This is a genomic window from Salmonella sp. NW38 (assembly GCF_051807745.1).
Classification (GTDB): Bacteria; Pseudomonadota; Gammaproteobacteria; order Enterobacterales; family Enterobacteriaceae; genus Salmonella; species Salmonella enterica.
The window spans coordinates 57,672-113,965 of record NZ_JAMMTO010000013.1 but is presented as its reverse complement, the minus strand read 5'-3'; the positions used below and the strand labels follow the sequence as shown (position 1 = coordinate 113,965).

Genomic DNA, 56,294 nt, shown 5'->3' with positions numbered 1-56,294 from the left:
TGGCGTTACTGGCGGCAGAAAGCGATGAGGCGCTAATGCAGCGTTTTACTCCGGAGCAGTGGCGTAATCTGGCGCCGCATGTGGCGCAGCAGCGCCAGCGGGGATACGTGCTGTGGCATCACGCTGATGGTGAAGTTTCTATGGCGCAACCGCTAGGCAAGCACGCCGCAGCGCTGGCCTTTGCGGGAATGTGGCGGATTGATGAGGCGGAGGCGGCTGCGCGTTTACAGGCGTTGAAGGCATTAAACCAGCGTATTGCCCAGCAAGCCTGGCAACCGTGACCGCGTTATCCGCCGGCTGACAAAAACGGCTTTAATACCCCTGTTCAAAATAGCTTTCGAGGATAATCACGGCGGAGGCCGAGTCCACTTTGCCTTTGTTCAGTGCGCGATACCCACCTCGTTCAAACAGACCGGAGCGTGCTTCAACGGTGCTGAGTCGTTCATCGTGCAGCGTGACAGTTACCCCGAAACGCCCATGAATACGGTTGGCGAATTTACGTGCGCGCGCCGTCAGCGGTTGTTCAGTGCCATCCATATTGAGCGGTAGCCCGACAATAATTTCGTCCGGCTGCCACTCTTTCAGCAAACGTTCAATGAGCGTCCAGTCGGGCGTGCCGTCCTGTGCTTTGATTGCCGGAAGCGGACGGGCGGTGCCGGTAATACGTTGTCCTATTGCAACGCCGATGCTTTTTGTGCCGAAGTCAAAGGCCAGTAAGGTGTCGCTCATCAGGCGTGCCCCGCAACGCCAGGCATGGTCAGAATATCAATGCCAATAAGTTTTGCCGCTTCGCGCCAGCGCTCGGCAATGGGCGTTTTGAACAAAATATTGAGATCGGCGGGCGCGGTAAGCCAGGCGTTATCAAGCAACTCTTGTTCAAGCTGGCCTTTATCCCAGGAGGCGTAGCCCAGCGCGACCAGCACATCGGAAGGCTGTTGTTGGGTACCTAACGTTTCCAGCACATCGCGGGAGGTGGTAATCACGGTATTGTCTGAGATACGAATGCTGGAGGCGAAACGTGACGGCGGAGTATGGAGAATAAATCCGCGATCTTCCGCCAGCGGGCCGCCGAGCATCACGGCTTTATCAAGACGAATTGCCGAATCGCGCGGTTCCGGCGTAATTTTTAGTTTTTCCAGAATCCCTTCAATTTGCAGATTTTCCAAAGGCTTATTAATAATAATCCCCATAGCGCCGTCCTGGTTGTGCTCGCAAATATACACCACGGAACGGCGGAAAATCGGGTCCTGGAGCGCAGGCATGGCAATAAGAAAGTGATGCTGTAAATTCATTGTCAGAGGTTCTGTTTCCTGGTTCAAAAAAACGACAGCGTTCAGTATGTGGGGAAAGCGGACGGTTGTCACTCATATAAGCCGTCTTTTGCCAAAGGACGGCTGCCTTATCGGGCAATTGATTGCCGGATGGCGATGCTGATGCGCCGCCTTATCCGACCGGGGCGGCGTGATTGCTCAGGCCCGGTAAGCGCACGCCACCGGGCAATAAACGTTTACTTCGCCAGACGCGCTTCGATGGCGTCCATCAACATCCCGGTGATAGAGATCGGATATTCCGCTTCAATTTCACGCACGCAGGTTGGGCTGGTCACGTTAATTTCCGTTAAGCGGTCGCCGATAATATCCAGACCGACGAAAATAAGCCCTTTGGCTTTAAGCGTCGGCCCAACGCGGCGGGCGATTTCCCAGTCGCTTTCGCTCAACGGACGGGGTTCGCCGCGACCACCAGCCGCCAGGTTGCCGCGGGTTTCGCCGCCCTGCGGAATACGCGCCAGGCAGTAAGGCACCGGCTCGCCGTCGACGACCAGGACGCGCTTATCGCCATCTTTGATAGCGGGCAAATAGTTCTGCGCCATGCAGTAGCGGTTGCCCAGCTCGGTCAGCGTTTCGGCAATAACGCCTATGTTAGGATCGCCTTCCTTAACGCGGAAAATGGACGCGCCGCCCATACCGTCCAGCGGTTTCATAATGATATCGCCATGCTTTTCCCAAAACGCTTTGAGCTGCGCTTTATTGCGCGTTACCAGCGTTTCCGGGGTCAGGTCGGCAAACCAGGCAGTATACAGTTTTTCATTACAGTCGCGCAGGCTTTGCGGTTTGTTGACGATAAGCGTCCCTTCCTCTTCAGCGCGTTCCAGAATATAGGTCGCATAAATAAACTCGGTATCAAACGGCGGATCTTTACGCATCAGGATAACGTCGAGGTCGGCAAGTTTAATCTCCTGCTCGCTGCCGAACTCGTACCATTTATCGTAATTTTGCTCCACGCTCAACGTTCGCGTGCGGGCGCGGGCTTCGCCGTTAATCAGATAAAGGTCGGCCATCTCCATATAATGAAGTTCATAACCACGACGTTGGGCTTCCAGCAGCATAGCGAAACTGGTGTCTTTCTTGATGTTGATGTGTGCGATGGGGTCCATCACGATGCCGAGCTTGATCATTATTTTCTCCGTTAACGCTTCATCCTAAGTCGCCAAAACGCACCTGTAGCGCGGTAATGGCGGTGAGCGCGGTTGTCTCAGTACGCAGAACGCGAGGTCCTAACAGAATATCAGTAAACTGATAGCGCGCGGTCATCGCGATTTCGTCCGCCGACAGCCCGCCTTCCGGGCCGATCAGCAGTCGGACGCGTTCAACCGGCAGCGGCAGAGTGTTGATGCTGGCATGGGCGCGCGGATGAAGATTGAGCTTCAGCCCGGAATCTTGCTCGGCGCACCAGGCCTCCAGCGCCATCGGCGGGCGAATTTCCGGCACCCGGTTACGCCCGCATTGTTCGCAGGCGGCGATGGCGATCTTTTGCCACTGCTGGCGCTTTTTGTTCAGACGTTCATTATCCAGTTTAACGCCACAGCGCTCAGAGAACAGTGGCGTAATGAGGTTTACACCCAGTTCGATCGATTTCTGGATAGTAAATTCCATTTTTTCACCGCGCGACATCACCTGGCCCAGATGGATATGCAGCGGCGATTCACGATCGTCGATTTCGCCTTTCATCACTTGCACTTCAACGCTTTTCTTACTGGCGCTAATGATTTCAGCATCGAATACCTGATTACTGCCGTCAAACAGCTGTAACGCTTGTCCCGGTCCCATGCGCAGTACACGACCAATATGGTTGGCCGCATCTTCGCATAACGAAATCTGCGTACCGGACGTCAACAATTCAGGGTGATAAATGCGGGGAATACGCATAATAAAAAAATCCGCGTCATGGCCCCGGCGTTTGGCTATCCAGGGCATGGGTTAACAAGAATCCCGCTAGTGTAGGTTAGCTCTTTCGCGCCTGGCAAGCGCGTTGCACATAGGGATTATGATTACCCTGGACCTTCGCGATACGCGCATCGCGCTCGCATTCCCAGGCGGTAACGGGGTACTGCTTATCCCAGACGTTAAAAAGCTGCGTTTGTTGGCGGGAAAGTTTCAGTTGGTATTGGTCGCGCATATAAAAATAAGTGCGGGCGATTGCGCCACGGGCGCGGGCGGGCGGCTCGGCGATTTTCGCTTTAAAATCCACTTTCATGGCGCATTGCCCGTACTGACCTTCGCCGCCGTTCCACTGGCTATACATAAAGTTGCCGCGATCGCCATTCACTTCGCCAATGGCGGGCTGCAGGTTATGCATATCGCTTTCCATTTTGCGGTAGACCGGATCTTTAGCGCAGTTTTTTCGCCCGCCGTCCTGCCAGCACTGACGCTGATGACCGAATTGCCAGGCGGGGACAACGTGCTCCCACTCAATGCGTCTGGCGCGATTCTCGTTTTTACGCACCTTATAGCCGCAGGACTCCAGGTCTACGACGCCTTTTTTACCCTGCCAGCGGATTTGGCACCCGCAGTAAAAGCTGCCGGGCGCGTCGGCATTGACTTTGACGCTCGCCGCTTTGGCCTGAGAAAAATTGTTAATGCCGTCGGCCAATGCCTGGCCTGAAAACGCTGCGGCCAGCAACGCAGCGGCAAAAGAAAAATTACGGTACATTGCACACTCCATAGCAAAACGAGCCCGCAACGTAACGAAAGTTGTGTCTGTATGCAATCAGTCCGCTCAGGAAAGTTCCCGGACGTTTCGGGAACTACCCGGCGACCAGTGGTTCGCCGCAGTGAACGCAACGATAAACCGCTTCGCCGCGTACTACCCGATTATGACGGCGGACGGTGAGTTGATGTTGCTGGCATTGGCAATGGTAGGGAAAGGTATTGCGCCGTACGGATTGCAGCGCAAATTGATGAGTACGTCTGGCCGGAACGCCCAGCACGCTTTCCATCATCCACTTCCATTCCTTGCCATGCGGAGCCTTGCGTCCGAAGTGCTTCCACACCAACAGATGCGCCAGTTCATGCGGCACGACCTCTGCAATAAAGGTGTCGATGTTTTCCAGCAGTAACACCGGGTTGAGGCGGATTTCGTAGCTCTCCAGCCAGGCGGTGCCCGCCGAGGTGCCGCGTTGCGTATACACCAGTTTCGGCTCCGGATAATGTCTATCGAGCTTGAGGTTCGCCTGGGCGAGATTTTCCCGCAGACGACGCATCACGGCCTGCTGGATAGCGATAGGGAGACGAGGGGTTTTCATAGCGGCAGAGAATAGTGCGACGGAAGAGGGACTGCAAGAAAAACGCTTCCCCCTGTGGCAGGAGGAAGCGTGGAGGGATTAGTCGTGGGCGCCGATTTCGCGCAGTTTACGACCTTTCATCAGGTTACGTTCAATGTGTTCCAGCGAAACGTGTTTGGTTTCCGGCACCAGCCACAGGGTCAGCAGGATAAACAGCACGTTCAGGCCAGCGTAGACCCAGAAGGTGTTGGCGTTACCCAGATTGTTCAGCATGGTCAGGAACGTTGCGCCGACGATCATATTGGCGATCCAGTTGGTCGCGGTGGAGCAGGTGATGCCGAAATCGCGGCCTTTCAGCGGTTGGATTTCGGAGCACAGTACCCAAATCAGCGGACCAGCGCTCATCGCAAATCCAATGATGAACATCAGCAGCATAGCGATAGCGAAGTATTGCGCAGACGGCGAATGGATGCCGATGTGCATCATCGTACCCAGAATCCCCATACCAATCGCCATGACCAGGAAGCCCAGCGTCAGGGTCGGCTTGCGGCCCCAGCGGTCAACCAGGCCGATAGCGATGAAGGTTGCCAGCACGTTAGTCAGACCAACAATAACGGTGCCCCACATCTGCTCCGTGGTATTCGTGTACCCCGCCAGTTCGAAGATTTTCGGCGCGTAATACATGATGACGTTCATCCCGGTAAATTGCTGCATGACCTGCAACAAAATGCCAAGAAACACGGCGCGGCGGAAGTTGCTGTTCTCTTTGAACAGCGCCCAACCGCTCTGTTTAACCTGCAAACTTTCGCGAATTTCATCGAGCTCACGTTTTGCTTCCGCACTGGTGTCACGCAGGCGCAACAGGACGCGTTCAGCATCATGGAAGCGGCGTTTTGCCGCAAACCAGCGCGGGCTGTCCGGCAGGAAGAAGACGCCGATCAGCAGCAGAATGGCCGGGATGATGATCACGCCGAGCATCCAGCGCCATGCGCCGCTGTAGCTGAACGCGGTATCGGACAGATAAGCGCCCAGAATCCCGATGGTGATCATGAGTTGGTACATTGAGATCATACTGCCGCGAATTTTTTCCGGCGCGATCTCGGACAGGTACAACGGTGCAGTGTAGGAAGCGACGCCGACGGCCAGACCCAGCAGCACGCGAGAAATAATCAGGACTTCAACGTTAGGCGCCGCAGCGGAGAACAGCGAACCGGCGACGAAAAGGATAGCGCCGATCATCAGGCTTTTTTTACGACCCAGCTTAAAGGAGAGCCAGCCGCTGCCGACAGCGCCGACGGCCGCGCCAAACATCATGGAGCTGACCACCCATTCCTGAGTGTGTGCGGTAATCTGAAACTCGTCGGTAATGAAGGGTAAAGCACCGGCGATAACGCCGATATCCAGGCCAAAAAGTAATCCTGCCAGGGCTGCAAGAAAGCAGACAAAAAATGTCATGGCCTTGTTGGAACGCCCTTGTTTTTTATTGTCAGGCATTATGCCCTCCGGTTGGGTTAGCAATTTTATCGATGTTAAGAGTAGGTGAGTACGCCGTAAAAAGATGTGAGGCTAATCACAATGGTGTAATCGTTTACACTACTATTTATCTCGGTGATTATTTAATTATCTGAAAAATAATAGTTTTAATAATCTTATAACCATATCAATCGCCTGGTATTCAGACAAAGTTGAAAAATTATGTAATATTTTCATCGCAGAATTAGCATACCGATAGTGATGCGGTCAGTTCTTAATGAAAATGAATGTAACCGCTTTCATGATGACTGAAACTGAATGATAAAAAGTGTAGTCGAAGAAACGAAAGGGGAGAGTGGATTGTGCTGCGCATCACAAAAAGGTCAGTATAAATACACGCTGGAACATCTGATAACGTTGTGTGTATCAGCAATGATAAAGGCCAGCAGGGCGCTGGCCTTGATAAGTACGGTATGGTTTACCTGACTGAAAAACAGCGTCAGGCGCGGGCGATTATTTCAGACCGGCAGCATCGCGCAGCAGTTGCGCTTTGTCGGTTTTTTCCCATGGGAAGTTTTCGCGACCGAAGTGGCCGTAAGCCGCAGTTTCTTTGTAGATCGGGTGCAGCAGATCCAGCATCTGAATCAAGCCGTACGGGCGCAGGTCGAAGAATTCGCGCACCAGCAGAATCAACTGTTCAGCAGGCACTTTTTCAGTACCGAACGTTTCCACCATGATGGACGTCGGCTCCGCTACGCCGATAGCGTAGGAGACCTGGATTTCACAGCGATCCGCCAGACCTGCCGCCACGATGTTTTTCGCGACATAACGCGCAGCGTAAGCTGCAGAACGGTCAACTTTAGACGGATCTTTACCGGAGAAGGCGCCGCCGCCGTGACGCGCCATACCGCCGTAGGTATCAACGATGATCTTACGACCGGTCAGACCACAATCGCCCATCGGGCCGCCGATAACAAAACGCCCGGTTGGGTTGATAAAAAACTTAGTGGACGTATTTAACCATTCAGACGGCAGAATGGGTTTGATGATCTCTTCCATCACCGCTTCTTGCAGCGATTTTTGGTCGATATCTTCTGCGTGCTGCGTAGAGAGAACCACGGCGTCGATACCGACGATTTTGCCGTCGTCATACTGGAAAGTGACCTGGCTTTTTGCATCCGGACGCAACCATGGCAGGGTGCCATTTTTACGCACTTCAGCCTGACGCTGTACCAGACGGTGCGCGTAGGTGATTGGCGCAGGCATCAGTACGTCGGTCTCATTTGTCGCGTAGCCAAACATCAGGCCCTGGTCGCCCGCGCCTTGTTCCAGCGGGTCTGCGCGGTCAACGCCCTGGTTGATATCCGGAGACTGTTTGCCAATTGCGCTCAGTACTGCGCAAGAGTTGGCGTCAAAGCCCATGTCGGAATGCACATAGCCAATTTCGCGCACCGTATTACGGGTAATCTCTTCGATATCGACCCAGGCGCTGGTGGTGATCTCACCGCCAACTAAAACCATGCCGGTTTTAACGTAGGTTTCACAGGCGACGCGTGCTTTCGGATCCTGTTGCAGGATAGCATCCAACACGGCATCAGAGATTTGGTCTGCGATTTTGTCAGGATGCCCTTCTGATACGGACTCAGACGTAAAAAGGTGTTTTGCCATATTTAATTTCACCTAAGGAGAATTTAGTTAGCTCAAACTGTTGTGCGGAATAGTCATGACAGAAGATTCTACCATGAGTCTGAAGGTTACTGACACTGGCAGTCTGAGTGTTAATCAGTATGGATGGATTAACATCTGGACGGCTATTTTAGGTCACTTCTTCGCCCAATTTCCAGCTTTTTTTGAAGGCCGTCGCAATGTCGGTCAAAATCAGGCGGTAAACGTTTCTGATAATGCTGACATTATGCGCATTTATGCTTTGCTTTTTTTCTGCGTTCTGGGTATAAAACGCGACGCGCGGCTCATACAAAAGCACACGACGTTTTCTTCGTGTCGCCACTTCCAGCCGGGTTAAAACGTTGCTTTGGCTTGTGGGTTCGTCTTACGAGGCGGCCGTGGAGGTGATACGAGATAATGAACCGTTGTATTCTGCTGAATCTGTCGCATCGTTCTGGTGCGCGCATGTCCCCCGCAATCTGCATCTCTGCTTTGCATACCTGCCGATGTTATACCCATCTCGGCGCTTCTCAGGATTCCAGAGCCGGCAATGGTGCTGAAGACTGAACAAGGGCGCTCTTGTTAACGCAAGAGTTTTCTCGTGGTTTCGCCGAACCGTTATCTGTGAGTTCGGTTACGTGTTTACAATGATATGAAAAAGAAACCGGTCGCGCAGGCGGAGCATCAGCGCTATCTGCTGGAAAATCCGCTTGTCTATGGGTTGTTATCGCGTCTTCGGATTGCGATAGTAGTCAACTGTTTTACACTTGCTAATAAAAATTGAGGTTCGCTATGTCTGACGACATGTCTATGGGTTCGCCTTCGTCAGCAGGCGAACAGGGTGTACTACGCTCCATGCAGGAGGTTGCAATGAGCTCCCAGGAAGCCAGCAAGATGCTGCGCACTTACAATATTGCCTGGTGGGGCAATAACTACTACGACGTCAACGAGCTGGGCCATATTAGCGTATGCCCCGATCCCGACGTACCGGAAGCGCGTGTCGATCTTGCCAAACTGGTGAAAGCGCGCGAAGCGCAAGGTCAGCGTCTGCCGGCGCTGTTTTGCTTCCCGCAGATCCTGCAACACCGTTTGCGTTCAATTAACGCGGCGTTTAAGCGTGCGCGTGAATCTTACGGTTATAACGGCGACTACTTCCTCGTTTACCCGATTAAGGTCAATCAGCATCGCCGCGTGATCGAGTCCCTTATCCATTCCGGTGAACCGTTGGGGCTGGAAGCGGGGTCGAAAGCGGAATTGATGGCGGTGCTGGCACATGCCGGCATGACCCGTAGCGTGATCGTCTGTAATGGTTATAAAGACCGTGAATACATTCGGCTGGCGCTGATTGGCGAGAAGATGGGCCATAAGGTTTATCTGGTCATCGAAAAGATGTCTGAAATCGCGATTGTGCTGGAAGAAGCCGAGCGCCTGAACGTGGTTCCTCGCCTGGGCGTGCGTGCGCGTCTGGCCTCTCAGGGATCCGGTAAGTGGCAATCCTCCGGCGGCGAAAAATCAAAATTCGGCCTGGCGGCGACGCAGGTGCTGCAACTGGTGGAGACCCTGCGTGACGCCGGGCGCCTGGACAGTTTGCAACTGTTGCACTTCCACCTGGGATCGCAGATGGCGAACATTCGCGATATCGCGACCGGCGTGCGCGAGTCCGCGCGTTTCTATGTTGAGCTGCATAAGCTGGGCGTGAATATCCAGTGCTTCGACGTGGGCGGCGGTCTGGGCGTGGATTATGAAGGTACCCGCTCGCAGTCCGACTGTTCGGTGAACTATGGCCTGAACGAATATGCCAATAACATCATCTGGGCGATTGGCGATGCCTGCGAAGAGCATGGTTTACCGCATCCGACGGTGATTACCGAGTCTGGCCGCGCCGTCACTGCGCACCATACGGTACTGGTCTCTAACATTATCGGCGTGGAGCGTAACGAATACACGGATCCGACTGCCCCTGCTGAAGATGCGCCGCGCGCGCTGCAAAATCTGTGGGAAACCTGGCAGGAGATGCATAAACCTGGCACCCGCCGCTCGCTGCGTGAGTGGCTGCATGATAGCCAAATGGATCTGCACGATATTCATATCGGCTACTCTTCCGGCGCGTTTAGTTTGCAGGAGCGCGCCTGGGCGGAACAACTTTATCTCAGCATGTGCCATGAAGTGCAGAAGCAACTGGACCCGCAAAACCGTGCGCATCGTCCGATTATCGACGAACTGCAAGAGCGAATGGCGGACAAAATGTACGTCAACTTCTCGCTGTTCCAGTCAATGCCGGACGCGTGGGGAATCGATCAGCTCTTCCCGGTGCTGCCGCTGGAAGGGTTAGATCAGGTACCGGAACGTCGTGCCGTGCTGCTGGATATTACCTGTGATTCCGATGGCGCTATCGACCACTATATCGATGGCGACGGTATCGCCACGACGATGCCGATGCCGGAATACGATCCAGAGAATCCGCCGATGCTCGGCTTCTTTATGGTCGGCGCCTATCAGGAGATCCTCGGTAACATGCACAACCTGTTTGGCGATACTGAAGCGGTTGACGTGTTTGTCTTCCCGGATGGTAGCGTCGAGGTTGAGCTGTCGGACGAAGGCGATACCGTTGCGGATATGCTGCAATATGTGCAACTGGATCCGAAAACGCTGTTAACGCATTTCCGCGACCAGGTAAAACAGACGGATCTGGACGATGCGTTGCAGCAGCAGTTCCTTGAGGAATTTGAAGCGGGACTGTACGGTTATACTTATCTTGAAGATGAGTAGCCGTTGATGCCCGGTGGCGCTGCGCTTACCGGGCCTACGAATGCAGGCTGGATAAGGTAAAGCCACCACCCGGCAGAATGCTATACTCACTTGAACCCGTATGAATTAACGGCGATAATTCGCCGCAATAGCGATTTACAAATCAATCCCTTCCTCGTCGGGTTTAACGACGCGGAGGGGATTTTTTTTCATCTGTTTTAATGCAACGACTCTAAAAGAGGTCAGGACATGAGCACCTTAGGTCATCAGTACGATAACTCACTGGTTTCTAATGCGTTTGGTTTTTTACGTCTGCCAATGAACTTCCAGCCGTATGACAGCGATGCCGACTGGGTGATCACTGGCGTACCGTTTGATATGGCAACGTCCGGTCGCGCTGGCGGACGTCATGGTCCGGCGGCGATCCGTCAGGTGTCGACCAACCTCGCCTGGGAACATCACCGTTTCCCGTGGAATTTTGACATGCGCGAGCGCCTGAACGTCGTAGACTGCGGCGATTTAGTGTATGCGTTTGGCGATGCCCGTGAAATGAGCGAAAAATTACAGGCGCACGCTGAAAAACTGCTGTCTGCAGGCAAGCGTATGCTCTCTTTCGGCGGCGACCACTTCGTCACGCTGCCGCTGCTGCGCGCCCACGCGAAACATTTTGGCAAAATGGCGCTGGTACATTTTGATGCGCATACCGATACCTACGCTAACGGCTGCGAATTCGATCACGGCACGATGTTCTACACCGCGCCGAAAGAAGGCCTGATCGATCCGCATCATTCGGTACAGATCGGTATTCGCACTGAGTTTGACAAAGACAATGGCTTTACCGTGCTGGATGCCTGCCAGGTCAACGATCGCGGCGTGGATGATATTCTCGCTCAGGTGAAACAGATCGTCGGCGATATGCCGGTCTATCTGACCTTTGATATCGACTGTTTGGACCCGGCGTTTGCGCCTGGCACCGGTACGCCGGTGATCGGCGGTTTGACCTCCGATCGCGCCATTAAACTGGTACGCGGTCTGAAAGATCTGAACATTGTCGGTATGGATGTAGTGGAAGTCGCGCCGGCTTACGATCAGTCAGAGATCACCGCTCTGGCGGCCGCGACGCTGGCATTAGAAATGCTCTATATCCAGGCGGCGAAGAAGGGCGAGTAAGTTGTTTTGCCGGATGGCACTGCGCTTATCCGGCCTACAGCTGATTGATGCTTGTAGGCCGGATAAGGCGTTCACGCCGCCATCCGGCACTGTTCGGGGGTTATTTGATCCCGTCCGCGCTCATACGATCGCGCACATGCTGTGCGCGTGCGGCGGACGCCGGGTGATCGTCGAACATTGAGCTTTGACGACCCGCTTCCAGTTTTGCCAGTTTCTCAAAGCTGGTAGCGAGTCCTGCCGGACTGATACCGCGTTTGCGCAACAGGTCGTAAGAATAATCATCCGCTTCGGACTCCTGACGCTGAGAGAACTGCGAGTTCACCAGTTTTTCGCCAAGATCGCCAAGCTGTGATTGCGACAGGCTGCCGACAACGCCTCCTGCCGATGCCGCCGCGACGCGCACGGCGTTAGTGCCCAGCGCGACCTGCATCCCTTTCTTTACATGACCCAGCGCGACATGGCCCATTTCATGGCCGATCACGGCTTCAACTTCGTTGTCGGTCATCATATCCATCAGTCCGCTGTAGACGCGGATACAACCGTTCGCCATGGCAAACGCGTTGACGTCTTTCGTCTCGTAAACCTTATAGTTCACCGGCTGGCCGTTAATGTTATCCCCCAGCGCGGCGGCAATTTTTGTCAGTCGTTTAGCGTATTCGCTGCTCGCCGGCGCGATTTTCGCTTTGCTGTCGAGCTCTTGACAGGATTGATCGCTCAGCGCTTTTACCTGCGCATCGCTTAACGTATAGGCCTGAAAAGCTTCAGCGCCCGAAGAAAGCAGTCCATTAGAGTCCATATTCTGGCAACCGGTCAGCACCGTCGCCATGCCCAAAGCAAGCAGTAAAGCGCGAATTTTCATTTTTCTCTTCCATACGAATTAATATTATTTTGAAATGCGCCCGTTGCAGATGAATTAGCGCCTGGGTTAAGTATAAAGAAAAGCATGGCAGGCAAGTTAGCTAATTGCGCAACATGCGAGCATGATCCGGAGATTTCTGAAGCGGTAAAAGGATGTTCCATGTACATGACGCGCGGCTTGGGGTAAATTGTTGGCAAATTTTCCGGCGTAGCCCAAAACGCGCTGTCGTCAAGTCGTTACGGGCATGGCCTTTCAACATCCGATCTGGAGTCAAAATGTCCTCACGTAAAGAGCTTGCCAATGCTATTCGTGCGCTGAGCATGGACGCAGTACAGAAAGCCAAATCCGGTCACCCGGGTGCCCCGATGGGTATGGCTGACATTGCCGAAGTCCTGTGGCGTGATTTCCTGAACCACAACCCGACCAACCCGTCCTGGGCCGACCGCGACCGCTTTGTGCTGTCCAATGGCCACGGCTCAATGCTGATTTACAGCCTGCTGCACCTCACCGGCTATGACCTGCCGATGTCCGAACTGCAGAATTTCCGTCAGCTACATTCAAAAACCCCTGGTCACCCGGAAGTGGGCTACACCGCTGGTGTTGAAACCACTACTGGCCCGCTGGGTCAGGGTATTGCCAACGCCGTCGGGATGGCGATTGCCGAGAAAACTCTGGCGGCGCAGTTTAACCGTCCTGGCCACGACATCGTTGACCACTTCACCTACGTCTTTATGGGCGACGGCTGCATGATGGAAGGCATTTCTCACGAAGTGTGCTCTCTGGCTGGTACTCTGAAACTGGGCAAACTGATCGCGTTCTATGATGACAACGGTATCTCTATCGACGGTCATGTTGAAGGCTGGTTCACCGATGACACCGCGAAACGTTTTGAAGCCTACGGCTGGCACGTTATCCGTGGCATTGACGGTCACGATGCCGACGCCATTAAACGCGCCACGGAAGAAGCTCGCGCCGTGACTGACAAACCGTCCCTGCTGATGTGCAAAACCATCATCGGTTTCGGTTCGCCGAACAAACAGGGGACCCACGATTCCCACGGCGCGCCGCTGGGCGACGCGGAAATCGCGCTGACCCGCGAACAGTTGGGCTGGAAATACGCGCCGTTCGAAATCCCGTCTGAAATCTACGCCCAGTGGGATGCGAAAGAAGCCGGCCAGGCGAAAGAATCCGCATGGAACGAGAAATTCGCGGCTTATGAGAAAGCCTTCCCGCAGGAAGCTGCTGAATTCACCCGTCGTATGAAAGGCGACATGCCGGCTGACTTCGATGCGAAAGCGAATGAATTCATCGCTAAACTGCAGGCTAACCCGGCGAAAATCGCCAGCCGCAAAGCGTCCCAGAATGCCATCGAAGCCTTCGGTCCGCTGTTGCCGGAATTCCTCGGCGGCTCTGCAGACCTGGCACCGTCTAACCTGACCCTGTGGTCCGGTTCTAAGGCTATCAACGAAGACGCGGCGGGTAACTACATTCACTACGGTGTGCGCGAATTCGGTATGACCGCTATCGCCAACGGTATCGCCCTGCACGGCGGTTTCCTGCCGTACACCTCCACCTTCCTGATGTTCGTCGAATATGCCCGTAACGCAGTGCGTATGGCAGCGTTGATGAAACAGCGTCAGGTGATGGTGTACACCCACGACTCCATCGGTCTGGGCGAAGATGGCCCGACGCACCAGCCGGTCGAGCAGGTGGCAAGCCTGCGCGTAACGCCGAACATGTCCACATGGCGTCCGTGCGACCAGGTGGAATCCGCGGTGGCGTGGAAATATGGCGTAGAGCGCCAGGATGGCCCAACCGCGCTGATCCTCTCCCGTCAGAACCTGGCGCAGCAGGAACGTACTGAAGAGCAACTGGCGAATATCGCCCGCGGTGGTTACGTACTGAAAGATTGTGCGGGCCAGCCGCAGATTATCTTCATTGCGACCGGTTCAGAAGTTGAGCTGGCGGTTGCCGCTTACGAAAAACTGACTGCCGAAGGCGTGAAGGCGCGCGTGGTTTCCATGCCGTCCACCGACGCGTTCGACAAACAGGATGCGGCTTACCGTGAATCCGTGCTGCCGAAGGCGGTCTCTGCGCGTGTGGCGATTGAAGCGGGTATCGCTGACTACTGGTTCAAATACGTCGGCCTGAACGGCGCTATTGTCGGGATGACCACCTTCGGTGAATCCGCCCCGGCAGAGCTGCTGTTTGAAGAGTTTGGCTTCACGGTGGACAACGTGATCGCCAAAGCGAAAGCGCTGCTGTAATCCTTAATACGGCATAAAACGGGTCGCTTCGGCGACCCGTTTTTTTAGATACATTTATTTTATCGCTAACAAGGCTTTATTTGTGATTTTTATCACAATTTTGATATTTTGTTATTTGTTGAATTTGCAATTAACATCACAAAATGAAGCTTGCTTTTTATTTTTATAAATATAACAGGTTGTTTTATAGATAAATTATAATCATGTCATTTTAAGCGCTCGCTTTTTCGCCTGGATTGATTTCATTTTGCTGCCCGCGTATTTTATTTTTAACGACAAGTTGTACCCTAAAAATAAAATAAGGATAGTTTATGCGGTTAATAGATTATTTTCCTGAAGCATCTATTACAATAAGACCATTGGCACAAAATTGGCAGGAAGCTGTTGATTTTTCCATGTCATCCCTTTTGGCTAATCGTTATATAAATGAAAATTATATTCAGGCTATCAAAGATTCAACAATCAGTAATGGTCCTTACTATATTCTGGCACCTGGTGTCGCGATGCCTCATGCTCGCCCCGAATGCGGCGCGTTAAAAACCGGGATGTCATTAACATTGCTCAGGCAGGATGTGCAGTTTACCGACGAGGATGACGGCATAAAATTATTAATCGGCCTGTCAGCAGCAGATTCAGATTCACATATTGGCGCTATCCAGGCGTTAAGCGAACTATTATGTGAAGAGGATGTTTTAGCGGCGTTATTAGCTGCGAAATCAGAAAAAGAGCTGGCGGATATTATAGCTCGCGCATAATTATTCTCTCCTTTACAGGATATTAATATGGAACACAAGTCTGCTCGTGCAAAGGTCCAGGCTTTTGGGGGATTTTTGACCGCGATGGTCATTCCCAATATCGGCGCTTTTATTGCCTGGGGTTTTATCACTGCATTATTTATTCCAACCGGGTGGATGCCAAACGAGCATTTCGCCAAAATTGTCGGCCCGATGATTACCTATTTACTGCCGGTAATGATTGGTTCTACCGGTGGACATCTGGTCGGTGGAAAGCGTGGCGCCGTGATGGGGGGAATTGGCACCATTGGCGTTATCATCGGCGCTGATATCCCCATGTTTCTTGGCTCAATGATTATGGGGCCTCTCGGCGGTCTGGTCATTAAATATATTGATCGGTTGCTGGAAAAGCGGATTCCCGCCGGTTTTGAGATGGTGATTAATAACTTCTCGCTGGGTATCGCCGGGATGATTTTGTGCCTGCTGGGTTTTGAAGTGATTGGTCCGGCGGTACTTATTGCCAATAACTTTGTGAAGGAGTGTATTGAATCATTGGTACATGCGGGCTATCTGCCGCTGCTGTCTTTAATCAATGAACCGGCAAAAATCCTCTTTTTGAACAATGCCATCGATCAGGGCGTTTATTATCCGTTGGGAATGCAACAGGCGTCGGAAACCGGAAAGTCCATTTTCTTTATGGTGGCCTCTAACCCGGGGCCTGGCTTAGGTTTGCTGCTTGCCTTTACGCTATTCGGCAAAGGAATGGCAAAGAAATCTGCGCCTGGCGCCATGATTATCCATTTCCTCGGGGGGATTCATGAGCTCTATTTCCCCTATGTGCTGATGAAGCCATTAACACTCATCGCCATGATTGCCGGCGGGATGAGCGGAACATGGGTGTTTAACCTGCTGGATGGCGGCCTGGTTGCAGGGCCAAGCCCGGGGTCAATTTTCGCTTACCTGGCGCTGACGCCGAAAGGTTCTTTCCTTGCTACGATTGCTGGCGTAACGGCGGGAACGGCAGTGACCTTTATTATCACCGCTTTCATTTTGAAAATGGAAAAAAGTAGCGAAGCCGACAGCGAAGATACTTTTAGTGATTCCGCTAAAGCGGTGAAAGCCATGAAGCAAGAAGGCAAATTTTCATATCGCGACGTGAAACGTATCGCCTTTGTCTGCGATGCGGGGATGGGCTCCAGCGCAATGGGCGCCACAACGTTCCGCCGACGTCTGGAAAAGGCGGGCCTGACTATCGACGTTAAACATTACGCTATCGAAAATGTACCGGATGATGCCGATATTATCGTTACCCACGCCAGCCTTGAAGGACGGGTTAAGCGAGTCAGCGATAAGCCCTTAATACTTATTAAAAACTATATTGGCGATCCGTGCCTTGATGATTTATTTAACCATTTGACATCGAATTAATATTTCAGGTTTCTGGAGTAAATATGAAAACGAAAGTAGCTGCTATATATGGCAAGCGGGATGTCCGTATCCGTGAGTTTGAATTACCCGACATTACGGAGAATGAGCTGCTCGTAAGCGTAATTTCCGACAGCGTATGTCTCTCTACCTGGAAAGCCGCTTTATTAGGCAGTGAACATAAACGAGTGCCAGATGATCTGGAAAATCATCCAGTCATTACGGGGCATGAATGTGCTGGAATTATCGTCGAAGTAGGAAAAAATCTGACTGATAAATATAAAAAAGGACAGCGTTTTGTTTTACAACCGGCGATGGGCCTGCCGAGCGGTTATTCTGCTGGCTACAGTTACGAATATTTTGGCGGTAACGCCACGTACATGATAATCCCGGAAGTAGCGATTAATCTGGGCTGTGTTTTACCGTATCACGGCTCATATTTTGCCGCGGCATCGCTGGCGGAACCGATGTGCTGCATTATTGGCGCTTATAACGCCAATTACCATACAACACCTTATGTTTATGAACATCGGATGGGAGTCAAACCCGGCGGTAATATCGCGCTCCTGGCCTGTGCCGGACCGATGGGCATTGGTGCGATTGATTATGCCATTAACGGCGGGATCCAGCCGGCGCGAGTTGTGGTGGTCGATATCGATGAAGCCCGCCTGGCGCAGGCTAAAAAACTGCTGCCGGTCAAACAGGCCGCTGAGAAGGGCATTGAGCTTATCTATGTGAATACCGCGGGCATGGCTGATCCTGCTGCGCAACTTCGGACATTAACCGATGGCGCAGGATTTGATGATGTCTTTGTTTATGCCGCCGTTCCGTCCGTCGTTGAAATGGCTGACGATCTTCTCGCCGAAGACGGTTGCCTGAATTTCTTTGCCGGGCCGACAGATAGCCAGTTCAAGGTACCGTTTAATTTCTACAATGTGCATTACAACAGTACCCATGTCGTAGGGACATCCGGCGGCTCCACGGAGGATATGAAAGAGGCTATTACGTTAAGCGCAACAGCACAGCTTCAGCCTTCATTCATGGTGACGCATATTGGTGGGCTGGATGCAGTACCGGACACCGTACTCAACCTGCCGGATATTCCCGGCGGTAAGAAGCTTATCTATAACGGCGTCACCATGCCGCTGACGGCGATTACTGATTTCGCCGAAAAAGGAAAAACGGATCCGTTGTTCAGGGAGCTGGCGCGTCTGGTTGAAGAGACGCACGGCATCTGGAACGAAAAAGCGGAAAGATACCTGCTGGCGCAATTTGGCGTGGATATCGGGGAGGCGGCATGATGTCTCTGGCATGGCCGCTATTTCGCATTACGGAGCAGGCAGCACTGGCTGCCTGGCCGCAAACGGGATGCGGCGATAAGAACAGAATTGATGGGCTGGCTGTTACCGCGATGCGACAGGCATTGAATGATATCGCCATCCGTGGGCGGATCGTCATCGGCGAGGGGGAGCTCGATCATGCGCCCATGTTATGGATTGGCGAGGAGGTGGGTAACGGCGAGGGGCCGGAGGTGGATATCGCCGTCGATCCTATAGAAGGCACCCGAATGGTCGCCATGGGACAAAGTAATGCGCTGGCCGTCATGGCGTTTGCGCCCCGGGGCAGCTTGTTACATGCGCCCGATATGTATATGAAAAAGCTGGTTGTAAATCGGCAGGCGAAAGGCGTGATCAATCTGGCGTTATCGTTAACCGATAATCTGCGAAATGTCGCCAGGGCGCTAAATAAGCCGCTGGAGGATCTGCGTATGGTCACGTTAGATAAACCGCGGCTGAAACCGGCCATTACACAGGCGACGCAACTTGGGGTTAAGGTATTCGCTCTCCCCGATGGTGATGTAGCGGCCAGCGTCCTGACCTGTTTGCAGGATAACCCTTATGATCTGATGTATACCATTGGCGGCGCGCCTGAAGGCGTAATTTCCGCCTGTGCGGTAAAAGCGCTGGGCGGTGATATGCAGGCGGAGCTACTCGACTTTTGTGAAGCGAAAGGGGACAACGCTGACAACCGCCTGGTGGCGCAACAGGAGCGTCAACGCTGCGAAGAAATGGGCGTTGCGGTTAACCGTGTCTACTCCCTTGATGAGCTGGCTGCCGGTAACGACATTCTCTTTAGCGCGACGGGCGTTACGGGCGGCGATCTGGTTAACGGGATCCAACGGGTTGCGAACGGTGTGCGCACGCAAACTTTACTGATTGGTAGCGCAGATCGAACGTGTAATATTATAGACTCTCTGCATTCATGGTGACTTATCCCCGTCATTCTTCACGTTGCAAGTACGTTGGCGACGCGCGTTCACACCAGTCACTTACTTATGTAAGCTCCTGGTGGTTCTCTCTCTTGCCGCTTGTCTGCAACTCGAATTATTTAGGGTATATACTCTGGGCTTTTCAGGATGAAGGACGGTGGCAAGTCCACGCCCACCTGTAGCTTGAAAGACGATGAGTATATCGGGACACAAATGACGACGCTGACAGAAGACGATGTGCTTGAGCAACTGGATGCTCAAAATAATTTACTTTCGTTTATGACGACGGCACATAACATTTTGCTCCAGGGCATTAAGCGCTTTCTGCCGTCGCTGTTTGTCGATAATGATGAAGAAATTGTGGAATATGCAGTGAAGCCGTTACTCGCTCAAAGCGGGCCGCTTGACGATATCGACGTTGCATTACGTCTGATTTATGCGCTGGGGAAAATGGATAAATGGCTCTACGCTGACATCACCCATTTTTCTCAGTTTTATCAGTACCTGCATGAACAGGACGCGATTCCCGGTTTTGCCGACGACATTACCTGGGACTTCATCAGTAACGTTAACTGTATTACCCGTAATGCGCCCTTATATGGCGCGCTGGAGTCGATGAAGTTTGCCGACTTCGCCGCGTGGTCTGAAGTGCGTTTTACCGGTATGGTCAAAACGGCGATGGCGCTGGCGGTAACGACAATTTTAAAGGAATTAACGCCGTGAAAATCGCATTAACGGTTAATGGGCTGCACGTTGAAGCACATTATCATGATGATGAAATAGAGAAGGTTCACAAGCCCTTACTGCAACAACTGGCTAAAATACATGCCGCTAAACCTGAGCGCCGTACCATCGTTTTTCTTAGCGCGCCGCCCGGCACAGGCAAATCCACGCTGACCACCTTCTGGGAATATCTCTCTCGTCAGGATGCTGGCCTGCCGGAAATTCAAACGCTTCCCATGGATGGCTTTCATTACTATAACCGCTGGCTGGAGGCGCATCATTTACGTGCCTGTAAAGGCGCGCCGGAAACCTTTGACGTTGATAAGCTGGCGGAAAATCTGCGTCTGGTGCGGGCTGGCGAAGCGACCTGGCCGCAGTACGACCGACAGCGGCACGACCCGGTGGAACACGCTGTTGTGGTCACGGCGCCGATCGTGATTGTGGAAGGAAACTGGCTCCTGCGTGATGACGACAGATGGCGCGCGTTAGCGGAGTTTTGCGATTTCTCATTATTTATTCGCGCCCCGGCGGAAACCTTACGCGCCCGGTTGATTGGACGTAAACTGGCGGGAGGATTATCACAGGCGGAGGCGGAAACCTTTTATGAACGCACCGACGGCCCAAATGTGCGCCGGGTGCTGGAAAGTAGCCTGCCAGCCGATCTCATGCTGGAAATGACCTCTACGGGCGAATATCGGATGGCGTGTCCTTAATGATGTTACGCGGCGTTATCGCGCCATTATGCAGCCGTACCACCCGTGAAAAATGACGCCGGGTAAACGCAGCGTCATGGCTAATCGCCACGACGCTGGTTCCCCGTGCCCGGCATGTCGCCAGCCAGTGTTCAAATACGGTTAGCCAGTGGGCGTCAAAATCCCGGCTGGGTTCATCCAGCAATAACACAGGCGGCGCCATCGCCTCCAGACTGGCGACCGCCACCATCCGGCGCTGCGCGGCGTGCAGATCAAGCGGGTGTGCCTCGGCGACGTCCGTTAGCTGGCATAACCGCAGCGCGGCCTGCGTGCGCCGTGAAATTTCCTCCGCCGATAAGCGTTGTAGTTTCAGCCCAAAAGCGACCTCTTGCGCGACATTGCTGTGGAAAATCTGGTTTTCTGCTTCCTGAAAGAGTACGCCGATAGCGGCGGCGCGTTGACGATTTTTAAGCTGCGCAATCGGCTCTCCATTAAGCGTTACCGAGCCGGAAGTGGGGGAAAGCAGGCCGGCCATAATCCGTAACAGTGTTGATTTTCCCGCGCCGTTATCGCCGGTCAACGCCAGCCATTCGCCGTCACGAAGTTCAAGCGAGATAGCGTGCAAACAGTCGGCTGCGGCATCCGGCCAGCGATAAGCGACCTGATTTAACGTCAACATAATGGGGTTAGCGCTCCGTCGCGCAATTGCCATACCCGCTGGCATCGCGTCAGAAAAGGAAAATGGTTACGCTCAAAAAGCACAATGAGAGAATGACGTTCCAGCGCCCACTGTTGTAACCGTTCCAGCAGCATCCCGGTGGCCGCTGACGTCAGCCGACTGAAGGCTTCATCAAGAATTAACAGTCTGGGCTGCATGGCAAGCGCGCTGGCAATTACTACCCGCTGCGTTTCGCCGCCGGAGAGCGTGCCGGGATGGCGATGGCGTAACGACTGGCAGTTTGTCAGAGTCAGCGCCTCGTCAATGCGCCGTAAAATTTCCGCTTCATGGAGGCCGAGATTCTCCGGGCCAAACGCCACCTCTTCCTCTACGCTAAAGGTACAGCCGGAAAGCTGTAAATATGGCGATTGCTGCACCAACTGGATGGTGGGCGACTGTTCTACCAGCGGGAGCCGCCCGATAGGGACGCCAAGCAGTAAGCCTGTGCCGTCAATATCGCCGGGAAGATAATCCGGATACCAGCCAGCCATCAGTTGCGCCAGCGTACTTTTTCCGCTGCCGTTATCGCCGACTATTGCCACTATTCCGGGTGTTGAATAGTGGAAATCAAAACATGCCGGCGGGCGTGTCGCATCGGACGGAAGATAACGAAACTGCTCTAACGTAACCATATCCATACTCCCGCTTCCGCTAGTATTAGCAGTACCATGCCATACCGCGCAACCCGTTGTAACATGCTATCTTTCGGCGCCCACAGCGTGGTTCGGGCTCGATGCAGCCGAAACCCCCGCATATCCAACGCCGCGCCGCGTATTGTCAGATCGTTAAGCGCATTTTGCGTAAGCGGCACGATCAGCGCAGGCATAGCCCGTAGCCGCTGATACCAGCCTTCATCCAGCGGTACGCCGCGCGCGCGCTGGGCTTCATGAACGATCGTCAGTTGTCGTTTGAGTTGTTCGACGACCAGCAGCGGGCCAGCGAACAGGTAAGCGATGCCGGGTGGCAGACGTGAAGCGAACAGGGCGCGAATAAACCGCTGAACCGGCACATACTGCATCCATAGCTGCGACGTCGACACGATCGCCAGCAGACGTAGCCATAGCGTAACGGCATATACCCAGCGCTGCGGATCGCGAGGCTGCCCGCTTATCCATTCCGTTAGCCAACCGCCATGTACCAGCCATAGCCCAAACCCTAAAGACAGCATCAGCCAGGCGACATACTTCGCCCGCCGCCGCGTTGATTTCAGCGCCAGCAGACAGAGGAAGGCCGCCGCGCTATAAATCGGGAGCACGGTCTGCGCAGAGAGCAGCAGCGTGGTGCAGGCCGCCAGCGCCCATAAGGTTAACGAGGTAAACGGATGCATTTAGCGTACGGCTGACATCGCAGGAAAATGCCGTGTCGTACGTAACGGTAGCTGACGCAGCAGCACCCAAACGATGATCGCCGTCAGAATTTTATCGACCAGATTAGCACCTATGACGGTAATCGCGACCGACTCCACCAGGTTTTGGCCCATTGAATGCATCCAGGCGACGAATAAATCAGCGCCGCTACCGGTAACGCCGCCAAAAAGCGCGGTACGAAGCGGTACGGCGACCAGCGTCACCGCTAACGTAATGACGACGCCGCTGACGATCACTTTGGGCAGGGTACGAAACCAGCCTGCGCGCGCCAGCCACCCGGCGACCAGACCGATAACCATCGCTACCGGGGCAAACGCGGCAGCGATAGGGTCGGTAAGTAGCCCCCACAGCAAGTTGGTCAGAAGCCCAGTCAACATGCCGATGAACGGCCCTAACAGCACCGCACTAATTAAGGTGCCGATCGAGTCGAGAAAAATAGGCAGCTTCAACATGCTAATAAGCTGTCCGCCAATCATATTGATGGCAATAGCGATGACAATCAGCACCAGAGACTGGCTGGAAAACGGGCGACGCGCCATAAAGTACCTCTTAAAGAGTCGTCAATTAACGGGAAGAAATATGCAGTTCGTCATAACCGGAAATGGCGCACGGTTGACGGCTGAACGTCAGTGCTGGCAGCTCGCCGATAACCAGTTCCAGCGTGGTACGCACGGTACACCCTGGCATCATATGGCCGCCGAGCATAGCCCCGTAGGGATCTGATACCGCGAGATGCAGATGCTCGCCGGTCAATTCAAGCGTGCCGTTTAGCGAGATAACTTCAAACGTGCCGGTGAGCGATGTGGTCGCCTCTTGCCCGGCATAACGCAGCGCAACATCGGCCAGACTGCCGGTACACCCTGCAATCCAGGCGGCATGTAATTGGTTCTGTTGCACAAAGGCGTGTAATTGGGAAAACACTTCCTGGCCGGGAAGCAGACGAAGCGCGTAAAAGCGCGCTGTAGAGGCATTGTGGTGAGATACAGTCATCGTTACAGGACTCCGAGACTCGGACGTGGCGCTGATAATATAGACGCTGGCGGCAGCGCTTTCTGATATAAATCAGTATTTGTGACGCGGCGATGAAAAGATCTGACGGATGTACTGGTGATTCTTAAATATGGAATAAATTGCAGCGTAAGCGGCCATGAAATGTGATGCAGGTCAGATAACTGTCTTCTTCGACTGGACAAACATTCCTTTTATTCCCCGTTTCGCTTATTCTAGCTGAAGCGTTTCAGTTAATTAAATGTTCGACAATTAACCAATCAGTCGCAGTTTGCGACAGGTGAGGTTTTACTCGACGATGAGCTGCATTACTCTGTCAGCCTCATCTGAATCGGGATAGCCTTGCAGGAGACCTATGACCGTACGCATAGCGATTAATGGCTTTGGTCGCATCGGGCGTAACGTGGTTCGTGCTTTGTATGAATCCGGACGTCGGGCGGAAATTACCGTGGTGGCCATCAACGAGCTGGCGGATGCCGCAGGCATGGCGCATTTGTTGAAATACGATACCAGCCACGGGCGTTTTGCATGGGAGGTTCGCCACGAGCGCGAGCAGCTTTTTGTCGGCGACGATGTCATTCGTATTCTGCATGAACGAACGCTGGCGGATCTGCCGTGGCGCGAACTGGGCGTGGATATCGTGTTGGATTGTACGGGCGTATATGGCAACCGGGAGCATGGCGAGGCGCATATTGTCGCTGGCGCGAAGAAAGTGCTCTTTTCTCATCCGGGCAGCAACGATCTTGACGCCACCGTCGTTTTTGGCGTGAACCAGAATCAACTGCGTGCGGAACATCGTATTGTCTCAAACGCGTCCTGTACCACGAATTGCATAATCCCCGTCATTAAATTGTTGGATGATGCTTACGGCATCGAGTCTGGTACCGTCACGACGATCCACTCCGCGATGAACGATCAGCAGGTGATCGACGCGTATCACTCCGATCTACGGCGCACGCGCGCGGCCAGCCAGTCGATTATCCCGGTAGATACAAAACTGGCGGCAGGCATTACGCGTATATTCCCGCAGTTTAACGACCGTTTTGAGGCGATTGCCGTGCGCGTTCCAACCATTAATGTGACGGCGATCGATTTAAGCGTAACGGTGAAAAAACCAGTAAAAGCCAGTGAAGTCAACCAGTTGCTGCAAAAAGCAGCACAAGGTGCATTTCATGGTATAGTTGACTATACGGAATCACCGTTGGTCTCGATAGATTTTAACCACGACCCGCACAGCGCCATTGTTGATGGCACGCAAACCCGGGTCAGTGGCGCCCACCTGATCAAGACGCTGGTCTGGTGCGATAATGAATGGGGCTTTGCTAACCGGATGCTCGACACCACGTTAGCGATGGCCGCAGTTGGTTTCAGGCTCGACGCGTCAGCGTCGACAAAACTTTAAGCATCATTGAGAGGATTCACCATGTCTGTAATTAAGATGACCGATCTGGATCTGGCCGGGAAACGCGTTTTTATCCGTGCGGATCTGAACGTACCTGTTAAAGAAGGGAAAGTGACCAGCGACGCGCGTATCCGCGCCTCTCTGCCGACCATCGAACTGGCTCTGAAACAGGGCGCGAAAGTGATGGTAACTTCCCACCTGGGTCGTCCTACCGAAGGCGAGTACAACGAAGAATTCTCTCTGCTGCCGGTTGTTAACTACCTGAAAGACAAACTGTCTAACCCGGTTCGCCTGGTCAAAGATTACCTGGACGGCGTTGACGTGGCCGAAGGTGAGCTGGTGGTTCTGGAAAACGTTCGCTTTAACAAAGGCGAAAAGAAAGACGACGAAGCGCTGTCTAAAAAATATGCCGCCCTGTGTGACGTATTCGTGATGGACGCCTTTGGTACTGCGCACCGCGCGCAGGCTTCTACCCACGGTATCGGCAAATTTGCTGACGTCGCGTGCGCAGGCCCGCTGCTGGCCGCTGAACTGGATGCGCTGGGTAAAGCGCTGAAAGAACCGGCTCGTCCGATGGTGGCTATCGTTGGTGGTTCTAAAGTATCTACCAAACTGACCGTTCTGGATTCCCTGTCTAAAATCGCTGACCAGCTGATTGTCGGCGGCGGTATTGCCAACACCTTCGTTGCCGCTCAGGGCCACAGTGTCGGTAAATCCCTGTACGAAGCTGACCTGGTTGACGAAGCAAAACGTCTGCTGACCACTTGCGATATCCCGGTTCCGACCGATGTTCGCGTTGCCACCGAGTTCTCCGAAACCGCACCGGCGACTCTGAAATCCGTTAACGACGTGAAAGAAGACGAGCAGATCCTGGATATCGGCGATGCTTCCGCTCAGCAGCTGGCTGAAATCCTCAAGAATGCCAAAACCATTCTGTGGAACGGCCCGGTTGGCGTGTTTGAGTTCCCGAACTTCCGTAAAGGGACTGAAATCGTGGCGAATGCCATCGCTGATAGCGAAGCGTTTTCCATCGCTGGCGGCGGCGACACCCTGGCGGCAATCGACCTGTTCGGCATTGCTGACAAAATTTCCTACATTTCTACTGGCGGCGGCGCATTCCTCGAATTCGTGGAAGGTAAAGTTCTGCCAGCCGTAGCGATGCTCGAAGAGCGCGCTAAGAAGTAATCGTTACGGGCAGGGATTCCTGCCCGTTGATTTATCGCCGATCTGACATTCAGGGCGGCCCGTGTTTTTTCCCAAAGCCCGACGATACAGGACAACGAAACATGTCTAAAATTTTTGATTTCGTAAAACCAGGCGTGATCACTGGTGATGACGTACAGAAAGTGTTCCAGGTAGCAAAAGAAAACAATTTTGCTCTGCCGGCAGTTAACTGCGTGGGCACTGATTCCATCAACGCTGTTCTGGAAACCGCTGCAAAAGTTAAAGCACCGGTCATCGTTCAGTTCTCCAACGGCGGCGCGTCCTTCATCGCGGGTAAAGGCGTGAAAACTGACGTACCTCAGGGCGCGGCAATCCTGGGCGCTATCTCTGGCGCGCATCACGTTCATCAGATGGCTGAACATTATGGCGTTCCGGTTATCCTGCACACTGACCACTGCGCCAAGAAACTGCTGCCGTGGATCGACGGTCTGCTGGACGCGGGTGAAAAACACTTCGCGGCTACCGGTAAACCGCTGTTTTCTTCTCACATGATTGACCTGTCTGAAGAGTCTCTGCACGAAAACATCGAAATCTGCTCCAAATACCTGGCACGCATGTCCAAAATTGGCATGACTCTGGAAATCGAACTGGGTTGCACCGGTGGCGAAGAAGACGGCGTGGACAACAGCCACATGGACGCTTCTGCCCTGTACACCCAGCCGGAAGATGTTGATTACGCGTACACTGAGCTGAGCAAAATCAGCCCGCGTTTCACCATTGCCGCTTCCTTCGGTAACGTACACGGCGTTTACAAGCCGGGTAACGTGGTTCTGACCCCGACCATTCTGCGTGATTCTCAGGAGTATGTTTCTAAGAAACACAACCTGCCGCACAACAGCCTGAACTTCGTTTTCCACGGCGGTTCCGGTTCTACTGCTCAGGAAATCAAAGACTCCGTAAGCTACGGCGTAGTGAAAATGAACATCGATACCGATACCCAATGGGCAACCTGGGAAGGTGTTCTGAACTACTACAAAGAAAACGAAGCGTATCTGCAAGGCCAGCTGGGCAACCCGAAAGGCGAAGATCAGCCGAACAAGAAATACTATGACCCGCGCGTATGGCTGCGTGCTGGCCAGACTTCGATGATCGCTCGTCTGGAAAAAGCATTTAAAGAACTGAACGCGATTGACGTTCTGTAATGTAGTCTGTTGATTAAAATGGCTTCCCTCGGGAAGCCATTTTTTTATCGTTATTTCCGGAGAGCGGCGTTAACGCTTTCATCCGGCCAACTCACAGTGTGCCTGCCTTTTTGGGGATGATGCCGAAAAATGGCATATTCTTCTGTTTTTGTTTACCTTTAAAAAGTTCTTTTCGTGAGAATGATCTCATTTGCTTGTTTTGCTATGACCAAGGAATATTGAATGGAAGATTTGAATGTTGTCGACAGCATAAATGGTGCGGGCACCTGGCTGGTACGCAACCAGGCGTTATTGCTCAGCTATGCTGTGAATATTGTTGCGGCTATCGCTATTATCATCATCGGCTTGATTGTAGCGCGCGTGATCTCCAATACGGTAAATCGTCTGATGCGTGCGCGTCATATTGATGCGACAGTGGCCGACTTTCTTTCTGCGCTGGTGCGCTATGGGGTTATCGCTTTTACGCTGATTGCGGCTCTGGGTCGCGTGGGGGTTCAAACCGCCTCGGTTATTGCCGTACTGGGCGCCGCCGGTTTAGCCGTTGGCCTGGCATTACAGGGATCACTCTCTAACCTTGCGGCTGGGGTATTGCTGGTTATGTTCCGTCCGTTTCGCGCCGGTGAGTATGTCGATTTGGGCGGCGTTGCCGGTACGGTACTGAATGTGCAAATCTTTTCCACAACAATGCGCGCGGTAGACGGCAAAATTATTGTGATTCCGAATGGCAAAATTATCGCGGGTAATATCATCAACTATTCTCGTGAGCCGGTTCGCCGTAACGAATTCATTATTGGGGTGGCCTACGATTCGGATATCGATCAGGTGAAACAGCTGCTAACGACGATTATCGAGTCCGACGATCGTATTTTAAAAGATCGCGAAATGACGGTACGTTTGAATGAGCTGGGCGCCTCATCAATTAATTTTGTGGTGCGTGTCTGGAGTAAAAGCAGCGACCTGCAAAATGTCTACTGGGACGTGCTGGAACGTATTAAACGTGAATTCGACGCCGCTGGTATTAGCTTCCCGTACCCGCAGATGGACGTCAATTTTAAACGTGTGAAAGATAACGCCGCGGAGTAATTTTTCTCCCGCGCTGCCTGCCGGCGCTGCGCTTATCCGCCTCCAGTATTCTCTGGTTATTGAGCGGATAAGCGTAGCCGCCATCCGTTATTCAGTCTCTTCATTAGCTTTTCTTATTAGTGATTAAAATTATCAATTTCCGCTAATAATATTCCCGCGCTATAGTCTGCCTTTAAGAAAAACAGCTCAGGGTAGTTAACGTGATATCTTATTATTTTCAAGGGCTTGCCCTTGGCGCCGCCATGATCCTTCCGCTTGGCCCGCAAAATGCGTTTGTGATGAATCAGGGAATTCGTCGCCAGTACCACCTCATGATAGCGCTGCTTTGCGCGTTAAGTGATTTAGTCCTGATCAGCGCCGGTATTTTTGGCGGCAGCGCGTTGCTGATGCAGTCGCCGTGGCTGCTGGCGCTGGTCACATGGGGCGGGGTCGCGTTCTTGTTATGGTACGGTTTTGGCGCGCTGAAAACGGCAATGAGCAGTAATCTGGAGCTGGCCAGCGCCGAGGTTATGAAGCAGGGGCGCTGGAAAATTATTGCTACGATGCTGGCGGTAACGTGGCTGAATCCGCACGTTTATCTGGATACGTTTGTCGTGTTGGGCAGTCTCGGCGGGCAACTGGCTATGGAGCCAAAGCGCTGGTTTGCTCTCGGCACGATTAGCGCGTCGTTCTTATGGTTTTTTGGGTTAGCGCTACTGGCGGCCTGGCTTGCGCCTCGACTGCGTACGGCGAAAGCTCAACGCATTATCAACATTCTGGTTGGGGTGGTGATGTGGCTTATCGCCTTCCAACTGGCGCGGGAAGGCGTCGCGCATATGCACGCGCTTTTCAACTAAGCGTTGTCTGATGGACAACAGGCCGATATCCGCTAAGCTTGCCTGCATGCGCCCTGTATATCAGGGCAATGACTGCAATATGGAGGAGAGACTGTGAAGTTCAAAGTGATGGCCCTGGCGGCATTAGTGGGTTTAAGTGCAATGTCGGCGCAGGCAAGCGAATTGCCGGAAGGCCCGCACATCGTGACTTCCGGTACGGCAAGCGTCGATGCTGTGCCTGATATCGCCACCTTAGCGATTGAAGTGAACGTCGCGGCGAAGGATGCGGCGACGGCGAAGAAGCAGGCCGATGAGCGCGTGGCGCAATATCTTTCCTTCCTTGAGCAAAATCAGATTGCGAAAAAAGACATTAGCGCGGCGAATCTGCGCACGCAGCCGGATTATGATTACCAAAACGGTAAAAGCATTCTGAAAGGGTATCGCGCGGTGCGAACCGTTGAAGTGACGCTGCGTCAGTTAGATAAACTCAATTCGCTGCTGGACGGCGCGCTGAAGGCGGATCTGAACGAGATTCGTTCGGTATCGCTGGGCGTGGCGCAACCGGACGCCTATAAAGACAAGGCCCGCAAAGCCGCCATTGATGACGCGATTCATCAGGCGCAAGCGCTGGCAGCCGGTTTTAACAGCAAATTGGGGCCGGTTTACAGCGTTCGTTACCATGTCTCTAATTATCAGCCGAGTCCGGTGGTGCGAATGATGAAAGCCGCAGATGCTGCGCCGGTATCCGCGCAGGAAACTTACGAGCAGCCGACCATTCAGTTCGACGATCAGGTCGATGTGGTATTCCAGCTTGAACCTGGAACAGGGCAGACGTCGACAACGGCCGCCAGCACGCAGTAATCTCGCCCGGCCTGGGCGCTTCCAGGCCGCGTTTTCTCCCGGTGTTCTCGGTTTTTGCCGCCTGAACGCAATGATTTTGTGATGAATTTCAAAGAAGTGGCGGGAGAATAATGGGTTATGCAGGCCGGATAAGACGTTCACGCCGCCATCCGGCATTCATAGAGAGGCTAATCCTGACGCAGCACCTTGTGCCCGTACTCCAGTAGCGCGTCGGTCACTTTGCGCATCATCCGGCTTTCCGGGGCAAAGCGGTGCCAGTAAAGCATCCGGCGCTGTAGCAAACCAGGCGTTAAGTTGATCAACTCGCCGCTTTCCAGCTCTTTCTCAATCTGCAGGTGAGGGATCATGCAGCAGGTCGTGCCCTGGCGCGCAAGCTGTACAAACGCTTCGGATGAATTAACGATATGGCACGGCACGCTGCCGGGCGGTAGATCGAAATTCTGTTGCAAAAAGGCCTGATGCATATCATCCAGATGGTCGAACGCGACGGCGGGCGCTTTCAGCAGCGACGACCGGGTAACGCCATTGGGGAAATAGCGCTCGGCAAACGGCTTTGACGCGACAAACAGATAGTCGAGCGCGCCCAGTTTGTCTACCAGGCAACTGGGCAGCGCCTGATGCTGAATACTCACCGCGCCCACCACCTCGCCGCGACGCAGACGTTCTTGCGTGCGCGTTTCATCTTCCACCTGTAAATTGAGACGGATAGGGGAGTCCGCCAGCACCGGCGCCAGCGCCGGAAGCAGCCAGGTCGCCAGACTGTCGGCGTTAACCGCCAGCGACAGCAGCAGCGGCGTAGAGCCGGTTTGTTCATCGCCCAGCCACTCTTCTTCCAGCAGTTCAACCTGACGCAGCAGAGCCAGTAATTTTTGCCCTTGCTCCGTGGGGCGAGGAGGAACGGTACGCACCAACAACGGTTGTCCGAACATATTCTCAAGCTGTTTTATGCGCTGTGAGACGGCGGATTGCGTGATGCACAGCTTCTGGGCGGCGCGCTCGAATCCTCGTTCACGTATAACGGCATCCAGCGCCTGTAGTGTTCTGTAGTCCGGACGTTTCATTGTTGTGTCATGCTCCTGTTATTTTTTTCCGCACTATGACATAAATTTGCCGTCGGTACAGATGAAATCCGTAGCCTGTGTACGGACACGGAGATTTTTCCCGACAATGTTCTATAATGCGGCTGTATTTTCACACCACAGGCGAAACGATCTATGACGCAGGATGAACTGAAAAAAGCGGTAGGATGGGCGGCACTTCAGTATGTACAGCCCGGCACCATTGTGGGCGTTGGTACAGGCTCAACGGCCGCACACTTTATTGATGCGCTGGGCACAATGAAAGGCCAGATTGAAGGCGCGGTCTCCAGCTCGGACGCCTCGACTGAAAAACTCAAAGGCCTCGGTATTCATGTGTTTGATCTCAACGAAGTGGATAGCCTGGGTATCTATGTCGATGGCGCGGACGAAATCAACGGTCATATGCAGATGATCAAAGGCGGCGGCGCGGCATTAACCCGTGAGAAAATTATTGCTTCCGTGGCGGAGAAATTTATCTGCATTGCGGATGCCTCTAAGCAGGTAGATATTCTTGGCAAATTCCCGTTGCCGGTCGAAGTGATTCCGATGGCGCGCAGCGCGGTCGCTCGTCAACTGGTGAAGCTGGGCGGGCGTCCGGAGTACCGTCAGAACGTGGTCACGGATAACGGCAACGTGATTCTGGATGTTTATGGTATGGAAATCCTTGATCCCATCGCGCTGGAAAACGCCATTAACGCGATTCCGGGCGTCGTGACCGTAGGGTTGTTCGCCAACCGTGGCGCCGATGTCGCACTGATCGGCACGCCGGACGGGGTGAAAACCATCGTAAAATGATCCCGCCAGGCGTATTTCCTGCCGCGTAAAAAATTCGGTCAGGGCAAATTTGGTGACATGTATCACGTTTAATCGTTTGCCCTGCCGATCCCTCCAAAGAAAAAGTTATTCCCGGTATTTTCATCTGCTATTTCCCGCTGTATGCGATTCCTTCACGACGCTGGCGCAAACGTTCATATTGCCGTGATAATTTTTTTTGATATGTTGAAGGACGGATGCAAATCCACACACAACATCAGATGGCAAAAAAAGACAGGATCGGGGAAATGGCAAAGGTATCGCTGGAGAAAGATAAAATTAAATTTCTGCTGGTTGAAGGGGTGCATCAAAAGGCGCTGGAAAGCCTTCGTGCGGCAGGTTACACCAACATTGAATATCACAAGGGCGCGCTGGACGCTGAACAGTTGAAAGCGTCCATCCGCGATGCCCACTTCATCGGTCTGCGATCCCGTACTCATCTGACAGAAGAAGTGATTAACGCCGCAGAGAAGCTGGTGGCGATTGGCTGTTTTTGCATCGGCACCAACCAGGTGGATTTAAATGCGGCGGCAAAACGCGGCATTCCGGTCTTTAACGCGCCATTCTCGAATACCCGTTCTGTGGCGGAGCTGGTGATTGGCGAGCTATTGCTGCTGCTGCGCGGCGTGCCGGAAGCGAACGCCAAAGCGCACCGCGGCGTATGGAATAAACTGGCGGCGGGATCGTTCGAAGCGCGCGGTAAAAAGCTTGGTATTATCGGTTACGGCCATATCGGAACGCAGTTGGGCATTCTGGCGGAATCGCTGGGGATGCATGTCTATTTCTATGATATTGAAAATAAACTGCCGCTTGGTAACGCAACTCAGGTGCAGCACCTGTCTGAATTGCTGAATATGAGCGATGTGGTCAGTCTGCACGTACCTGAAAACGCCTCCACCAAAAACATGATGGGTGCTAAAGAGATTGCCCTGATGAAGCCGGGTTCGCTGCTGATTAACGCCGCGCGCGGTACGGTAGTGGATATCCCGGCTTTGTGCGACGCGCTGGCGACGAAACATCTGGCGGGGGCGGCTATCGACGTCTTCCCGACGGAACCGGCCACTAATAGCGATCCGTTTACCTCTCCGCTGTGCGAATTCGATAACGTGATCCTGACGCCGCATATCGGCGGCTCGACGCAGGAGGCGCAAGAAAACATCGGTCTGGAAGTTGCAGGAAAACTGATTAAGTATTCGGATAACGGCTCGACGCTTTCCGCCGTGAACTTCCCGGAAGTGTCGCTGCCGCTGCACGGTGGTCGTCGCCTGATGCACATCCACGAAAACCGCCCAGGTGTATTGACCGCGCTTAACCAGATCTTTGCCGAGCAGGGCGTTAACATTGCCGCGCAGTATCTGCAAACCTCCGCCCGAATGGGGTATGTGGTAATTGATATAGAAGCCGATGGCGATGTGGCGGAGAAAGCGCTGCTGGCGATGAAGGCGATTCCGGGCACCATTCGCGCCCGTCTGCTGTACTAATTTCCTCTAAATGGGCAGGAGATGACCTGCCCATCCTTTCTCTGGTTTCCCTGCCTCAACATCTCTTCGTGTAACGCATACATTCTGTTTTCGAGCCTTGCCGCAATTGGTAATTAAAGGCAGCGTTGCGTGTTGTACAGCAATAAAAGGAATTTACGATAAGGGCTCAGCATAGCGCTGAAACGGGAAAGCCCCTACCGAGGCAGGGGCTCTAAAAAGGAAAGGGACGATGATGAGATACGTCATCATGCTGCTGATCCTGTTAATCATCGCTTGCCCAGCATATTAACAGTGAGTACGCAGGAGGGAGGTTCGCCTCCCTCACCCTTCACCGAGAAATTTAGGTCAAAAAAGCGACGCTGTCAATCGACAAAACACGGCTACCACTCCCAAATTTTGGACGGCGTCACCACCGCAGGCAGCGGGATATCCCACTCTTCAACCGGCAGCTTTTCCACTAACTGGCAATCATGCGCGTAGCCCACAGGTAGGATCTTATGCTGCTGCCAGTTTTGCAACGTACGGTCATAAAATCCGCCGCCCATCCCCAGGCGCTGCCCGCCTTCGTCAAACGCCACTAACGGCGTTACCAGCACATCCAGCTTTGCCAGCGGCAATACGTCGCGGACATCAAGCCGTGGCTCCCGGATCTTTAAGCGGTTGGTCACCAGTGCACTCTGCGGATGATAGTGCAGGAACAGGAGGTTGCCAGGGCTGAAGGGATGAAGAACCGGAAGGTAGACGCGCTTGCCCGCTTGCCATAGCTGTTCTATCAGCGGCTGGGTGTCGAGTTCGCCATCAAAGGAGAGAAACACGGCGACAGTGTGCGCCATCACGACGGGAGGAAAGCTGAGCATTCGGGCGGCGGCCTGTTGACCAAAGCGGCGTTGCTGCTCTGGCGTTAGCGCACGGCGACGTTGCCGAATCATTCGGCGGATTTCTTGTCGTGATAAAGAGAGTTCGGGAAGTTGCGTCATGGCTGTTGCCAGTCAGAAGGGGAATCTCCGAGATGCCGCCGCAGGCTGTAACCCTTGAACCCTTGGTTCAAGGTGAATGTGTCGTCACAGTTTTAAGGCTTCTCGGACGAACCGAGCATGCTCACCAACCGCGGAGCGCCACATTCTTGTGGTATGAAATATCGGCTCAGGGGACTGGCCCGCTTGCAAACATCTCAGAGAAATTCTGTTTTCACAATCACTTTACCATAGTAAAGCGAAAAGTGTTATTCAAAGTTTTGGCCCGTTTTTTCGGTTATGCGACCTTGATCAAGCAACGCCTGTTCGATGGTCTGTTGTAGCATCCGAATACGTTGTTCCATGCTCGCCGCGTAATCGCGGGTCTTCGCTTTTTCCTGAGTTAACTCATAGCTGATATTCAATGCGGCAATGAAAACCAACTGCTCAGTATTTGTGACTCTAGTGCGAACTTTCAGATCTTGCAACCGCTGATTCAGATCGTCCGCAGCCTGATTCAACGCATCCCTTTGGTCAGGCGGGCAATTCACTCGCAGTGAACGGCCAAATATTTGGATATCGACGGGTTGTGCAGACATGCCACCTTCCTGCTGATTGACTGCGCTGCCTTCGTCTCCAGACCCAAGGTCCGCGAAGGGGCGACACTATAGCTACCCTGGTGTGAAGATACAAGCCCTTTTCTGGTTCACCAGGGTCCAAAGTGGTAGCATATCATGAATATCCTCCCTTTGATGACGAATGCTTATGTCTATACAGAACGAAATGCCTGGTTACAACGAAATGAACCGGTTTTTGAATCAACAAGGGGCCGGTCTGACCCCGGCTGAAATGCATGGTTTAATCAGCGGGATGATTTGCGGCGGCAACAACGACAGCTCATGGCAGCCGCTGTTGCACGACCTGACGAACGAAGGTCTGGCCTTCGGGCATGAGCTTGCTCAGGCGCTGCGCAAAATGCACGCGGCGACCAGCGACGCGCTGGAAGACGACGGCTTTCTTTTTCAGCTTTATCTGCCTGAAGGCGACGATGTCAGCGTATTCGATCGCGCTGATGCATTAGCCGGGTGGGTTAACCACTTTTTGCTTGGCCTCGGCGTAACGCAGCCTAAACTTGATAAAGTCACCGGCGAAACGGGTGAAGCGATTGACGACCTGCGTAATATTGCGCAGCTTGGTTATGATGAGAGCGAAGATCAGGAAGAGCTGGAGATGTCGCTCGAAGAGATCATCGAATATGTCCGTGTTGCGGCGCTGTTATGTCATGACACTTTCACGCGCCAACAGCCGACCGCGCCGGAAGTGCGTAAACCGACGCTACACTAAGAAAAAACGAAATGGAGGCCATGTCATGACTCAGCAGGAATACCAACGCCGTCGCCAGGCATTACTGGCGCAAATGCAGCCCGGCAGCGCCGCGCTGATCTTTGCCGCGCCGGAGGCGACGCGCAGCGCAGACAGTGAATATCCGTATCGCCAGAGTAGCGACTTCTGGTATTTCACCGGTTTTAACGAACCGGAAGCCGTGCTGGTACTGATTAAGAGTGATGACACCCACAACCACAGCGTTTTGTTCAACCGCGTTCGCGACCTGACGGCGGAAATCTGGTTTGGTCGCCGTTTAGGACAGGATGCCGCGCCGGAAAAACTGGGTGTTGACCGGGCGCTGGCGTTTAGCGAAATCAACCAGCAACTCTTTCAGTTGCTTAATGGTCTGGATGTGGTGTACCACGCGCAGGGCGAATATGCGTATGCCGACGAGATTGTTCTGGCTGCGCTGGAGAAGCTGCGTAAAGGCTCCCGCCAGAATCTGACCGCGCCGGCCACCATGACTGACTGGCGACCGATCGTCCATGAGATGCGCCTGTTCAAATCGCCGGAAGAGATTGCTGTCCTGCGCCGTGCCGGGGAAATTAGCGCGCTGGCGCATATCCGCGCGATGGAAAAATGCCGTCCGGGGATGTTTGAGTATCAGTTGGAGGGTGAAATTCACCACGAATTTAATCGCCACGGCGCGCGCTATCCCTCCTATAACACCATTGTCGGCAGCGGCGAAAATGGCTGTATCCTGCATTACACTGAAAACGAAAGTGAAATGCGCGACGGCGATTTAGTGCTTATCGACGCGGGCTGTGAATATAAAGGTTACGCGGGCGACATCACGCGTACTTTCCCGGTGAACGGGAAATTCACGCCAGCTCAGCGTGAAATTTATGACATCGTTCTGGAATCGCTGGAGACCAGCCTGCGACTGTTCCGTCCTGGCACCTCTATTCAGGAGGTGACCGGCGAAGTCGTGCGCATCATGATAACCGGGCTGGTGAAGCTGGGGATTTTGCAAGGAGAGGTTGATCAACTGATTGCCGAAAATGCGCATCGTCCTTTCTTTATGCATGGCTTGAGCCACTGGCTGGGGCTGGATGTTCATGATGTCGGCGTTTATGGGCCGGATCGCTCCCGCATCCTGGAGCCGGGCATGGTGCTGACCGTAGAGCCAGGCCTCTATATCGCGCCGGATGCCGACGTGCCGGAAGCGTATCGCGGCATTGGCGTTCGAATTGAAGATGACATTGTCATTACCGAAACCGGTAATGAAAACCTGACCGCTGGCGTTGTGAAGAAGGCGGATGACATTGAGGCATTAATGGCGGCGGCGCGGCAGCAATGAGCGTCATTATCGTTGGCGGCGGCATGGCAGGCGCGACGCTGGCGCTGGCCATCTCTCAGTTCAGTCATGGGACGTTGCCGGTACACCTGATTGAAGCGAAAGCGCCTGAAGCCGACGGCCATCCCGGCTTTGACGCCAGAGCGATTGCGCTGGCGGCGGGCACTTGCCAGCAACTGGCGCGAATTGGCGTCTGGCAGGCGATTTCCGATTGCGCAACGGCAATCAACACCGTACACGTCAGCGATCGCGGCCATGCCGGATTTGTGACTCTCGACGCGCAGGACTACAGTCTGGCAGCGTTGGGTCACGTTGCGGAGCTGCATGATATCGGGCTGCGTCTGTTTGCGCTCTTGCGTAAAGCGCCAGGCGTTACGCTGCACTGCCCGGAGCGCGTAGCCAGCGTGTCGCGTACCCAACAGCAGGTTAACGTCACACTGGAAAATGGCAATGTGATAGCTGGCAGCGTGCTGGTGGCGGCTAACGGTACCCACTCCGCGCTGGCGTCAGCCTGCGGCGTTGACTGGCATCAGGAGCCTTACGAACAGTTAGCGGTGATAGCGAATGTCGCGACCGCGATCCCGCATCAGGGACGCGCCTTTGAACGTTTTACTCCCAATGGCCCGCTGGCGATGTTGCCGATGTCGCATGACCGATGTTCGCTGGTTTGGTGTCACCCGCTCGACCAGCGCGATGAGGTGCTGAGCTGGTCCGACGCGCAGTTCTGTCATGCGTTGCAGGCCGCGTTTGGCTGGCGGCTGGGGCGAATTACTCAGGCCGGTAAGCGCAGCGCGTATCCGCTTGCCCTTACTACGGCGGCAAAAGTGTTTACTCACCGGACTGTCGTGGTCGGCAATGCGGCGCAGACGTTGCATCCTATCGCCGGACAAGGGTTTAATCTCGGTCTGCGTGATGTCATGAGCCTGGCGGAAACGCTGGTCGCGGCACAGGACGCGGGCGAGGATATTGGCGCCTGGCACGTGTTATCGCGCTATCAGCAGCGTCGTCAGGTTGACCGGGATACGACGATTGGCGTAACGAACGGTCTGGTCCATCTGTTTGCAAATCGTTGGGCGCCGCTGGTTATTGGGCGCAATATCGGTTTAATGGCGATGGAGTTATTACCGCCTGCGCGCGATGCGCTGGCACAGCGGACCTTAGGTTGGGTTGCGCGTTAAGCAGATCTGTAGGCCGGATAAGGCATTTATGCCGCCATCCGGCATCGTGTTCGTAAAAATGCCGGATGGCAGCTTCGCCTTATCCGGCCTACGGTTTTGATTGTTCCGGTTTCCAGGAGTAAATAGTGCAAAGTGTTGATGTAGCAATAGTTGGCGGAGGCATGGTGGGACTGGCTGTTGCCTGCGGCTTGCAGGGGAGCGGTTTGCGCGTTGCGGTACTGGATCACGTAGTCCCCCAGCCGTTGGCGAACGATGCGCCGCCTCAGCTTCGGGTGTCGGCGATTAATGCCGCCAGCGAAAAACTGCTTACCCGTCTTGGCGTATGGTCAAACATTGTGGCGCGACGGGCAAGTTGCTACCACGGTATGGAAGTCTGGGATAAAGACAGCTTTGGCCGTATTACGTTTGATGACGCAAGCATGGGATATAGCCATCTGGGGCATATTGTTGAAAACAGCGTCATTCACTATGCACTGTGGCAAAAAGCGCAGCAAGCGGCGGATATCACCTTAATGGCGCCAGCGGAATTACAGCAGGTCGCCTGGGGGGAAAACGACGCCTTCCTGACTTTAAAAGACGGCGCGATGTTAACCGCGCGTCTGGTGATTGCCGCGGATGGCGCCAACTCCTGGCTGCGTAACAAAGCGGATATTCCCTTAACTTTCTGGGACTACCGTCACCATGCGCTGGTAGCGACTATCCGCACCGAAGAGCCGCACGGCGCGGTTGCTCGCCAGGTGTTTCATGGTGAAGGTATTCTGGCGTTTTTGCCGTTAAGCGATCCGCATCTGTGTTCCATTGTCTGGTCGCTTTCTCCGCAGGATGCGGAGCGTATGCAACAGAGCGGCGACGAGGCGTTTAACCAGGCGTTGACTATCGCCTTCGATAATCGGCTGGGCTTATGCCGCCTGGAAAGCGAACGGCAGGTTTTTCCGCTGACGGGCCGCTATGCTCGCCAGTTTGCCGCGCATCGTCTGGCGTTGGTCGGCGATGCCGCGCACACCATCCATCCGCTGGCAGGGCAAGGCGTCAACCTCGGCTTTATGGACGCGGCCGAACTGGTGGACGATCTGCGCCGGCTTCAGCGTCAGGGCAAAGACATTGGTCAACATCTTTATCTTCGTCGTTATGAGCGTAGCCGTAAACATAGCGCGGCGATGATGCTTGCCGGGATGCAAGGTTTTCGTGACCTGTTTGCCGGCGAAAACCCGGCAAAAAAATTGTTGCGCGACATCGGACTGAAACTGGCGGATACGCTCCCCGGCGTCAAACCCCAACTGCTTCGCCAGGCAATGGGGCTAAACGACCTTCCGCAATGGCTTCGTTAAGCGTCTGACTGCACGCCAGCAAGAGTTTGAAACCCGTCACACTTTGCTTTCCCGGCTATCGCGCCGGGGGGCTTTCCTCGTTTGAAATAATCTAATTTCACCGCTTATTTCGCATTATATTTTCTAATGCCACTATTTTTGGCGAACGCGATTTTCGACATTTTTTCCGCATTTAATATTAATTTATGTTGTGGTAAATCGTATCAGCTTCCTTTTTATGACGAGTATTTAGCGTAATAGTGGTTTTTTGTGCTGATGGGATTTTAGCGTTTTTTAGTCATAAGCTAATGTGATGGTAAATTCAGCCTTATGGTTTAGCGCCTGGTTCGGTGGTAAGTTCAGGAGCAAGAGAACGTTTGCGTCGGCGCAGGAAAAAGGGCGTCGATGCCAGGTTTCGTGGCGAAGATTTCCCATGAAAATGGTTGTTAGCCCCCGCTAATTCAACGAGGAAAAGATGGCCCAACAGACGCCTTTGTACGAACAACACACGCTATGCGGCGCCCGCATGGTCGATTTTCATGGCTGGATGATGCCCCTGCATTACGGCTCTCAGCTTGATGAACACCACGCTGTGCGCACCGATGCCGGGATGTTTGATGTATCGCATATGACCATTGTCGATCTTCATGGTAGCCGTACACGAGAGTTTCTACGTTATCTGCTGGCAAACGACGTCGCGAAGCTAACGAAGACGGGTAAAGCCCTCTACTCCGGTATGCTTAACGCATCGGGCGGCGTGATTGATGACCTTATCGTCTACTACTTCACTGAAGATTTCTTCCGTCTCGTTGTTAACTCCGCCACCCGCGAAAAAGACCTCTCCTGGATTACCCAACATGCTGAACCTTATGCCATCGACATCACCGTTCGTGACGACCTGTCGCTGATTGCGGTACAGGGGCCGAATGCGCAGGAAAAAGCGGCGACTCTGTTTACTGACCAACAGCGCCATGCAGTAGAAGGTATGAAGCCGTTCTTCGGCGTACAGGCGGGTGATTTGTTTATCGCCACCACCGGTTATACCGGCGAAGCGGGCTATGAAATCGCCATGCCGAATGAAAAAGCGGCGGATTTCTGGCGTGCGCTGGTGGAGGCGGGCGTGAAGCCGTGCGGTCTTGGCGCGCGCGACACGCTGCGTCTGGAAGCAGGCATGAACCTGTACGGTCAGGAGATGGATGAAGGTATCTCTCCGCTGGCGGCTAATATGGGATGGACTATCGCCTGGGAACCTGCTGACCGCGACTTTATTGGCCGTGAGGCGCTGGAGATGCAGCGTGAAAAAGGCCATGAGCAGCTTGTCGGTCTGGTGATGACCGAGAAAGGTGTATTGCGTAATGAACTGCCGGTGCGTTTTACCGATGCGCAGGGCAATCAGCAAGAAGGCATTATCACCAGCGGGACGTTTTCCCCAACGTTGGGCTACAGCATTGCGCTGGCGCGCGTTCCGGCGGGCATCGGCGAGACGGCGATTGTACAAATTCGTAACCGTGAAATGCCGGTAAAAGTGACTAAACCTGTTTTTGTGCGTAACGGCAAAGCCGTCGCGTGATTCATCCTTTTTTGGAGATTAATTGATGAGCAACGTACCCGCAGAACTGAAATACAGCAAAGAACACGAATGGCTGCGTAAAGAAGCGGATGGCACTTACACCGTTGGCATTACTGAACACGCTCAGGAGCTGTTGGGCGATATGGTTTTTGTTGATCTGCCGGAAGTCGGCGCGACCGTAAGCGCGGGCGACGACTGCGCCGTGGCGGAGTCCGTAAAAGCGGCGTCCGACATTTATGCGCCGGTAAGCGGCGAGATCGTGGCGGTAAACGATGCGCTGAGCGACTCCCCGGAGCTGGTGAACAGCGAACCGTATGCCGGTGGCTGGATCTTTAAAATCAAAGCCAGCGATGAAAGCGAACTTGAATCGCTGCTGGATGCCACCGCGTATGAGGCATTGTTAGAAGACGAATAATGTTGTGCCGGATGGCGCTAATGCTTATCCGGCCTACTCACTGCAACGCGAATGATTTTGCGTATTCGTTTTCGCACGCGTAGGCCCGGTAAGCGTCAGCGCCACCGGGCAATTGAGTTAGAGACACCTACGATTCACTGCACGTTTCAGGAACCATCGCCCATGACACAGACGTTAAGCCAGCTTGAAAACCGCGGCGCTTTCATTGAACGCCACATCGGACCGGACGCCGCGCAGCAGCAAGAGATGCTGAATGCGGTTGGCGCCGAGTCGTTAAACGCGCTGACAGGTCAGATTGTGCCGAAAGACATTCAGCTCGCGACTCCGCCGCAGGTTGGCGAGGCGGCAACCGAATATGCCGCACTGGCGGAATTAAAAGCCATCGCCGGGCGTAACAAGCGCTTCACGTCCTACATTGGCATGGGCTACACAGCCGTGCAGCTACCGCCGGTTATCCTGCGCAACATGCTGGAAAATCCAGGCTGGTATACCGCCTACACCCCTTATCAGCCGGAAGTCTCTCAGGGGCGTCTGGAAGCGCTGCTCAACTTCCAACAGGTGACGCTGGATCTGACCGGACTGGACATGGCTTCCGCCTCGCTGCTGGATGAAGCGACCGCCGCCGCTGAAGCGATGGCGATGGCAAAGCGCGTCAGCAAACTGAAAAATGCCAACCGTTTCTTTGTCGCCTCTGATGTCCATCCGCAAACTCTGGACGTCGTGCGTACGCGTGCCGAAACCTTTGGCTTTGACGTCATTGTAGATGACGCGGCGAAAGCACTGGATCACCAGGATGTGTTTGGCGTGCTGTTACAACAGGTAGGCACCACAGGTGAAATTCACGACTACAGCGCACTGATTACTGAGCTGAAATCCCGTAAAGTTGTGGTCAGCGTCGCCGCCGATTTTATGGCGCTGGTGCTGCTGACGGCTCCGGGCAAACAGGGCGCGGACATTGTTTTCGGCTCTGCGCAACGCTTCGGCGTACCGATGGGGTACGGTGGCCCGCACGCGGCGTTCTTTGCCGCCAAAGACGAATTTAAACGTTCCATGCCAGGCCGTATTATCGGCGTCTCAAAAGATGCGGCGGGCAATACCGCACTGCGCATGGCGATGCAGACTCGCGAGCAGCATATCCGTCGTGAGAAAGCGAACTCCAACATTTGTACCTCGCAGGTACTGCTGGCTAACATCGCCAGCCTGTATGCCGTTTATCATGGTCCGGTCGGTCTGAAGCGCATCGCTAATCGTATCCACCGCCTGACCGATATTCTGGCGGCAGGTCTGCAACAGAAAGGCTTAAAGCTGCGTCATGCGCACTACTTCGACACCCTGTGTGTGGAAGTGGCTGATAAAGCTGCGGTACTGTCGCGTGCGGAAGCGGCAGAGATCAATCTGCGCAGCGATATTCATAACGCGGTGGGTATTACGCTCGATGAAACCACCACCCGTGAGAATGTGGCGCAGTTGTTCAATGTTTTGCTGGGCGACAGCCACGGTCTGAACATTGAAACACTGGATAAAGACGTGGCGCTTGATAGCCGTTCCATTCAGCAAAGTATGCTGCGTGACGATGCGATTCTGACGCATCCGGTATTTAACCGTTACCACAGCGAAACCGAGATGATGCGCTATATGCACTCGCTGGAGCGTAAAGATCTGGCGCTGAACCAGACGATGATCCCGCTGGGTTCCTGTACCATGAAGCTGAACGCCGCCGCCGAGATGATTCCTATCACCTGGCCGGAATTCGCTGAACTGCATCCGTTCTGCCCGCCGGAACAGGCGGAAGGATATCATCAGATGATTAGCCAGCTTTCTGACTGGCTGGTGAAACTCACCGGGTACGACGCCGTCTGTATGCAGCCTAACTCCGGCGCACAGGGGGAATACGCGGGGCTGCTGGCGATTCGTCACTATCACGAAAGCCGCAACGAAGGGCATCGCGATATCTGCCTGATTCCGGCCTCTGCTCACGGCACTAACCCTGCTTCTGCACATATGGCAGGAATGCAGGTGGTGGTTGTGGCGTGTGATAAGAACGGCAACATCGACCTGGACGATCTGCGAGCAAAAGCAGAACAACATGCTGCGAACCTCTCTTGCATCATGGTGACCTATCCGTCCACCCACGGCGTCTATGAAGAAACGATCCGTGAAGTGTGTGAAGTTGTGCACCAGTTCGGCGGTCAGGTTTACCTTGACGGCGCGAACATGAACGCCCAGGTCGGCATCACCTCACCGGGCTTTATTGGCGCGGACGTTTCGCATCTTAACCTGCATAAAACTTTTTGCATTCCGCACGGCGGCGGCGGCCCAGGCATGGGACCGATCGGCGTGAAAGCGCATCTGGCACCGTTTGTACCTGGTCATAGCGTGGTGCAAATCGAAGGGATGCTCACCCGTCAGGGTGCGGTGTCTGCCGCGCCGTTCGGTAGTGCCTCTATCCTGCCAATCAGCTGGATGTACATCCGCATGATGGGCGCAGAAGGCCTGAAGCAGGCAAGCCAGGTCGCGATTCTTAACGCTAACTACATTGCCAGCCGTCTGAAAGACGCGTACCCGGTACTGTATACCGGTCGCGATGGCCGTGTGGCGCACGAATGTATTCTTGATATTCGCCCATTGAAAGAAGAAACCGGCATCAGCGAGCTGGATATTGCCAAGCGTCTGATCGACTACGGTTTCCATGCGCCAACCATGTCGTTCCCGGTGGCGGGCACGCTGATGGTAGAGCCGACGGAATCTGAAGGTAAGGCCGAGCTGGATCGCTTTATCGATGCGATGCTGGCTATCCGCGCAGAGATTGACCAGGTGAAAGCCGGTGTCTGGCCGCTGGAAGATAACCCGCTGGTGAACGCGCCGCACATTCAGAACGAACTGGTCGCCGAGTGGGCGCATCCGTACAGCCGTGAAGTTGCCGTATTCCCGGCAGGCGTGGCAGACAAATACTGGCCGACGGTGAAACGTCTGGATGATGTTTATGGCGACCGTAACCTGTTCTGCTCCTGCGTACCGATTAGCGACTACCAGTAATTTACTGATTCGACTGTCTTCTAAAGGCGCTTCGGCGCCTTTTCAGCTTGTTAATAAAGTGCGCTTTGTTGATGTCGGATGCAGTGTGAGTGCCTTATTCAGGCTACAAAGTGTTACTAATTCAATATATTACAGTAAATCGTTGGCTCCTGTCAGGTAACCTGGCGTTTGTATCAGTGTATTAGCCAGAATTAAATTACCGGTTTTTTAGAGTCTAATGATTCATTGTGCATCATTTTTATCTTGCTGTTATTTAATCAAAATAACACGGTGTATTTACATTTGATTACAAATAGTTTCTCTCCGGAATCGTTATTTACCTCTCAATATAGTTACAAAAATTTCCGTATATTAAATCCATCAAGTTATTAATTTAAATTATAAATTAAAAATAACCATAAATAACGTAAATATTTATTAACTTAGTGCTTTGTTTTTTATACCTGGAGGGAATAATGAAACGATTTATATTTCTGCCATTAATGACATGTTTTATATTAATGAATGCAATGGCAGCTGACGGAGAAAATAATCCCAGTAATCTATTAGGTGCACCTGTTAATACCGCTATTTCTGGTGGTTCAGTATTGCCGGAAGGAAAGTTATTAACCGCCGTGAATAGCTCATTTCGCGATAAAGATCATCAAATCGAGGGGCACGGAAGTCCGGATGTTTACTCCCAGATATGGTTATTGAAGATTCGTTACGGTTTGACCGACAGACTGGAATTATCAACTGTGGGTTCCTATATCAATAACAAACGAGACAATCTGTCTCCTGAGCACATAGAGGGAATGGGCGACCAATCGGTGGGGGTCAATTATGCTTTAATGAGCCAGCGAAGAGGTGATCCGTTTTGGGTTACGGTAGGTGGGGCATTATTACTACCCACCGGGCAAGATGGAGATAATCATTTGCCTGGGAATAGCGCCTGGGGAGGAAGAGTAACACTCACTTTAACAAAATTATTTACTCCTAACATTAAAGGGGATATGGGTTTTGTATATCAGGGACCATTTGAGCGCGGTAACCAGGACGTGAAACGAGGTAACGAATTCCAGTGGAATACCCAGGTGCGGTATATGTTTAGCGATTTACCGCTGGATCTTGGTCTGGAAAGTGCCTACAGCAATAATGCCTCTGGAACGAAAAAACTGTCTAATGGCAGCGTAATTAATAACCATTCTGGAACTACCGAATGGGTTGTTGGTCCGTCATTTAATATTGCCGTCGATTCACTGAAATTATGGTTTGGTGCCGGAGCCTTCTTCCCGGTAATGCAGGAAGCGAAGTCGCCAACCAAAATGGAAGATGTACGCTGGGAATTTAAAATAGGTAAGACCTGGTAAGACTCGTTCAAAGTGTTACCCGCCGACTGGCGGGTAACGTGCAGGAGTTAAAGCTTCTCGCCGTTGCTGGCAATCACCTCTTTGTACCAGTTGAAGCTCTTCTTACGCGAACGCGACATATCGCCCGTACCGTCATCGTGCTTGTTCACGTAGATAAAGCCGTAGCGCTTGCTGTACTGCCCGGTGGTGAACGACACGCAGTCGATGCAGCCCCACGGCGTGTAGCCCATCAGGTCGACACCATCGTAAGTCACCGCTTTTTTCATCTCTTCAATATGGGCGCGCAGGTAGTCAATGCGATAGTCGTCGTTGATGCTGCCATCTTCTTCTACTTTGTCGTAAGCACCAAAACCGTTTTCGACAATAAACAGCGGCTTTTGATAGCGTTCGTACAGTTCACACAATGAATAACGCAGGCCCACCGGGTCAATCTGCCAGCCCCAGTCAGATGCTTTAACATAGGGGTTCGGTACGCTGCCTTCAAAACCGGAAATCGCATCGCCGCTACCGCCTTCGGCTTTGACCGCGTTGGTCATGTAATAACTGAAACCAAGATAATCGCAGGTGCCTTCGCGCAGCACTTCAAGATCGCCATCTTCTATTTTGATGTTAAATCCGCGGCGCTCCCACTCGTTCAACACATAGGACGGGTAATAGCCGCGCAGCTGTACATCGGTAAAGACGTAGCGTTCACGCATCGATTCCTGAGCAAACATCACATCTTCTGGTTTGCAGGAGAAGGGATACAGCGCGACCATCGCCAGCATACAGCCAACTTTCATCTGTGGATTAATACGACGTGCCGCTTTCACCGCCAGGGCGCTGGCGACAAACTGATGATGTAAGACCTGATACATGGTTTCTTCTGGATTCTCATGCTCGGTATACACCACGCCGGAACAGCAGTAGCCAAACAGCGGCGCGCGCCAGTTTCGCTGGTTGTTAATTTCGTTGAAGGTCATCCAGTATTTGACCTTATGCTTGTAGCGTTCAAACACGACTTCAGCAAAACGGACAAAGAAATCAACGACTTTACGATTGGTCCAGCCGCCGTAGTGCTGGACCAGATGTAACGGCATTTCAAAGTGGGAAAGGGTGATGACCGGTTCGATGTTGTATTTGAGCAATTCATCAAACATGTCGTCGTAGAATTTCAGACCGGCCTCGTTTGGCTGGGATTCGTCGCCATTCGGGAAGATACGCGTCCAGGCAATAGAGGTACGGAAGCATTTGAACCCCATTTCGGCGAAAAGACGGATGTCTTCTTTGTAATGTCCGTAAAAATCCACCGCCTCGTGGTTCGGATAGTATTTGCCAGCAACGACATTCTGGGTAATTTCGCGTGGCACGCCGTGTGCGCCGCCGGTTAGCACGTCGCAGATGCTGGGGCCTTTACCGCCTTTATTCCAGCCGCCTTCAACCTGGTGTGCAGCAACCGCGCCGCCCCATAAAAAATCTTTTGGCAGGGTGAGTTTTCTCATTGTTGCATAATCTCAATTTATTTAGTCTGTTATCATTCATTCTGCACCAAATGACATGTAAAGCGTACGCAAAATTCCAGGGTGCTCGCGTGTCGGGGCAAGAACACATTCAGATCGTAACATCCACTTCAAGGGGCCATATTCAGGGGGATAACCACATGCAGCCAAATGACATTACTTTCTTTCAACGTTTCCAGAATGACATTCTGGCAGGGCGTAAAACCATCACTATTCGTGATGCCTCCGAGTCCCACTTTAAAGCAGGCGATGTGCTACGCGTGGGGCGGTTCGAAGATGATGGCTATTTTTGCACAATCGAAGTGACAGGAACGTCAACTGTGACGCTGGATACGCTGAACGAAAAACATGCGCAACAGGAAAATATGTCGCTTGATGAGCTGAAACGGGTCATTGCTGAAATCTATCCCAACCAGACGCAATTTTATGTGATTGATTTTAAATGCCTTTGATAAACATGAACGCGTGTTAGTTGAGTTTTTGTAATTAACTTATTGAATAATAAACAAAATTTAATTTTGCGAATTTATTTTAGCTAACATGTGTTCACTGGAACCATTCTCAGTTACGCTAGAGGCGCAGTTCATCGTTATGAACGTTTCTCCGGAGTAAGTTATGGTGCAAAAACCATTAATGACGCAGGGATATTCGCTGGCTGAGGAAATCGCCAACAGTATTAGCCACGGCATTGGATTGGTATTTGGTATTGTCGGCCTGGTGCTGTTGTTGGTTCAGGCGGTAGAGGCGAATGCGGGTATGACGGCTATCGCCAGCTACAGTTTATATGGCGGGAGCATGATCCTGCTTTTTCTTGCCTCAACGCTTTATCATGCCATTCCTCATCAGCGGGCAAAAATCTGGTTAAAGAAATTTGATCACTGCGCTATCTATCTGCTCATTGCCGGAACCTATACGCCATTTCTGCTGGTAGGTCTGGATTCGCCGCTGGCGCGCGGACTAATGATTGTGATCTGGAGCCTGGCGCTATTCGGTATCCTCTTCAAGTTGACGATTGCGCACCGATTTAAAGTGCTTTCACTGGTTACGTATCTGGCAATGGGCTGGCTGTCGCTGATAGTGGTTTATCAGTTGGCGATTAAGCTGGCGATAGGCGGCGTGACGCTGCTGGCGGTAGGTGGCGTCGTTTACTCGCTGGGCGTAATTTTCTATGTTTGCAAACGCATACCTTATAACCACGCCATCTGGCATGGCTTTGTGCTGGGTGGCAGCGTGTGCCACTTCCTGGCCATCTATTTGTATGTGGGACAGGCGTAATTCCCGGATGCCCGTGCCGGATGGCGGCGCTGTCGCACCTTATCCGGCCTACGAGAATAGCACGTGCGAGCCTGATGGCGTTGCGCTATCAGGCTATCCGGCTTTTAACGTGATATCACTCTTCCAGCGAGTAGGGCAGCGGGACGATATGCAGGGTGTTGGCATCGTCGCGAACGCGGAAGACGCTTTCGGCTTCTAAATCGTTATTCATGACGGCCTGAACCAGTAACTGACCATCGTCCAACTGTGCCGCCGCCAGAATAGCGCCGGTACGACGCCAGTTCTCGCCCATCTGTAGCTCCAGATCTTCTCCTGCTTCCGGTACCCGGCTGGCTTTGCCCGCCAGCAACCAAAGCGCGCGTTTATTGGCGCCGCGGAATTTTGCCCGTGCGACCATCTCTTGCCCGGTGTAGCAGCCTTTCTTGAAGCTGATGCCGCCCAGCGCCTGTAGGTTAGTCGCCTGGGGGATAAACTGACCGCTGTTCGCCGCGTCAATCACCGGAATGCCTGCTTCAATATCCAATGCCAGCCACTGTTGACTATTATTCAGTTCGGCTTCGCCATGCAACTTCTCCGTTAACATGTTGGCCGTCGCGACATCAGTGACAAGCAGGAATCGTTCCGCAGGATGTTCAAACCATAGCAGCGTGGAGGCGCCGTCTCTGACCACCTGATTTTCACTATTGGGCAGTTCGCTAAAGACATTAGCCAGCGCCGCGCGGGCCTGAAAACCTGCCACGCCAAGCAATACGCGTTCGTCATCCGGCGCGATGACCACTTTGGAAAATACGGCGTACTTTTTCAGCTCCGTTAATTGCGCTTCACGCACGCTACGGCGTTCAATCCAGGCGAAACCGTCGCGCTCACGGAACAGGCGCAGAGTGCTCCACATCTTACCTTTAGCATCGCAGTGGGCGGCGAGAAGGTGTTGCTGTTCAGTCATCTGGCTTACGTCAGCGGTGACCTGGCCCTGAATATACTTTTCACTGTCTACGCCGGTAATGGACGACAGCGCCCAGTCGTCAAGCGCGATCAGCGTCAGCGGCAGGCGGGCTGACGATGAAGGATGACGTGGCGGAAAGGAGATAAAAGCCATAAATAATGTCCTGGTTAGCTGCAACAATAATGGTTAATGGTAAAAGAGCCATCGGTCATTGCAAGTGCTTTAAATAGCCCATTGAGAGCGGATTGATCGTTTTGCGAGGCGGTATCCAAAACGGATGAACGTATTGATTCCCAGCCTTTTATTTCGCGATCGCGTTCCAGATTACTTAGATTCCCGTAAAACAACGCCAAAAACACGTTACAATAGCCCGGTACTTCATTTTCGCGAGGCAGGAAGAACATGGATATTCACAATAAAGCACGTATTCACTGGGCATGTCGTCGCGGTATGCGCGAACTTGATATTTCCATCATGCCGTTTTTTGAACATGAGTACGATAGTTTAAGTGATGAAGAAAAGCGTATTTTTGTCCGTTTGTTGCAGAGTGATGACCCGGATTTATTTAACTGGTTGATGAATCACGGTAAACCGGCTGACGCTGAACTGGAACAGATGGTCCGACTCATTCAGACACGGAATCGGGAACGTGGTCCTGTGGCAATCTGATTTACGCGTCTCATGGCGCGCTCAGTGGATCTCATTGCTCATTCATGGGCTGGTTGCCGCGGTGATTTTATTGATGCCCTGGCCGCTGAGTTATACCCCGTTATGGATGATACTACTGTCGCTGGTCGTGTTTGACTGTGTACGTAGCCAGCGCAGGATTAATACCTGCCAGGGAGAGATCAAGCTACTCATGGACGGGCGCTTACGCTGGCAGGGGCAGGACTGGACGCTCTTGCATCCGCCCTGGTTACTGAAGAGCGGGATGGTGTTGCGTTTACGCGCAGAGTCTGGACGTCATCAGCATTTATGGCTGGCGGCGGATAGCATGGAAGAAGCGGAATGGCGTGAGTTGCGTCGGATACTGTTACAGCAGCCGATATCGGGCCAACACTGACGGAACGGCGCAAACGCGGTTCCGTCGAGAGGGAAATACAGCGAGTAAGGCTTCAGGCGTAGTGTTCGGCCATTTCGCCGAGAATTTGTTCACACCAGGTCTGTATACGCTCATCGCTGAGATCGTACTGGTTCGTTTCATCCAACGCCAGGCCGACAAACAGTTGCCCATCCGCAATGACCGGTTTATTGCTGGTAAATTCGTAGCCTTCTGTGGGCCAGTAGCCGACAAATTTAACGCCTTTGAGGGCAAGTTTGTCATGCAACATACCCAGCGCATCCAGGAACCACTCGCCGTAGCCGAGCTGGTCGCCCATACCGTAAAGCGCAACGATTTTGCCTTCCAGATTGAGATCGTCCAGTTGCTCCCAGACGGCTTCCCAGTCCTCCTGAATTTCGCCAAAATCCCAGGTGGGGATGCCTAAAATGAGCACGTCGTACTGCTCCATTAAGGCGGGGGCGTCATCCTTGAGGTTATGTAATGTCACCAGCTCCGGGCCGAGGATATCGCGAATTTTCTCTGCGGCCATCTCGGTGTAGCACGTGCTGGAACCGTAAAAAAGACCCATGTTCATTACGTTACATCTCGATTCTGCTATAGCGTTGCGGGTAGTGTAACAGAATCGCTGCATTCACGGCACAATGAGGCATAATGCACCAAAAGTAAGCGTGAAGTAGGGAGCGCGAATGGAACAGGATTTAGCGCGTATTGAGCAGTTTCTGGATGCCCTGTGGCTGGAACGAAATCTGGCGGAAAATACATTAAGCGCGTATCGTCGCGATTTATCGATGGTCGTTGCGTGGTTGCATCATCGCGGAAAAACGCTTGCGACGGCGCAGGCTGATGATTTACAAACGCTGCTGGCTGAACGGGTGGAGGGCGGATACAAAGCGACCAGCTCCGCACGCCTGTTAAGCGCTATGCGGCGCTTTTTCCAGCATCTGTACCGTGAAAAGTATCGTGAGGATGATCCGAGCGCGCAGTTGGCCTCGCCTAAGCTTCCGCAGCGTTTACCGAAAGATCTTAGCGAGGCGCAGGTTGAGCGGCTCTTGCAGGCGCCGCTTATTGATCAACCTTTGGAGTTGCGCGATAAAGCTATGTTGGAAGTGCTGTATGCCACCGGTTTGCGCGTGTCGGAACTGGTGGGGCTGACAATGAGCGATATCAGTCTGCGGCAGGGCGTGGTGCGGGTTATCGGTAAAGGCAATAAAGAGCGGTTGGTGCCGTTAGGCGAAGAGGCGGTATATTGGCTGGAAACGTATCTGGAGCATGGGCGTCCCTGGTTACTCAATGGCGTATCGATTGACGTATTATTCCCCAGCCAGCGTGCGCAGCAGATGACGCGGCAGACCTTCTGGCACCGTATTAAACATTATGCGGTACTGGCTGGAATCGATAGCGAAAAACTATCGCCGCATGTTTTACGTCACGCTTTCGCCACGCATTTGCTGAATCACGGCGCCGACTTGCGCGTTGTACAAATGCTACTTGGGCATAGCGATCTTTCGACGACACAAATTTATACGCATGTCGCAACGGAGCGTTTGCGTCAACTTCATCAACAGCACCATCCGCGGGCATGAGTGCTGACAGGAAAGGATAGTTTATGAAAAAGCGTTTTATGATGTTCACTTTACTGGCGGCGGCGTTTTCAGGCGTGGCCCATGCGGATGATGCGGCTATCCGTCAGTCGCTGGCTAAGCTGGGCGTTCAGAGTACGGAAATTCAGGCCTCTCCAGTGGCAGGAATGAAAACCGTCCTCACTCACAGCGGCGTACTGTACGTCACTGACGACGGCAAACATATTATTCAAGGGCCGATGTATGACGTGAGCGGCGCGCATCCGGTAAACGTGACGAACAAACTGCTGATGAGCCAGCTAAATGCGCTGGAAAAAGAGATGATCGTCTATAAAGCGCCGGATGAGAAACATGTCATTACTGTTTTTACCGATATCACCTGCGGCTATTGTCATAAGCTACATGAAGAGATGAAAGATTATAACGCGCTGGGGATTACGGTACGTTATCTGGCCTTCCCGCGCCAGGGGCTGGAAAGCCAGGCGGAGCAGGATATGAAATCTATCTGGTGCGCCAAAGACAAAAACAAAGCGTTTGATGACGCCATGGCAGGTAAGGGCGTGAAACCGGCAAGCTGTGACGTGAACATTGCTGATCATTATGCGTTGGGCGTGCAGTTGGGCGTTAGCGGTACGCCAGCCATTGTATTGAGTAACGGCTATGTGGTGCCTGGCTATCAGGGACCGAAAGAGATGAAAGCGTTTCTTGATGAGCATCAAAAACAGACCAGTGGTAAATAATACGCGTGAAACAACAGAGACAACTTCGTCGGCGCGAGGCTGATGAGACGGCGGAACTCCCCGCCGATCTTCCTCCATTACTACGACGTCTATATGCCAGCCGGGGCGTTCGTAGCGCCCGCGAACTGGAGCGCAGCGTGAAAGGAATGCTGCCCTGGCAACAGCTTAACGGCATAGATAACGCGGTGGAGATCCTCTACAACGCCTTTCGCGAAGGTACCCGCATTATTGTTGTTGGCGATTTTGACGCCGACGGCGCGACCAGTACTGCGCTAAGCGTATTGGGAATGCGTGCGTTGGGGTGTGACAACATCAGTTATCTGGTGCCTAATCGCTTTGAGGACGGCTACGGTTTAAGCCCGGAAGTGGTCGATCAGGCGAAGGCGCGCGGCGCACAGCTTATCGTCACCGTAGACAACGGCATTTCATCCCACGCCGGCGTAGCGCATGCAAAGACGTTGGGGATTCCGGTGATCGTGACCGATCACCACCTGCCTGGCGACACGTTGCCGGATGCCGAAGCGATTATTAATCCCAATCTGCGCGACTGCGAATTCCCGTCTAAGTCGCTGGCGGGCGTCGGCGTGGCGTTTTACTTGATGCTGGCGTTGCGAACATTTTTGCGCGACAAAGGATGGTTCGACGAGCGCAACATCGCGCCGCCGAATCTGGCGGAGCTGCTGGATTTAGTGGCGTTGGGAACGGTAGCAGACGTTGTGCCGCTGGACGCTAACAACCGTATTCTGACCTGGCAAGGGCTAAGTCGTATTCGTGCCGGGAAATGCCGTCCGGGAATTAAAGCGTTGCTGGAGATATCGAATCGCGATCCGCAGCAGCTTGCCGCCAGTGATTTAGGCTTCGCGTTGGGGCCTCGCCTGAATGCCGCCGGCAGGCTGGATGATATGTCCGTTGGCGTGGCGTTACTGTTGTGCGACAACCTCGGCGAAGCGCGTGTTCTGGCCAGCGAGCTGGATGCGCTTAACCAGACGCGCAAAGAAATAGAGCAGGGGATGCAGGCGGAAGCGCTTATCCTGTGCGAAAAGCTTGAGCGCAGTAGTGAAACGCTTCCGGGCGGTCTGGCGATGTATCATCCTGAATGGCATCAGGGCGTGGTCGGAATTCTGGCGTCGCGCATTAAAGAGCGTTTTCACCGCCCGGTGATCGCCTTTGCGCCTGCGGGCGACGGCATGCTAAAAGGCTCAGGCCGTTCGATTCAGGGGTTGCATATGCGCGATGCGCTGGAAAGGCTGGATACGCTTTACCCTGATCTGATGATCAAGTTCGGCGGTCATGCGATGGCGGCGGGATTGTCGCTGGAAGAGCATAAATTCGAGCAGTTTCAGCAACGTTTTGGCGAGCTGGTAACGGAATGGCTCGATCCTGCCCTGTTGCAAGGCGAAGTGATCTCCGATGGTCCATTAAGCGCGGCGGAGATGTCTATGGAAGTGGCGCAACTGTTGCGGGATGCCGGACCGTGGGGGCAAATGTTCCCGGAACCGTTATTCGATGGTCGTTTCCGTCTGCTACAACAGCGTCTGGTGGGCGAGCGCCACCTCAAGGTGATGGTGGAGCCCGTCGGCGGCGGCCCGCTGTTGGATGGCATCGCATTTAATATTGATACGACCTGTTGGCCGGATAACGGCGTGCGGGAGGTAGAACTGGCTTATAAACTGGACATTAACGAGTTTCGCGGCAACCGTAGTTTACAGATTATTATCGATGATATTTGGCCGCTATGATCGGGGCGATTTAACAACACTTTCGCTGTAATTAAGGGGCGAAATCCGCTAATATTTCGCCCTTATAACCGCATTTTGACAAGTCAAATAAAAGAAATCAGACCATGTTTGAAATTAACCCGGTGAATAACCGCATTCAGGACCTCACGGAACGCACCAACGTTCTTAGGGGGTATCTTTGACTACGATGCTAAGAAAGAGCGTCTGGAAGAAGTAAACGCCGAGCTGGAACAGCCGGATGTCTGGAACGAACCTGAGCGCGCGCAGGCGCTGGGAAAAGAGCGTTCATCGCTCGAAGCGATCGTCGATACGCTTGATCAAATGACTCAGGGGCTGGACGACGTTTCCGGGCTGCTGGAACTGGCGGTAGAAGCTGACGACGAAGAGACGTTTAACGAAGCCGTCGCGGAGCTGAATACGCTGGAAGAGAAACTGGCGCAGTTGGAATTCCGCCGGATGTTCTCCGGCGAGTACGATAGCGCCGATTGCTATCTCGATATTCAGGCCGGTTCTGGTGGTACTGAAGCGCAGGACTGGGCCAGCATGTTGCTGCGTATGTATCTGCGTTGGGCGGAAGCGCGCGGCTTCAAGACGGAAGTCATTGAAGAGTCGGAAGGGGAAGTCGCCGGCATTAAGTCCGCGACTATCAAAATCTCCGGCGAATATGCCTATGGCTGGCTGCGCACTGAAACCGGCGTACATCGTCTGGTGCGTAAAAGCCCGTTTGACTCCGGCGGTCGCCGTCATACCTCGTTTAGCTCCGCGTTTGTGTACCCGGAAGTGGACGACGATATCGATATCGACATTAACCCGGCGGATCTGCGTATCGACGTCTATCGCGCGTCTGGCGCAGGCGGTCAGCACGTTAACCGTACGGAATCCGCAGTGCGTATCACCCATATTCCCACCGGGATTGTGACGCAGTGCCAGAATGACCGTTCGCAGCACAAAAACAAAGACCAGGCCATGAAGCAGATGAAAGCGAAGCTTTATGAACTGGAGATGCAGAAAAAGAACGCTGAAAAACAGGCGATGGAAGACACTAAGTCCGATATCGGCTGGGGAAGCCAGATTCGTTCCTATGTCCTGGACGATTCCCGCATTAAAGACCTGCGTACTGGGGTGGAAACCCGCAATACACAGGCGGTACTGGACGGTAGTCTGGATCAATTTATCGAAGCAAGTTTGAAAGCAGGGCTATGAGGAATCAACATGTCTGAACAAAACGCACAGGGCGCTGACGAGGTAGTCGATCTTAACAATGAAATGAAGGCACGTCGCGAGAAGCTGGCTGCACTGCGTGAGCAGGGTATCCCGTTCCCGAACGATTTCCGTCGTGACCGTACCTCAGACCAACTGCACGCAGAGTTTGACGCGAAAGAAGC

The 56,294-nt window shown here is 53.3% G+C and carries 58 protein-coding genes and 1 other RNA gene (2 of these 59 cut by a window edge); 38 read left to right on the top strand and 21 right to left on the bottom strand.

Going from position 1 to position 56,294, the window contains the following annotated elements; translation table 11 throughout:
- Window positions 1-281: the final stretch of an IclR family transcriptional regulator gene (locus NA624_RS20495; protein ID WP_000098328.1), read on the top strand. It extends 421 nt beyond the left edge of the window; 281 of the gene's 702 nt are visible here — the last part of the coding sequence; the start codon falls outside the window, past its left edge; it ends in the stop codon at window positions 279-281.
- Between the two features lie 31 nt (window positions 282-312).
- On the opposite strand, the gene ruvX is transcribed toward NA624_RS20495, so the two are convergent.
- From ruvX to metK, 8 genes are all read right to left on the bottom strand, one after another.
- Window positions 313-729 carry a Holliday junction resolvase RuvX gene (gene ruvX, locus NA624_RS20490; RefSeq protein WP_001285491.1) on the bottom strand — a complete coding sequence of 139 codons (417 nt, stop codon included), beginning with the start codon at window positions 727-729 and terminating at the stop codon, window positions 313-315.
- Entirely contained in the window at window positions 729-1,292 is a 564-nt protein-coding gene (locus NA624_RS20485; RefSeq protein WP_001053167.1) for a YqgE/AlgH family protein, read from the bottom strand. The genes ruvX and NA624_RS20485 overlap by 1 nt, the downstream gene beginning before the upstream one ends.
- Before the next feature lie 215 nt (window positions 1,293-1,507).
- On the bottom strand, window positions 1,508-2,455 hold the full coding sequence (gshB, locus tag NA624_RS20480) for a glutathione synthase (RefSeq protein ID WP_000593248.1): 948 nt from the start codon (window positions 2,453-2,455) through the stop codon (window positions 1,508-1,510).
- A gap of 19 nt (window positions 2,456-2,474) precedes the next feature.
- On the bottom strand, window positions 2,475-3,206 hold the full coding sequence (rsmE, locus tag NA624_RS20475; protein WP_024134418.1) for a 16S rRNA (uracil(1498)-N(3))-methyltransferase: 732 nt from the start codon (window positions 3,204-3,206) through the stop codon (window positions 2,475-2,477).
- A gap of 76 nt (window positions 3,207-3,282) precedes the next feature.
- The gene (gene endA, locus NA624_RS20470) at window positions 3,283-3,990 is read right to left on the bottom strand and encodes a deoxyribonuclease I (protein ID WP_000286123.1); all 708 of its coding nucleotides are present in this window, start codon (window positions 3,988-3,990) and stop codon (window positions 3,283-3,285) included.
- Between the two features lie 94 nt (window positions 3,991-4,084).
- Complete coding sequence (locus NA624_RS20465; protein ID WP_000856775.1) at window positions 4,085-4,582, bottom strand: SprT family zinc-dependent metalloprotease; 498 nt, start codon at window positions 4,580-4,582, stop codon at window positions 4,085-4,087.
- Window positions 4,583-4,660: 78 nt separating this feature from the next.
- The gene (gene galP, locus NA624_RS20460) at window positions 4,661-6,055 is read right to left on the bottom strand and encodes a galactose/proton symporter (RefSeq protein ID WP_001113171.1); all 1,395 of its coding nucleotides are present in this window, start codon (window positions 6,053-6,055) and stop codon (window positions 4,661-4,663) included.
- A 492-nt stretch (window positions 6,056-6,547) separates the two neighbouring features.
- Entirely contained in the window at window positions 6,548-7,702 is a 1,155-nt protein-coding gene (gene metK / locus NA624_RS20455) for a methionine adenosyltransferase (RefSeq protein ID WP_001062140.1), read from the bottom strand.
- A 55-nt stretch (window positions 7,703-7,757) separates the two neighbouring features.
- Here metK and NA624_RS20450 point away from each other — a divergent pair, with 55 nt between their 5' ends.
- The 5 genes from NA624_RS20450 (at window position 7,758) to speB (ending at window position 11,617) form a co-directional block, all read left to right on the top strand.
- Complete coding sequence (locus NA624_RS20450) at window positions 7,758-8,057, top strand: hypothetical protein (RefSeq protein ID WP_001543499.1); 300 nt, start codon at window positions 7,758-7,760, stop codon at window positions 8,055-8,057.
- Between the two features lie 59 nt (window positions 8,058-8,116).
- On the top strand, window positions 8,117-8,266 hold the full coding sequence (locus NA624_RS20445) for a hypothetical protein (protein WP_001751809.1): 150 nt from the start codon (window positions 8,117-8,119) through the stop codon (window positions 8,264-8,266).
- An 85-nt stretch (window positions 8,267-8,351) separates the two neighbouring features.
- A complete protein-coding gene (gene yqgB / locus NA624_RS20440) occupies window positions 8,352-8,483 on the top strand; it encodes an acid stress response protein YqgB (protein WP_000729109.1) in 132 nt (43 codons plus the stop codon).
- Between the two features lie 8 nt (window positions 8,484-8,491).
- Window positions 8,492-10,468, top strand: coding sequence for a biosynthetic arginine decarboxylase (speA, locus tag NA624_RS20435; protein ID WP_001278580.1), 1,977 nt, complete (start codon window positions 8,492-8,494; stop codon window positions 10,466-10,468).
- 228 nt (window positions 10,469-10,696) lie between these two features.
- Window positions 10,697-11,617: an agmatinase gene (speB, locus tag NA624_RS20430; RefSeq protein ID WP_000105550.1), complete on the top strand. Its 921-nt coding sequence runs from the start codon at window positions 10,697-10,699 to the stop codon at window positions 11,615-11,617.
- Between the two features lie 100 nt (window positions 11,618-11,717).
- Here speB and NA624_RS20425 read toward each other — a convergent pair whose 3' ends face one another.
- A complete protein-coding gene (locus tag NA624_RS20425; RefSeq protein WP_000701825.1) occupies window positions 11,718-12,476 on the bottom strand; it encodes a M48 family metallopeptidase in 759 nt (252 codons plus the stop codon).
- A gap of 275 nt (window positions 12,477-12,751) precedes the next feature.
- On the opposite strand from NA624_RS20425, the gene tkt reads away from it, so the two are divergent.
- From tkt to NA624_RS20390, 7 genes are all read left to right on the top strand, one after another.
- Entirely contained in the window at window positions 12,752-14,743 is a 1,992-nt protein-coding gene (gene tkt / locus NA624_RS20420; RefSeq protein ID WP_000098648.1) for a transketolase, read from the top strand.
- A gap of 311 nt (window positions 14,744-15,054) precedes the next feature.
- On the top strand, window positions 15,055-15,498 hold the full coding sequence (gene cmtB, locus NA624_RS20415) for a PTS mannitol transporter subunit IIA (RefSeq protein WP_001518319.1): 444 nt from the start codon (window positions 15,055-15,057) through the stop codon (window positions 15,496-15,498).
- A gap of 27 nt (window positions 15,499-15,525) precedes the next feature.
- Window positions 15,526-16,905 (top strand): PTS mannitol transporter subunit IICB, encoded by a 1,380-nt coding sequence (locus NA624_RS20410; protein ID WP_000400411.1) that lies wholly within the window; start codon window positions 15,526-15,528, stop codon window positions 16,903-16,905.
- Between the two features lie 23 nt (window positions 16,906-16,928).
- Complete coding sequence (locus NA624_RS20405) at window positions 16,929-18,203, top strand: zinc-binding dehydrogenase (protein WP_000853170.1); 1,275 nt, start codon at window positions 16,929-16,931, stop codon at window positions 18,201-18,203.
- The gene (gene glpX, locus NA624_RS20400) at window positions 18,200-19,171 is read left to right on the top strand and encodes a class II fructose-bisphosphatase (protein ID WP_001549372.1); all 972 of its coding nucleotides are present in this window, start codon (window positions 18,200-18,202) and stop codon (window positions 19,169-19,171) included. Before NA624_RS20405 ends, glpX begins: the two co-directional genes overlap by 4 nt.
- A gap of 213 nt (window positions 19,172-19,384) precedes the next feature.
- Window positions 19,385-19,894, top strand: a complete 510-nt coding sequence (locus NA624_RS20395; RefSeq protein ID WP_000209974.1) for an MltR family transcriptional regulator — start codon at window positions 19,385-19,387, stop codon at window positions 19,892-19,894.
- Window positions 19,891-20,607 carry a nucleoside/nucleotide kinase family protein gene (locus NA624_RS20390; RefSeq protein WP_000684838.1) on the top strand — a complete coding sequence of 239 codons (717 nt, stop codon included), beginning with the start codon at window positions 19,891-19,893 and terminating at the stop codon, window positions 20,605-20,607. The genes NA624_RS20395 and NA624_RS20390 overlap by 4 nt, the downstream gene beginning before the upstream one ends.
- On the opposite strand, the gene NA624_RS20385 is transcribed toward NA624_RS20390, so the two are convergent.
- From NA624_RS20385 to NA624_RS20365, 5 genes are read right to left on the bottom strand one after another with little or no spacing between them, the layout of a single operon-like run.
- Window positions 20,576-21,265: an energy-coupling factor ABC transporter ATP-binding protein gene (locus NA624_RS20385; RefSeq protein WP_000956926.1), complete on the bottom strand. Its 690-nt coding sequence runs from the start codon at window positions 21,263-21,265 to the stop codon at window positions 20,576-20,578. The genes NA624_RS20390 and NA624_RS20385 overlap by 32 nt on opposite strands.
- Window positions 21,259-21,936: an ABC transporter ATP-binding protein gene (locus tag NA624_RS20380; RefSeq protein WP_001520421.1), complete on the bottom strand. Its 678-nt coding sequence runs from the start codon at window positions 21,934-21,936 to the stop codon at window positions 21,259-21,261. Before NA624_RS20380 ends, NA624_RS20385 begins: the two co-directional genes overlap by 7 nt.
- Complete coding sequence (locus tag NA624_RS20375; RefSeq protein ID WP_000553281.1) at window positions 21,924-22,631, bottom strand: energy-coupling factor transporter transmembrane component T; 708 nt, start codon at window positions 22,629-22,631, stop codon at window positions 21,924-21,926. Before NA624_RS20375 ends, NA624_RS20380 begins: the two co-directional genes overlap by 13 nt.
- Window positions 22,632-23,210 carry an ECF transporter S component gene (locus NA624_RS20370; RefSeq protein ID WP_000124001.1) on the bottom strand — a complete coding sequence of 193 codons (579 nt, stop codon included), beginning with the start codon at window positions 23,208-23,210 and terminating at the stop codon, window positions 22,632-22,634.
- Window positions 23,211-23,235: 25 nt separating this feature from the next.
- The gene (locus NA624_RS20365; protein ID WP_000218562.1) at window positions 23,236-23,661 is read right to left on the bottom strand and encodes a PPC domain-containing DNA-binding protein; all 426 of its coding nucleotides are present in this window, start codon (window positions 23,659-23,661) and stop codon (window positions 23,236-23,238) included.
- A 373-nt stretch (window positions 23,662-24,034) separates the two neighbouring features.
- Between NA624_RS20365 and epd the strand changes: the two genes are divergently transcribed.
- From epd to NA624_RS20335, 6 genes are all read left to right on the top strand, one after another.
- Window positions 24,035-25,081 (top strand): erythrose-4-phosphate dehydrogenase, encoded by a 1,047-nt coding sequence (gene epd, locus NA624_RS20360; RefSeq protein WP_000218330.1) that lies wholly within the window; start codon window positions 24,035-24,037, stop codon window positions 25,079-25,081.
- A 21-nt stretch (window positions 25,082-25,102) separates the two neighbouring features.
- Entirely contained in the window at window positions 25,103-26,266 is a 1,164-nt protein-coding gene (gene pgk / locus NA624_RS20355; RefSeq protein ID WP_000111274.1) for a phosphoglycerate kinase, read from the top strand.
- Between the two features lie 101 nt (window positions 26,267-26,367).
- Window positions 26,368-27,447, top strand: coding sequence for a class II fructose-bisphosphate aldolase (fbaA, locus tag NA624_RS20350; RefSeq protein ID WP_000034387.1), 1,080 nt, complete (start codon window positions 26,368-26,370; stop codon window positions 27,445-27,447).
- A gap of 222 nt (window positions 27,448-27,669) precedes the next feature.
- Window positions 27,670-28,530: a small-conductance mechanosensitive channel MscS gene (locus NA624_RS20345; protein ID WP_000389833.1), complete on the top strand. Its 861-nt coding sequence runs from the start codon at window positions 27,670-27,672 to the stop codon at window positions 28,528-28,530.
- Between the two features lie 200 nt (window positions 28,531-28,730).
- Complete coding sequence (gene argO / locus NA624_RS20340) at window positions 28,731-29,366, top strand: arginine exporter ArgO (RefSeq protein WP_000626876.1); 636 nt, start codon at window positions 28,731-28,733, stop codon at window positions 29,364-29,366.
- A 93-nt stretch (window positions 29,367-29,459) separates the two neighbouring features.
- Window positions 29,460-30,206, top strand: a complete 747-nt coding sequence (locus tag NA624_RS20335; RefSeq protein ID WP_000669852.1) for an oxidative stress defense protein — start codon at window positions 29,460-29,462, stop codon at window positions 30,204-30,206.
- Window positions 30,207-30,373: 167 nt separating this feature from the next.
- Here the strand turns inward: NA624_RS20335 and argP are convergent, their stop codons facing one another.
- The gene (gene argP, locus NA624_RS20330; RefSeq protein ID WP_000828345.1) at window positions 30,374-31,267 is read right to left on the bottom strand and encodes a DNA-binding transcriptional regulator ArgP; all 894 of its coding nucleotides are present in this window, start codon (window positions 31,265-31,267) and stop codon (window positions 30,374-30,376) included.
- A gap of 153 nt (window positions 31,268-31,420) precedes the next feature.
- Between argP and rpiA the strand changes: the two genes are divergently transcribed.
- Both rpiA and serA read left to right on the top strand, forming a co-directional pair.
- Window positions 31,421-32,080 carry a ribose-5-phosphate isomerase RpiA gene (gene rpiA, locus NA624_RS20325; protein ID WP_000189741.1) on the top strand — a complete coding sequence of 220 codons (660 nt, stop codon included), beginning with the start codon at window positions 31,421-31,423 and terminating at the stop codon, window positions 32,078-32,080.
- A gap of 266 nt (window positions 32,081-32,346) precedes the next feature.
- Window positions 32,347-33,579 (top strand): phosphoglycerate dehydrogenase, encoded by a 1,233-nt coding sequence (serA, locus tag NA624_RS20320; RefSeq protein ID WP_001151627.1) that lies wholly within the window; start codon window positions 32,347-32,349, stop codon window positions 33,577-33,579.
- Window positions 33,580-33,959: 380 nt separating this feature from the next.
- On the opposite strand, the gene NA624_RS20315 is transcribed toward serA, so the two are convergent.
- From NA624_RS20315 to zapA, 3 genes are all read right to left on the bottom strand, one after another.
- Entirely contained in the window at window positions 33,960-34,556 is a 597-nt protein-coding gene (locus NA624_RS20315; protein ID WP_001528060.1) for a 5-formyltetrahydrofolate cyclo-ligase, read from the bottom strand.
- Window positions 34,557-34,576: 20 nt separating this feature from the next.
- Window positions 34,577-34,760, bottom strand: a non-coding RNA gene (ssrS, locus tag NA624_RS20310) — 6S RNA.
- A 41-nt stretch (window positions 34,761-34,801) separates the two neighbouring features.
- Window positions 34,802-35,131, bottom strand: coding sequence for a cell division protein ZapA (gene zapA / locus NA624_RS20305; protein WP_001276011.1), 330 nt, complete (start codon window positions 35,129-35,131; stop codon window positions 34,802-34,804).
- 166 nt (window positions 35,132-35,297) lie between these two features.
- Between zapA and NA624_RS20300 the strand changes: the two genes are divergently transcribed.
- From NA624_RS20300 to NA624_RS20265, 8 genes are all read left to right on the top strand, one after another.
- Window positions 35,298-35,876, top strand: a complete 579-nt coding sequence (locus NA624_RS20300; protein WP_000027236.1) for a YecA/YgfB family protein — start codon at window positions 35,298-35,300, stop codon at window positions 35,874-35,876.
- A 25-nt stretch (window positions 35,877-35,901) separates the two neighbouring features.
- On the top strand, window positions 35,902-37,218 hold the full coding sequence (gene pepP, locus NA624_RS20295) for a Xaa-Pro aminopeptidase (protein ID WP_000193681.1): 1,317 nt from the start codon (window positions 35,902-35,904) through the stop codon (window positions 37,216-37,218).
- Window positions 37,215-38,393, top strand: coding sequence for a 2-octaprenyl-6-methoxyphenyl hydroxylase (gene ubiH / locus NA624_RS20290; protein ID WP_000111137.1), 1,179 nt, complete (start codon window positions 37,215-37,217; stop codon window positions 38,391-38,393). Before pepP ends, ubiH begins: the two co-directional genes overlap by 4 nt.
- 125 nt (window positions 38,394-38,518) lie before the next feature.
- Entirely contained in the window at window positions 38,519-39,721 is a 1,203-nt protein-coding gene (gene ubiI, locus NA624_RS20285; protein WP_001192144.1) for an FAD-dependent 2-octaprenylphenol hydroxylase, read from the top strand.
- A gap of 454 nt (window positions 39,722-40,175) precedes the next feature.
- Window positions 40,176-41,270 carry a glycine cleavage system aminomethyltransferase GcvT gene (gene gcvT, locus NA624_RS20280; RefSeq protein WP_000068738.1) on the top strand — a complete coding sequence of 365 codons (1,095 nt, stop codon included), beginning with the start codon at window positions 40,176-40,178 and terminating at the stop codon, window positions 41,268-41,270.
- Window positions 41,271-41,295: 25 nt separating this feature from the next.
- The gene (gene gcvH, locus NA624_RS20275; RefSeq protein ID WP_001295377.1) at window positions 41,296-41,685 is read left to right on the top strand and encodes a glycine cleavage system protein GcvH; all 390 of its coding nucleotides are present in this window, start codon (window positions 41,296-41,298) and stop codon (window positions 41,683-41,685) included.
- A 162-nt stretch (window positions 41,686-41,847) separates the two neighbouring features.
- Window positions 41,848-44,721 carry an aminomethyl-transferring glycine dehydrogenase gene (gcvP, locus tag NA624_RS20270; protein WP_000194978.1) on the top strand — a complete coding sequence of 958 codons (2,874 nt, stop codon included), beginning with the start codon at window positions 41,848-41,850 and terminating at the stop codon, window positions 44,719-44,721.
- A gap of 455 nt (window positions 44,722-45,176) precedes the next feature.
- Window positions 45,177-46,070, top strand: a complete 894-nt coding sequence (locus tag NA624_RS20265; RefSeq protein ID WP_000819365.1) for a transporter — start codon at window positions 45,177-45,179, stop codon at window positions 46,068-46,070.
- A gap of 47 nt (window positions 46,071-46,117) precedes the next feature.
- On the opposite strand, the gene bglA is transcribed toward NA624_RS20265, so the two are convergent.
- Entirely contained in the window at window positions 46,118-47,551 is a 1,434-nt protein-coding gene (gene bglA, locus NA624_RS20260) for a 6-phospho-beta-glucosidase BglA (RefSeq protein WP_001230152.1), read from the bottom strand.
- Window positions 47,552-47,709: 158 nt separating this feature from the next.
- Here bglA and yqfB point away from each other — a divergent pair, with 158 nt between their 5' ends.
- Together yqfB and trhA are read left to right on the top strand one after the other, a co-directional pair.
- The gene (yqfB, locus tag NA624_RS20255; protein WP_001182976.1) at window positions 47,710-48,021 is read left to right on the top strand and encodes a N(4)-acetylcytidine aminohydrolase; all 312 of its coding nucleotides are present in this window, start codon (window positions 47,710-47,712) and stop codon (window positions 48,019-48,021) included.
- Window positions 48,022-48,184: 163 nt separating this feature from the next.
- A complete protein-coding gene (gene trhA, locus NA624_RS20250; RefSeq protein ID WP_000250289.1) occupies window positions 48,185-48,844 on the top strand; it encodes a PAQR family membrane homeostasis protein TrhA in 660 nt (219 codons plus the stop codon).
- 115 nt (window positions 48,845-48,959) lie between these two features.
- On the opposite strand, the gene ygfZ is transcribed toward trhA, so the two are convergent.
- Window positions 48,960-49,940, bottom strand: coding sequence for a tRNA-modifying protein YgfZ (gene ygfZ / locus NA624_RS20245; RefSeq protein ID WP_000874169.1), 981 nt, complete (start codon window positions 49,938-49,940; stop codon window positions 48,960-48,962).
- Between the two features lie 249 nt (window positions 49,941-50,189).
- On the opposite strand from ygfZ, the gene sdhE reads away from it, so the two are divergent.
- Window positions 50,190-50,456, top strand: coding sequence for an FAD assembly factor SdhE (sdhE, locus tag NA624_RS20240; protein ID WP_000351186.1), 267 nt, complete (start codon window positions 50,190-50,192; stop codon window positions 50,454-50,456).
- Window positions 50,437-50,850 (top strand): protein YgfX, encoded by a 414-nt coding sequence (locus NA624_RS20235; RefSeq protein WP_000244755.1) that lies wholly within the window; start codon window positions 50,437-50,439, stop codon window positions 50,848-50,850. The genes sdhE and NA624_RS20235 overlap by 20 nt, the downstream gene beginning before the upstream one ends.
- Before the next feature lie 52 nt (window positions 50,851-50,902).
- On the opposite strand, the gene fldB is transcribed toward NA624_RS20235, so the two are convergent.
- On the bottom strand, window positions 50,903-51,424 hold the full coding sequence (fldB, locus tag NA624_RS20230; RefSeq protein WP_001055885.1) for a flavodoxin FldB: 522 nt from the start codon (window positions 51,422-51,424) through the stop codon (window positions 50,903-50,905).
- Between the two features lie 112 nt (window positions 51,425-51,536).
- Here fldB and xerD point away from each other — a divergent pair, with 112 nt between their 5' ends.
- The 5 genes from xerD to lysS all read left to right on the top strand — a co-directional run.
- A complete protein-coding gene (gene xerD, locus NA624_RS20225) occupies window positions 51,537-52,433 on the top strand; it encodes a site-specific tyrosine recombinase XerD (RefSeq protein ID WP_000434302.1) in 897 nt (298 codons plus the stop codon).
- Window positions 52,434-52,456: 23 nt separating this feature from the next.
- Window positions 52,457-53,170, top strand: a complete 714-nt coding sequence (gene dsbC, locus NA624_RS20220) for a bifunctional protein-disulfide isomerase/oxidoreductase DsbC (protein WP_000745614.1) — start codon at window positions 52,457-52,459, stop codon at window positions 53,168-53,170.
- Window positions 53,171-53,175: 5 nt separating this feature from the next.
- Window positions 53,176-54,909 (top strand): single-stranded-DNA-specific exonuclease RecJ, encoded by a 1,734-nt coding sequence (gene recJ, locus NA624_RS20215; RefSeq protein ID WP_000813382.1) that lies wholly within the window; start codon window positions 53,176-53,178, stop codon window positions 54,907-54,909.
- 104 nt (window positions 54,910-55,013) lie between these two features.
- Window positions 55,014-56,112 (top strand): peptide chain release factor 2 gene (prfB, locus tag NA624_RS20210; RefSeq protein ID WP_010989230.1). Its coding sequence is split into 2 segments (ribosomal slippage): window positions 55,014-55,088 and window positions 55,090-56,112, totalling 1,098 coding nucleotides; the frame shifts between segments, so codons are not numbered across the junction.
- Between the two features lie 9 nt (window positions 56,113-56,121).
- Window positions 56,122-56,294, top strand: partial view of a lysine--tRNA ligase gene (gene lysS, locus NA624_RS20205; RefSeq protein WP_000003339.1) — the 5' portion only. 1,345 nt of this gene lie beyond the right edge of the window; only the first 173 of its 1,518 coding nucleotides appear in the window; its start codon is at window positions 56,122-56,124; its stop codon lies beyond the right edge, outside the window.

What these genes read in the sequence shown, in the direction of transcription:
- ruvX (WP_001285491.1), bottom strand. Translation starts at nt 729, where the DNA reads ATGAGCGACACCTTACTGGCCTTTGACTTCGGCACAAAAAGCATCGGC.
- NA624_RS20485 (WP_001053167.1), bottom strand. Translation starts at nt 1,292, where the DNA reads ATGAATTTACAGCATCACTTTCTTATTGCCATGCCTGCGCTCCAGGAC.
- gshB (WP_000593248.1), bottom strand. Translation starts at nt 2,455, where the DNA reads ATGATCAAGCTCGGCATCGTGATGGACCCCATCGCACACATCAACATC.
- rsmE (WP_024134418.1), bottom strand. Translation starts at nt 3,206, where the DNA reads ATGCGTATTCCCCGCATTTATCACCCTGAATTGTTGACGTCCGGTACG.
- endA (WP_000286123.1), bottom strand. Translation starts at nt 3,990, where the DNA reads ATGTACCGTAATTTTTCTTTTGCCGCTGCGTTGCTGGCCGCAGCGTTT.
- NA624_RS20465 (WP_000856775.1), bottom strand. Translation starts at nt 4,582, where the DNA reads ATGAAAACCCCTCGTCTCCCTATCGCTATCCAGCAGGCCGTGATGCGT.
- galP (WP_001113171.1), bottom strand. Translation starts at nt 6,055, where the DNA reads ATGCCTGACAATAAAAAACAAGGGCGTTCCAACAAGGCCATGACATTT.
- metK (WP_001062140.1), bottom strand. Translation starts at nt 7,702, where the DNA reads ATGGCAAAACACCTTTTTACGTCTGAGTCCGTATCAGAAGGGCATCCT.
- NA624_RS20450 (WP_001543499.1), top strand. Translation starts at nt 7,758, where the DNA reads ATGACAGAAGATTCTACCATGAGTCTGAAGGTTACTGACACTGGCAGT.
- NA624_RS20445 (WP_001751809.1), top strand. Translation starts at nt 8,117, where the DNA reads ATGAACCGTTGTATTCTGCTGAATCTGTCGCATCGTTCTGGTGCGCGC.
- yqgB (WP_000729109.1), top strand. Translation starts at nt 8,352, where the DNA reads ATGAAAAAGAAACCGGTCGCGCAGGCGGAGCATCAGCGCTATCTGCTG.
- speA (WP_001278580.1), top strand. Translation starts at nt 8,492, where the DNA reads ATGTCTGACGACATGTCTATGGGTTCGCCTTCGTCAGCAGGCGAACAG.
- speB (WP_000105550.1), top strand. Translation starts at nt 10,697, where the DNA reads ATGAGCACCTTAGGTCATCAGTACGATAACTCACTGGTTTCTAATGCG.
- NA624_RS20425 (WP_000701825.1), bottom strand. Translation starts at nt 12,476, where the DNA reads ATGAAAATTCGCGCTTTACTGCTTGCTTTGGGCATGGCGACGGTGCTG.
- tkt (WP_000098648.1), top strand. Translation starts at nt 12,752, where the DNA reads ATGTCCTCACGTAAAGAGCTTGCCAATGCTATTCGTGCGCTGAGCATG.
- cmtB (WP_001518319.1), top strand. Translation starts at nt 15,055, where the DNA reads ATGCGGTTAATAGATTATTTTCCTGAAGCATCTATTACAATAAGACCA.
- NA624_RS20410 (WP_000400411.1), top strand. Translation starts at nt 15,526, where the DNA reads ATGGAACACAAGTCTGCTCGTGCAAAGGTCCAGGCTTTTGGGGGATTT.
- NA624_RS20405 (WP_000853170.1), top strand. Translation starts at nt 16,929, where the DNA reads ATGAAAACGAAAGTAGCTGCTATATATGGCAAGCGGGATGTCCGTATC.
- glpX (WP_001549372.1), top strand. Translation starts at nt 18,200, where the DNA reads ATGATGTCTCTGGCATGGCCGCTATTTCGCATTACGGAGCAGGCAGCA.
- NA624_RS20395 (WP_000209974.1), top strand. Translation starts at nt 19,385, where the DNA reads ATGACGACGCTGACAGAAGACGATGTGCTTGAGCAACTGGATGCTCAA.
- NA624_RS20385 (WP_000956926.1), bottom strand. Translation starts at nt 21,265, where the DNA reads ATGTTGACGTTAAATCAGGTCGCTTATCGCTGGCCGGATGCCGCAGCC.
- NA624_RS20380 (WP_001520421.1), bottom strand. Translation starts at nt 21,936, where the DNA reads ATGGTTACGTTAGAGCAGTTTCGTTATCTTCCGTCCGATGCGACACGC.
- NA624_RS20375 (WP_000553281.1), bottom strand. Translation starts at nt 22,631, where the DNA reads ATGCATCCGTTTACCTCGTTAACCTTATGGGCGCTGGCGGCCTGCACC.
- NA624_RS20370 (WP_000124001.1), bottom strand. Translation starts at nt 23,210, where the DNA reads ATGGCGCGTCGCCCGTTTTCCAGCCAGTCTCTGGTGCTGATTGTCATC.
- NA624_RS20365 (WP_000218562.1), bottom strand. Translation starts at nt 23,661, where the DNA reads ATGACTGTATCTCACCACAATGCCTCTACAGCGCGCTTTTACGCGCTT.
- epd (WP_000218330.1), top strand. Translation starts at nt 24,035, where the DNA reads ATGACCGTACGCATAGCGATTAATGGCTTTGGTCGCATCGGGCGTAAC.
- pgk (WP_000111274.1), top strand. Translation starts at nt 25,103, where the DNA reads ATGTCTGTAATTAAGATGACCGATCTGGATCTGGCCGGGAAACGCGTT.
- fbaA (WP_000034387.1), top strand. Translation starts at nt 26,368, where the DNA reads ATGTCTAAAATTTTTGATTTCGTAAAACCAGGCGTGATCACTGGTGAT.
- NA624_RS20345 (WP_000389833.1), top strand. Translation starts at nt 27,670, where the DNA reads ATGGAAGATTTGAATGTTGTCGACAGCATAAATGGTGCGGGCACCTGG.
- argP (WP_000828345.1), bottom strand. Translation starts at nt 31,267, where the DNA reads ATGAAACGTCCGGACTACAGAACACTACAGGCGCTGGATGCCGTTATA.
- rpiA (WP_000189741.1), top strand. Translation starts at nt 31,421, where the DNA reads ATGACGCAGGATGAACTGAAAAAAGCGGTAGGATGGGCGGCACTTCAG.
- serA (WP_001151627.1), top strand. Translation starts at nt 32,347, where the DNA reads ATGGCAAAGGTATCGCTGGAGAAAGATAAAATTAAATTTCTGCTGGTT.
- NA624_RS20315 (WP_001528060.1), bottom strand. Translation starts at nt 34,556, where the DNA reads ATGACGCAACTTCCCGAACTCTCTTTATCACGACAAGAAATCCGCCGA.
- zapA (WP_001276011.1), bottom strand. Translation starts at nt 35,131, where the DNA reads ATGTCTGCACAACCCGTCGATATCCAAATATTTGGCCGTTCACTGCGA.
- NA624_RS20300 (WP_000027236.1), top strand. Translation starts at nt 35,298, where the DNA reads ATGTCTATACAGAACGAAATGCCTGGTTACAACGAAATGAACCGGTTT.
- pepP (WP_000193681.1), top strand. Translation starts at nt 35,902, where the DNA reads ATGACTCAGCAGGAATACCAACGCCGTCGCCAGGCATTACTGGCGCAA.
- ubiH (WP_000111137.1), top strand. Translation starts at nt 37,215, where the DNA reads ATGAGCGTCATTATCGTTGGCGGCGGCATGGCAGGCGCGACGCTGGCG.
- gcvT (WP_000068738.1), top strand. Translation starts at nt 40,176, where the DNA reads ATGGCCCAACAGACGCCTTTGTACGAACAACACACGCTATGCGGCGCC.
- gcvH (WP_001295377.1), top strand. Translation starts at nt 41,296, where the DNA reads ATGAGCAACGTACCCGCAGAACTGAAATACAGCAAAGAACACGAATGG.
- gcvP (WP_000194978.1), top strand. Translation starts at nt 41,848, where the DNA reads ATGACACAGACGTTAAGCCAGCTTGAAAACCGCGGCGCTTTCATTGAA.
- NA624_RS20265 (WP_000819365.1), top strand. Translation starts at nt 45,177, where the DNA reads ATGAAACGATTTATATTTCTGCCATTAATGACATGTTTTATATTAATG.
- bglA (WP_001230152.1), bottom strand. Translation starts at nt 47,551, where the DNA reads ATGAGAAAACTCACCCTGCCAAAAGATTTTTTATGGGGCGGCGCGGTT.
- yqfB (WP_001182976.1), top strand. Translation starts at nt 47,710, where the DNA reads ATGCAGCCAAATGACATTACTTTCTTTCAACGTTTCCAGAATGACATT.
- trhA (WP_000250289.1), top strand. Translation starts at nt 48,185, where the DNA reads ATGGTGCAAAAACCATTAATGACGCAGGGATATTCGCTGGCTGAGGAA.
- ygfZ (WP_000874169.1), bottom strand. Translation starts at nt 49,940, where the DNA reads ATGGCTTTTATCTCCTTTCCGCCACGTCATCCTTCATCGTCAGCCCGC.
- sdhE (WP_000351186.1), top strand. Translation starts at nt 50,190, where the DNA reads ATGGATATTCACAATAAAGCACGTATTCACTGGGCATGTCGTCGCGGT.
- fldB (WP_001055885.1), bottom strand. Translation starts at nt 51,424, where the DNA reads ATGAACATGGGTCTTTTTTACGGTTCCAGCACGTGCTACACCGAGATG.
- xerD (WP_000434302.1), top strand. Translation starts at nt 51,537, where the DNA reads ATGGAACAGGATTTAGCGCGTATTGAGCAGTTTCTGGATGCCCTGTGG.
- dsbC (WP_000745614.1), top strand. Translation starts at nt 52,457, where the DNA reads ATGAAAAAGCGTTTTATGATGTTCACTTTACTGGCGGCGGCGTTTTCA.